Source organism: Acidobacteriota bacterium (assembly GCA_026707545.1).
GTDB lineage: Bacteria > Acidobacteriota > Thermoanaerobaculia > Multivoradales > Multivoraceae > Multivorans.
Window position 1 is genome coordinate 2997204 of the sequence record JAPOWR010000001.1, and the last position, 57671, is coordinate 3054874.

49 protein-coding genes (2 of these 49 cut by a window edge) are annotated in these 57671 nt (G+C 68.7%); 19 read left to right on the forward strand and 30 right to left on the reverse strand.

Features of this window, described 5'->3' with window-relative positions:
- A protein-coding gene (gene nthA, locus OXG83_11905) for a nitrile hydratase subunit alpha (protein ID MCY3965734.1) crosses the window boundary here: on the reverse strand, positions 1 to 166 show its 5' portion. The gene continues 431 nt to the left of window position 1, outside the view; only the first 166 of its 597 coding nucleotides appear in the window; it begins with the start codon at positions 164 to 166; the stop codon falls past the left edge of the window.
- Complete coding sequence (locus OXG83_11910; protein ID MCY3965735.1) at positions 163 to 756, reverse strand: nitrile hydratase subunit beta; 594 nt, start codon at positions 754 to 756, stop codon at positions 163 to 165. The genes nthA and OXG83_11910 overlap by 4 nt, the downstream gene beginning before the upstream one ends.
- 64 nt (positions 757 to 820) lie before the next feature.
- Between OXG83_11910 and OXG83_11915 the strand changes: the two genes are divergently transcribed.
- A complete protein-coding gene (locus OXG83_11915) occupies positions 821 to 2236 on the forward strand; it encodes an aminotransferase class III-fold pyridoxal phosphate-dependent enzyme (GenBank protein ID MCY3965736.1) in 1416 nt (471 codons plus the stop codon).
- A 96-nt stretch (positions 2237 to 2332) separates the two neighbouring features.
- Here OXG83_11915 and OXG83_11920 read toward each other — a convergent pair whose 3' ends face one another.
- Positions 2333 to 4057: a thiamine pyrophosphate-requiring protein gene (locus tag OXG83_11920; GenBank protein MCY3965737.1), complete on the reverse strand. Its 1725-nt coding sequence runs from the start codon at positions 4055 to 4057 to the stop codon at positions 2333 to 2335.
- A 33-nt stretch (positions 4058 to 4090) separates the two neighbouring features.
- Here OXG83_11920 and OXG83_11925 point away from each other — a divergent pair, with 33 nt between their 5' ends.
- The gene (locus tag OXG83_11925) at positions 4091 to 5452 is read left to right on the forward strand and encodes an alpha/beta hydrolase domain-containing protein (GenBank protein ID MCY3965738.1); all 1362 of its coding nucleotides are present in this window, start codon (positions 4091 to 4093) and stop codon (positions 5450 to 5452) included.
- A gap of 92 nt (positions 5453 to 5544) precedes the next feature.
- Positions 5545 to 7134, forward strand: coding sequence for a VWA domain-containing protein (locus OXG83_11930; protein ID MCY3965739.1), 1590 nt, complete (start codon positions 5545 to 5547; stop codon positions 7132 to 7134).
- 17 nt (positions 7135 to 7151) lie between these two features.
- Here OXG83_11930 and OXG83_11935 read toward each other — a convergent pair whose 3' ends face one another.
- Positions 7152 to 8120, reverse strand: a complete 969-nt coding sequence (locus OXG83_11935) for an NAD-dependent epimerase/dehydratase family protein (GenBank protein MCY3965740.1) — start codon at positions 8118 to 8120, stop codon at positions 7152 to 7154.
- Positions 8117 to 11608, reverse strand: coding sequence for an SIS domain-containing protein (locus OXG83_11940; protein ID MCY3965741.1), 3492 nt, complete (start codon positions 11606 to 11608; stop codon positions 8117 to 8119). The genes OXG83_11935 and OXG83_11940 overlap by 4 nt, the downstream gene beginning before the upstream one ends.
- 60 nt (positions 11609 to 11668) lie before the next feature.
- Here OXG83_11940 and OXG83_11945 point away from each other — a divergent pair, with 60 nt between their 5' ends.
- Both OXG83_11945 and OXG83_11950 read left to right on the forward strand, forming a co-directional pair.
- Positions 11669 to 12505 carry a carbon-nitrogen hydrolase family protein gene (locus tag OXG83_11945; GenBank protein ID MCY3965742.1) on the forward strand — a complete coding sequence of 279 codons (837 nt, stop codon included), beginning with the start codon at positions 11669 to 11671 and terminating at the stop codon, positions 12503 to 12505.
- 15 nt (positions 12506 to 12520) lie between these two features.
- Positions 12521 to 14299 carry an SLC13 family permease gene (locus OXG83_11950; GenBank protein ID MCY3965743.1) on the forward strand — a complete coding sequence of 593 codons (1779 nt, stop codon included), beginning with the start codon at positions 12521 to 12523 and terminating at the stop codon, positions 14297 to 14299.
- A 7-nt stretch (positions 14300 to 14306) separates the two neighbouring features.
- Here the strand turns inward: OXG83_11950 and mutM are convergent, their stop codons facing one another.
- Genes mutM through OXG83_11970 form a run of 4 tightly spaced genes read right to left on the reverse strand, consistent with a single transcriptional unit; the run spans position 14307 to position 18859 of the window.
- Positions 14307 to 15131, reverse strand: a complete 825-nt coding sequence (gene mutM / locus OXG83_11955) for a bifunctional DNA-formamidopyrimidine glycosylase/DNA-(apurinic or apyrimidinic site) lyase (GenBank protein MCY3965744.1) — start codon at positions 15129 to 15131, stop codon at positions 14307 to 14309.
- 1 nt (position 15132) lies between these two features.
- On the reverse strand, positions 15133 to 16623 hold the full coding sequence (locus tag OXG83_11960) for a hypothetical protein (GenBank protein ID MCY3965745.1): 1491 nt from the start codon (positions 16621 to 16623) through the stop codon (positions 15133 to 15135).
- Positions 16620 to 18335 carry a TraR/DksA family transcriptional regulator gene (locus tag OXG83_11965; protein MCY3965746.1) on the reverse strand — a complete coding sequence of 572 codons (1716 nt, stop codon included), beginning with the start codon at positions 18333 to 18335 and terminating at the stop codon, positions 16620 to 16622. The genes OXG83_11960 and OXG83_11965 overlap by 4 nt, the downstream gene beginning before the upstream one ends.
- 5 nt (positions 18336 to 18340) lie before the next feature.
- Positions 18341 to 18859, reverse strand: a complete 519-nt coding sequence (locus OXG83_11970; GenBank protein MCY3965747.1) for a 23S rRNA (pseudouridine(1915)-N(3))-methyltransferase RlmH — start codon at positions 18857 to 18859, stop codon at positions 18341 to 18343.
- Between the two features lie 46 nt (positions 18860 to 18905).
- On the opposite strand from OXG83_11970, the gene OXG83_11975 reads away from it, so the two are divergent.
- The 3 genes from OXG83_11975 to OXG83_11985 are packed head-to-tail and all read left to right on the forward strand — an operon-like array spanning position 18906 to position 24680.
- Positions 18906 to 19862, forward strand: a complete 957-nt coding sequence (locus OXG83_11975; protein MCY3965748.1) for an alpha/beta fold hydrolase — start codon at positions 18906 to 18908, stop codon at positions 19860 to 19862.
- A gap of 41 nt (positions 19863 to 19903) precedes the next feature.
- Complete coding sequence (gene ileS, locus OXG83_11980; protein MCY3965749.1) at positions 19904 to 23278, forward strand: isoleucine--tRNA ligase; 3375 nt, start codon at positions 19904 to 19906, stop codon at positions 23276 to 23278.
- Between the two features lie 19 nt (positions 23279 to 23297).
- A complete protein-coding gene (locus OXG83_11985) occupies positions 23298 to 24680 on the forward strand; it encodes a phosphomannomutase/phosphoglucomutase (protein ID MCY3965750.1) in 1383 nt (460 codons plus the stop codon).
- A 3-nt stretch (positions 24681 to 24683) separates the two neighbouring features.
- On the opposite strand, the gene OXG83_11990 is transcribed toward OXG83_11985, so the two are convergent.
- The gene (locus tag OXG83_11990; protein ID MCY3965751.1) at positions 24684 to 25373 is read right to left on the reverse strand and encodes a zinc metallopeptidase; all 690 of its coding nucleotides are present in this window, start codon (positions 25371 to 25373) and stop codon (positions 24684 to 24686) included.
- A gap of 162 nt (positions 25374 to 25535) precedes the next feature.
- On the opposite strand from OXG83_11990, the gene OXG83_11995 reads away from it, so the two are divergent.
- Both OXG83_11995 and OXG83_12000 read left to right on the forward strand, forming a co-directional pair.
- A complete protein-coding gene (locus tag OXG83_11995) occupies positions 25536 to 26177 on the forward strand; it encodes an alpha/beta hydrolase (protein ID MCY3965752.1) in 642 nt (213 codons plus the stop codon).
- 298 nt (positions 26178 to 26475) lie between these two features.
- Positions 26476 to 29937, forward strand: a complete 3462-nt coding sequence (locus tag OXG83_12000; GenBank protein ID MCY3965753.1) for a hypothetical protein — start codon at positions 26476 to 26478, stop codon at positions 29935 to 29937.
- Between the two features lie 120 nt (positions 29938 to 30057).
- On the opposite strand, the gene OXG83_12005 is transcribed toward OXG83_12000, so the two are convergent.
- Positions 30058 to 30651: a thymidine kinase gene (locus OXG83_12005; GenBank protein MCY3965754.1), complete on the reverse strand. Its 594-nt coding sequence runs from the start codon at positions 30649 to 30651 to the stop codon at positions 30058 to 30060.
- A 126-nt stretch (positions 30652 to 30777) separates the two neighbouring features.
- Between OXG83_12005 and OXG83_12010 the strand changes: the two genes are divergently transcribed.
- Positions 30778 to 31167, forward strand: coding sequence for an iron-sulfur cluster assembly accessory protein (locus tag OXG83_12010; GenBank protein ID MCY3965755.1), 390 nt, complete (start codon positions 30778 to 30780; stop codon positions 31165 to 31167).
- A gap of 18 nt (positions 31168 to 31185) precedes the next feature.
- A complete protein-coding gene (locus tag OXG83_12015) occupies positions 31186 to 32535 on the forward strand; it encodes an aminotransferase class I/II-fold pyridoxal phosphate-dependent enzyme (protein ID MCY3965756.1) in 1350 nt (449 codons plus the stop codon).
- A gap of 8 nt (positions 32536 to 32543) precedes the next feature.
- Here OXG83_12015 and OXG83_12020 read toward each other — a convergent pair whose 3' ends face one another.
- On the reverse strand, positions 32544 to 33233 hold the full coding sequence (locus OXG83_12020) for a molybdenum cofactor biosynthesis protein MoaE (protein MCY3965757.1): 690 nt from the start codon (positions 33231 to 33233) through the stop codon (positions 32544 to 32546).
- Positions 33234 to 33294: 61 nt separating this feature from the next.
- On the opposite strand from OXG83_12020, the gene OXG83_12025 reads away from it, so the two are divergent.
- Genes OXG83_12025 through OXG83_12035 form a run of 3 tightly spaced genes read left to right on the forward strand, consistent with a single transcriptional unit; the run spans position 33295 to position 35234 of the window.
- Positions 33295 to 33999: an HAD hydrolase-like protein gene (locus OXG83_12025; GenBank protein MCY3965758.1), complete on the forward strand. Its 705-nt coding sequence runs from the start codon at positions 33295 to 33297 to the stop codon at positions 33997 to 33999.
- Positions 33996 to 34970 carry a hypothetical protein gene (locus OXG83_12030; GenBank protein MCY3965759.1) on the forward strand — a complete coding sequence of 325 codons (975 nt, stop codon included), beginning with the start codon at positions 33996 to 33998 and terminating at the stop codon, positions 34968 to 34970. The genes OXG83_12025 and OXG83_12030 overlap by 4 nt, the downstream gene beginning before the upstream one ends.
- 33 nt (positions 34971 to 35003) lie before the next feature.
- On the forward strand, positions 35004 to 35234 hold the full coding sequence (locus OXG83_12035) for a type II toxin-antitoxin system prevent-host-death family antitoxin (protein MCY3965760.1): 231 nt from the start codon (positions 35004 to 35006) through the stop codon (positions 35232 to 35234).
- Positions 35235 to 35250: 16 nt separating this feature from the next.
- Here OXG83_12035 and moeB read toward each other — a convergent pair whose 3' ends face one another.
- Genes moeB through OXG83_12050 form a run of 3 tightly spaced genes read right to left on the reverse strand, consistent with a single transcriptional unit; the run spans position 35251 to position 38247 of the window.
- Positions 35251 to 36702: a molybdopterin-synthase adenylyltransferase MoeB gene (gene moeB / locus OXG83_12040; GenBank protein ID MCY3965761.1), complete on the reverse strand. Its 1452-nt coding sequence runs from the start codon at positions 36700 to 36702 to the stop codon at positions 35251 to 35253.
- A gap of 34 nt (positions 36703 to 36736) precedes the next feature.
- On the reverse strand, positions 36737 to 37195 hold the full coding sequence (locus OXG83_12045) for a M67 family metallopeptidase (protein ID MCY3965762.1): 459 nt from the start codon (positions 37193 to 37195) through the stop codon (positions 36737 to 36739).
- Between the two features lie 44 nt (positions 37196 to 37239).
- The gene (locus tag OXG83_12050) at positions 37240 to 38247 is read right to left on the reverse strand and encodes a cysteine synthase family protein (GenBank protein ID MCY3965763.1); all 1008 of its coding nucleotides are present in this window, start codon (positions 38245 to 38247) and stop codon (positions 37240 to 37242) included.
- Between the two features lie 126 nt (positions 38248 to 38373).
- Between OXG83_12050 and OXG83_12055 the strand changes: the two genes are divergently transcribed.
- Positions 38374 to 39000, forward strand: a complete 627-nt coding sequence (locus tag OXG83_12055; protein MCY3965764.1) for a sulfite oxidase-like oxidoreductase — start codon at positions 38374 to 38376, stop codon at positions 38998 to 39000.
- A 91-nt stretch (positions 39001 to 39091) separates the two neighbouring features.
- On the opposite strand, the gene OXG83_12060 is transcribed toward OXG83_12055, so the two are convergent.
- The 15 genes from OXG83_12060 to ruvX all read right to left on the reverse strand — a co-directional run bounded on the left by OXG83_12060 (position 39092) and on the right by ruvX (position 53768).
- The gene (locus tag OXG83_12060; GenBank protein ID MCY3965765.1) at positions 39092 to 39550 is read right to left on the reverse strand and encodes an arginine repressor; all 459 of its coding nucleotides are present in this window, start codon (positions 39548 to 39550) and stop codon (positions 39092 to 39094) included.
- Complete coding sequence (gene argH / locus OXG83_12065) at positions 39547 to 41064, reverse strand: argininosuccinate lyase (GenBank protein MCY3965766.1); 1518 nt, start codon at positions 41062 to 41064, stop codon at positions 39547 to 39549. Before argH ends, OXG83_12060 begins: the two co-directional genes overlap by 4 nt.
- Entirely contained in the window at positions 41061 to 42239 is a 1179-nt protein-coding gene (locus OXG83_12070) for an aspartate aminotransferase family protein (protein MCY3965767.1), read from the reverse strand. Before OXG83_12070 ends, argH begins: the two co-directional genes overlap by 4 nt.
- Positions 42236 to 43105: an acetylglutamate kinase gene (gene argB / locus OXG83_12075; GenBank protein MCY3965768.1), complete on the reverse strand. Its 870-nt coding sequence runs from the start codon at positions 43103 to 43105 to the stop codon at positions 42236 to 42238. Before argB ends, OXG83_12070 begins: the two co-directional genes overlap by 4 nt.
- A gap of 16 nt (positions 43106 to 43121) precedes the next feature.
- The gene (argJ, locus tag OXG83_12080; GenBank protein ID MCY3965769.1) at positions 43122 to 44324 is read right to left on the reverse strand and encodes a bifunctional glutamate N-acetyltransferase/amino-acid acetyltransferase ArgJ; all 1203 of its coding nucleotides are present in this window, start codon (positions 44322 to 44324) and stop codon (positions 43122 to 43124) included.
- Complete coding sequence (gene argC, locus OXG83_12085) at positions 44321 to 45361, reverse strand: N-acetyl-gamma-glutamyl-phosphate reductase (protein MCY3965770.1); 1041 nt, start codon at positions 45359 to 45361, stop codon at positions 44321 to 44323. Before argC ends, argJ begins: the two co-directional genes overlap by 4 nt.
- A gap of 61 nt (positions 45362 to 45422) precedes the next feature.
- Entirely contained in the window at positions 45423 to 46262 is an 840-nt protein-coding gene (locus tag OXG83_12090) for a rhomboid family intramembrane serine protease (GenBank protein ID MCY3965771.1), read from the reverse strand.
- Positions 46262 to 46573: an exodeoxyribonuclease VII small subunit gene (gene xseB / locus OXG83_12095; GenBank protein MCY3965772.1), complete on the reverse strand. Its 312-nt coding sequence runs from the start codon at positions 46571 to 46573 to the stop codon at positions 46262 to 46264. The genes OXG83_12090 and xseB overlap by 1 nt, the downstream gene beginning before the upstream one ends.
- Positions 46570 to 47940, reverse strand: coding sequence for an exodeoxyribonuclease VII large subunit (xseA, locus tag OXG83_12100; protein MCY3965773.1), 1371 nt, complete (start codon positions 47938 to 47940; stop codon positions 46570 to 46572). Before xseA ends, xseB begins: the two co-directional genes overlap by 4 nt.
- 4 nt (positions 47941 to 47944) lie before the next feature.
- Positions 47945 to 48493, reverse strand: coding sequence for a hypothetical protein (locus OXG83_12105; GenBank protein ID MCY3965774.1), 549 nt, complete (start codon positions 48491 to 48493; stop codon positions 47945 to 47947).
- A gap of 121 nt (positions 48494 to 48614) precedes the next feature.
- Complete coding sequence (locus tag OXG83_12110) at positions 48615 to 49277, reverse strand: hypothetical protein (GenBank protein ID MCY3965775.1); 663 nt, start codon at positions 49275 to 49277, stop codon at positions 48615 to 48617.
- Positions 49274 to 51814, reverse strand: coding sequence for a VWA domain-containing protein (locus tag OXG83_12115; GenBank protein ID MCY3965776.1), 2541 nt, complete (start codon positions 51812 to 51814; stop codon positions 49274 to 49276). The genes OXG83_12110 and OXG83_12115 overlap by 4 nt, the downstream gene beginning before the upstream one ends.
- Positions 51811 to 52221, reverse strand: a complete 411-nt coding sequence (locus tag OXG83_12120; GenBank protein ID MCY3965777.1) for a DUF420 domain-containing protein — start codon at positions 52219 to 52221, stop codon at positions 51811 to 51813. Before OXG83_12120 ends, OXG83_12115 begins: the two co-directional genes overlap by 4 nt.
- A 69-nt stretch (positions 52222 to 52290) precedes the next feature.
- Entirely contained in the window at positions 52291 to 53358 is a 1068-nt protein-coding gene (gene mltG, locus OXG83_12125; GenBank protein MCY3965778.1) for an endolytic transglycosylase MltG, read from the reverse strand.
- The gene (gene ruvX, locus OXG83_12130) at positions 53355 to 53768 is read right to left on the reverse strand and encodes a Holliday junction resolvase RuvX (protein ID MCY3965779.1); all 414 of its coding nucleotides are present in this window, start codon (positions 53766 to 53768) and stop codon (positions 53355 to 53357) included. Before ruvX ends, mltG begins: the two co-directional genes overlap by 4 nt.
- Before the next feature lie 142 nt (positions 53769 to 53910).
- Here ruvX and lptD point away from each other — a divergent pair, with 142 nt between their 5' ends.
- The 3 genes in view from lptD to OXG83_12145 are tightly spaced (each overlapping or abutting the next) and all read left to right on the forward strand, a layout consistent with a single transcriptional unit that may run on beyond the window.
- On the forward strand, positions 53911 to 56232 hold the full coding sequence (lptD, locus tag OXG83_12135) for an LPS assembly protein LptD (protein ID MCY3965780.1): 2322 nt from the start codon (positions 53911 to 53913) through the stop codon (positions 56230 to 56232).
- Positions 56229 to 57104 (forward strand): dTDP-4-dehydrorhamnose reductase, encoded by an 876-nt coding sequence (gene rfbD / locus OXG83_12140; GenBank protein MCY3965781.1) that lies wholly within the window; start codon positions 56229 to 56231, stop codon positions 57102 to 57104. The genes lptD and rfbD overlap by 4 nt, the downstream gene beginning before the upstream one ends.
- Positions 57101 to 57671, forward strand: the 5' portion of a protein-coding gene (locus OXG83_12145) for a GDP-mannose 4,6-dehydratase (GenBank protein ID MCY3965782.1). 368 nt of this gene lie beyond the right edge of the window; the window shows 571 of its 939 coding nt (coding positions 1-571); the start codon lies at positions 57101 to 57103; the stop codon falls past the right edge of the window. Before rfbD ends, OXG83_12145 begins: the two co-directional genes overlap by 4 nt.

Below are 57671 nucleotides of genomic sequence, written 5' to 3' on the forward strand. Positions count from 1 at the left end.
TGGCCACCACCCGGGCGCCGCGCAGCGGCCCGATGTCCTGCTCGTAGCGTTCGACCAGAGCGTCGACTGCGGCGGACTTGACCAGCCCCTTCCCCACCAGCAGCGCCTCGATCGCCTCGGTGCGGGTTTCCGGGGATTCGCTTCCGTGCCGGTGATCGGCAGTCATCCGGTCGCCTCCAGGTAAGGCTCGAACAGATCGATGTAGACCGTGGTGGCGGCCTCCGCCTCCTCGCCCCAGAGCTCCCGGCTTTCGAAGGCGACGGTGTAGAGGTACTCCGGCGACTCGCCCCGGTCCTCCGCGTTCGTGTCGGGATAGACGCAGGCCGGATGGACCTCGGCGATCACGCCCCTGCGGTCGCGGGCGTAGCCGGGCAGCCGCGTGTGCCCCTGCGGGTGCCGGTTCCACGTGCGCACCGCGTCGCCGGCCGCGAAACGGGGCTCGCGGTCGACCTCGCGCACGACCGAGCCCACCTGCTCGGGGCGCTCGACCGCCGCGTCGCCGACCAGCCGTTCGGCCGCCAGGGTCTCCAGTGCGTAGAGCCAGCGGCCGTAGTAGCCGTCCGAGAGGTAGCGGTCCGGCGGCATCCGCTCGACCGCATGACGGAAGGCGTCGAGGTTCGCCAGGCCGGCCCCGATGGCGTAGCCCGCCAGGGCGCATACCCGGCCCTGCCAGACCTCCGGGAACAGAACCTCGTCCGGACGCCGGTCCACGGTGCCGAAGCCGTGCATGCCGCCCATGTCGTGGATTCCGTTCATGCTCCGACGGCCGCCGCGCCGCGCGCGCCAGTCTACAAGCCAGCCAAGGGGCTATTCTCAAGCCATGGACACCGCCGACTCCCGATCGACCGCGGGCACGGGCCTGGCGCACGCCCACGACTACCCGTTCCTGGGTCAGGGCAGGGCTCCGCTTGAGGTGGCGTCCGCCGAGGGCTGCTACATGATCACGCCGACCGGTCGGCGGATCCTCGACGCCGCAGGAGGCGCGATCGTCTCGAACATCGGCCACGGCCGGCGGGAGGTGGCGGAGGCCTACGCGCAGGCCGCGGCGCAGACCGACTACATCGTGCCTCCCTTCGCAACCCCGGCGCGAGCGGAACTGGTCCACCGCATGCGGACCCGCTGGCTGCCCGGCGACATCAACCGCGTCCTGTTCGCGAGCGGCGGTTCCGAGGCGATGGACCTCGCGATTCGATTCGCCCGCCAGCACCACCTGTCCGCGGGGCGTCCCGAGCGCTGGCGGGTGTTCGGGCGTCAGCTCTCCTACCACGGCGCCACGATGGCGACGCTGGCGGTGGGCGGACACCACGGGCGCCGGGCCGGCTTCGAGCCCTGGCTGGTCGACGAGCAGACCGACCAGCCGCGGCCACCGGCGCACTACTGCATGCGCTGCCCGCTCGGCAAGACGTTTCCCGGCTGCGACATCGCCTGCGCCGACGAAGTGGAGCGCGTGTTCGAGGAGATCGGCCCGGAGGAGATCGCGGCCTTCGTCGTCGAGCCGATCGTCGGCTCGAATGCCGGCGCGCTCGTGCCCCCGGGCGACTACCTGGAGCGGGTCGCCCGGATCTGCAGGCGGCACGGCATCCTGCTGATCGCCGACGAGGTGATGACCGGCTACGGCCGGACCGGCCGCAAGTTCGGTGTCGACCACTGGGACGTCGTGCCCGACATCCTGGTCGGCGGCAAGGGGTTGACCGGCGGCTACGCGCCCCTGGTCGCGATCTGCGCCCGCGAGGAGGTCACGGCGCCGATTGCAGAAGCCGGGGACTCCGTCATGTTCTTCACCTACGGCGCTCACTCGCCCGCCTGCGCCGCGGCCAGCGAGGTTCTGCGCATCCTCGAGAACGAGGAACTCGTCGAACGCGCCGCCACAGTCGGCGCCGTGCTCGGCGAGCGCCTGCGGGAGACCTTCGCCGATCATCCCCACGTCGCCGAGGTCCGCGGCCGCGGTCTGCTCTACGGCATCGAGATCGTCCAGGACCGCGAGACGCTGGAGCCGTTCCCGGCCGAACTCTCGCTGGTCAACGCCGTCGTGGCGGCCGGGCTGTCGATGGACGTCTTCTTCTACCCCGGCGGCAACGACCCGGCCCGCGACGTGGTCTGCCTCGGTCCGCCCTTCATCCTCGGCGAGGAGGAGATCGAGAAGATCGTCACCGTCCTGCCGAAAGCGATCGACAGCGCGATCGCCCGAAAGGCGCCGGCGCCGTCGCTGCTGGGGCCGCCGGTGTGCTGCGACTAGTCCCTGGCTGCGCGGCAGAAGTCCGGACGCCGGCGCTCCGCGCCGGATGCCGGCGAGGACGCCGGCGTACCCAGCTTCTGCCGCGCACGCTCCTAGCTAGTAGCTGGAGATGCCGATCTCCTTCTCGGTGATGAACTCGAGCAGGGCCGGCGTCCCCGACTCGGTCGCCGCGATGCCGCGGCGGATCGCCGGGACGATCTCCGCCGGCTCGGTCACCCGTTCGCCGTAGCCGCCGAAGGCCTTCGCCATGTCGGCGTAGTGGCCGGAGATGTCCGTGCTGCGGTACTTCTCGGTCGCCACCTGCATGATCGGCAGCTCGATCGCCATCGAGAAGTTGTTGAACAGGATGGACAGGATCGGCAGGCGTTCGCGGACCGCAGTCTCGAAGTCCATGCCGGTGAAGCCGATCGCGGCGTCGCCCCAGACGTTGATGCAGAGCTTGTCGGGCTGGGCGAGCTTGGCGCCCATCGCCAGGCCGAGGCCGTAGCCAAGCTGGGTCGTCTTGCCCCAGCCGATGTAGGAGAGCGGCGTCGTGCTGCGCCAGAACGGCGAGATCTGGTCGCGCGGTGAACCGGCGTCGTGGGTGATGATCACGTTGTCGCGGTCGACCGAGTGCATCAGGTCCCAGAGCACGCGGTAGGGCGAGAGCGGCGCACCGTTCGACGTGAGTTTCGGCATCCACTCGTCGAGCCACCCGGCGCGGATCCGCTCGATCTCGGCCGGCACGGACTCGGCCCGCGAGGCCGCGTGCGGCAGCGACCGGCCTTCCAGCTCCCCGATCAGGGCGGCGAGGGTCAGCTTGGCGTCGCCCGCCACGACGCAGTCCGATGCGACGTTCTTGTTCAGGTCGACCGGGTCGAGCGTCGAGTGCAGGTACTTCGCCTGCGGGTACTTGCCGAAGTAGATGCCGAACGCGGTCGTCGTGAAACTGCAGCCGATGCCGAAGATCACGTCCGCCGCGCCCAGGAACTCGTGAACCGTCTTCGGCACCGCGCGGCCGCCCGAGCCGAGCGACAGCGGGTGATCCTCGTTGAAGGCGCTCTTGCCGCCGAGGCTGGTCGTCACCGGCGCGTTCAGCAGCTCCGCCAGACGAAGCAGTTCGTCCCAGGCCTCCGCGTAGTGGACGCCCTGGCCGGCGTAGATCACCGGCCGCTCGGCCGCCGACAGCATCGCCGCCGCGTCCCGGACCAGGTCCGGATCGGGCCCCACGCGCACGGCACCGCTCGGGCGGGGTCCCAGATCGTCCGGCACGTCTTCGCCGAAGACGTCGGCCGGCACCTCGACCATCACCGGTCCCGGCCGGCCGGAACGTAGCTGGGTGAAGGCCCGGCGCATCACTTCGGGCAGCGCCTTACCCATGCTGAGCGGCTCGCACCACTTCGTCACGTGCTGGAAGTTGGCCACCGCGTTGAAGTTCGGCGCCACGTGCATCGCCCGGCGGCTGTACCCCATCGGCATGACCAGGATGGGCGCCGACTCGCCGTAGGCCTGGGCAACACCGCCGAAGGCATTCTCGGTCCCGGGCCCGCTCTGCATCGTGAACACGCCGAGCTGTTTGCCCGAGCTCAGCCGGCTGACCGCGTCGGCCATGTGCAGGCCGATCCGCTCCTGGCGGACGATCACGGTGCGGATGTCCGCCACGGCCGCGGCCTCGATGATCGGGTTGACCGGGTAAGCGACGATGAACTCGACGCCCTCCCGCTTGAGGTACTCGGCGACGCCCTGGGCTACCTTCACGCTGGAACTCCTGAGATTCTGGGTGGGGAGAGGGGCGGCTACGATACCCGGAACCAGGAAAGTCCCAGAAGCTGGAGGACCCAAGAGATGGAAGACACCGCGAAGAGGATCAGCCAGATGACGTTCGCAGCGATCCTGCTGGCGCTCGGCGCGGCCTTCGCCGCCACCCCGAACGCGCCAACCCTGTCCGGGCCCATCACGGGCGGAGAACGCGGCACCCCCTTTGCCGCCGTCAACGTGGCGGATCGCGGCTATCTGACAGAGGAGTACTTCCTCGAAGGCGAGGCGACCGCGTACGAACTCGCCTCTGGCACTCAGGGCGCGACCGGCCAGTGGAACACCCGGGCGTCCGCCGACAAGGCCGACTACAAGACACGCCTGCTGGTGGTCCGGCCCAGGGACGCGTCGAAATTCAACGGCACGGTGATCGTCTTCTGGCTGAACGTCACCGCCGGCTTCGAACTGGGTTCCGCGAGCGACGAGGCCCTGCGCGGCTACGCCTGGGTGGGCGTATCCGCGCAGAAGGTCGGTGTCCACGGCTTCCCCCAGAATCCCGGCGGACTCAAGGCGTGGGACCCGGAACGCTACGGCTCGCTCGACCACCCCGGGGACGCCTACTCCTACGACATCTTCACCCAGGTCGCGAGAGCCATCGGTCCGGAACGCGACCGCCAAGGCCTGGACCCGATGGGCGGCCTGGAGGTCGAGCGCCTGATCGCGGCCGGCGCTTCCCAGTCCGCCGCGCGGTTGCGCACCTACATCAACGGCGTCCACCTGCTGACACAGGTGTTCGACGGCTTCCTGCCGTTCATCGACTTCGGCGGTGTCGTGCCGTTCGCGTCCGAGCGCGGCGGCGGACGCCGGGGACGCACTCTCGCGTCGGTCCGATCGGACCTGGACGTCCCGGTCATTGTCGTGAACTCGGAGACCGAGCTGACCAGCTACTACTCCGTGCGCGAGCCGGACTCGGCCCGCTTCCGACTCTGGGAGGTGGCGGGGACGTCGCACGTGTCCGCGGCGAGACCGAAAGAACGCACCGTCGAGGGATCCAACTGGCTGTCCTACTCCCCCGTGTACCAGGCCGCGATCCGGCATCTTGACCGCTGGATCAGGGACGGTGTCGAACCACCGAGCATGCCGCGCGTCGAGATGAAGGCCGGCGATCCGAATCCCGAGGTCGTCCGGGACGAACACGGCAACGCCATGGGCGGCATCCGCCTGCCGGAGCTCGAGGCGCCGACCGCCTCGCACAGCGGGTTCGGCACGCAGAGGGAAGGGACGCGGTTCGGGTTCCTGTACGGAACCGCGACCGACTTCGACAGCGAGCAGCTGGCGGCGCTGTACCCGGACAGCAAGCACTATCTCGATGCCTGGAACGGCGCACTGGACCGTCTGATCGAGCAGGGCATGATCCTGCCCGAGGACGCACCGGAGATGCGGCAGCGCACAGAGGAATGGGCGGCGCGGCTAGACGGCTGACCGGCTGTCTGTTGCTGGGAGTCGTGCTGTGTGCCCCGGTGCACGCAGCTCAGGAACCGGCCGCCGCGCAGACCTTTGCGGACACGGTGTCCGTGACCGAGCTACTCGTCCACGTCGTGGTGACGGGTCGGGACGGCGACCCCGTGACAGACCTGGAGCAGGAGGACTTCGTCGTCCATGTGGATGGCGATCGGGTCGAGATCACGGGGTTTCGGCGTACGCTCCTGCGCGAGCAGGCAACAAACCGAACCGCAGGCGCAGTCGTGGCGGAGGGGCCGAGGGGGCCGCCCGTCAGCGTCGTCGTCTATCTCGACGAGGCCGGTACGCGGTTCTTCGACCGCCGGCGCTTTCTGCACAGAGTGCAGCGCGAAGCGGAGGCCCTCCGCGCCTGGAACGCGCGATTCGCTCTGGTCACGTCCGGGGACCACGTACAGATCCGGGTGCCCCCGACGGAAGATCTGGATGCCGTACTGGCTGCGGCCGCCGCACTGCCCCTGCCCAAGTGGCGGTCTCGTCAGACCGGGCGGCACTTCCAACGCGCAAGGGAGCAGGTCGGCGAGGTCCTCTTCGCCCCGTATGGCGATGGCTGCGGGGAGGGGTTCCCTCAGGTGACGGCCCTCGTCAAGGGTTACGAAGTGCGGGAGAGGCGGCGGACGGCGGAGCGACTGGATGCCCTCTGGGATGTGGTCACGGCGTTCAGCGGTGTTCCGGGCAGGAAGGTAGTCCTCTACGTCGGCAACGGCTTCGCTCAAGTGCCGGGAGAAGAGCTCCACGACTACGTACTCCGGCACTGTCTTGGCGTGGGGTCCGGTGGCGGGGCGGCTCTGCTGGGGCCGGGCGGCGAGTCGAGCAAGCTCTTCGACCAGGTGGCCGCGCATGCGAACGCGAACAACACGACGCTCTACATGCTGGACGCTGGCGGCGTGCCCTCCATCTCCCACTCCGGGCGCTCCTGGAGACTGAACCGGCAGGGCGGGATGACGTATCTGTCCCGGAAGACAGGCGGTCGCACCCTCTTCAACTCGAACGCCCTTGGCCCCTTGCTGGACGACGCGGAAGAGCACCTGGACGCTTCCTACCAGCTGGCCGTCGCAGTCGCCGACCAGAAGCCCGGAGCACTGAGGCAGATCGACGTGGAGCTGGCTCCGACGCTTCGGCGCCAGGGACACCGCCTCGCCTATCGCCGGTCATGGCAGGACAAGTCACGGGACCAGATGATCGCCGAGCGGCTCGTCAGTACGGCCTGGCTGGACGGGAACTGGCTCGCCGAGGCGGCGAACCCCTTGAGCGTGGCGATGCGCTTCACGGCGACAACGCCTCTCGAGGCGGACGGCGATCGGCGGAGACGCAGGAACCGCGAAGAGGTTCACGAGCTCGTGGTCCGGGTGGCGATTCCCGAGTTGGCGGCAACGCTGCTGCCAGGCCCCGATGGCGACAGGGGCACGCTGGGTCTCTGGCTGATGGCCGTGGAGAGGAACAAGGGGTACCGGACTCCGGTGCGGCGGATGCTCCTCGAGCTTGGAGGCCCCGAGGGCCTCCGGTCCCATGGGGGCTTTCACTTCGTCGACCTGGGCGTGAAGCTCTGGGAAGGGGAGTACACGGTCGTCCTGGGCGTGGTGGACGAGCCAACCGGGACGATGTCCGTCCTGCGCGAGGCGACCTCCGTTCCCTCGACCGGCTGAGGCCGCGCCGCTTCCTGTCACAGGCCGTAGTACTCGCGGTACCAGTCGACGAAGCGGGGAATGCCGACGTCGATCGTGGTGGTCGGTTCGTAGCCCAGGGATTCCCTGGCCGTCGTGAGGTCGGCCGACGTCCGCACGACGTCGCCTGGCTGCATCGGCAGGAACTCCTTGTCGCCCTCGCGGCCGCAGCTCGATTCGATCTGCCGGATGAAGGCCATCAGCTCTTCGGTGCGGCCGGCGGCGAGATTGCAAACGAGGTTCTCGTGGTTGCGGTCGATCGCCGAGACGACTCCGGTCACGATGTCGTCGATGTAGGTGAAGTCCCGGTGCATCCGGCCGTGGCCGAACACCTTCATGCGCTCACCGCGCAGCAGGGCGCCGGTGAACAGGAACAGCGCCATGTCCGGACGCCCCCACGGGCCGTAGACGGTGAAGAAGCGCAGGCCGGTGACGCGCAGGCCGTAGAGGTGGTTGTACACCGAGCCCATCAGCTCGTTCATCTTCTTCGTCGCGCCGTAGAGGGAGCACTGTGCCGACGTGCTGTCGTTCTCGCTGAGCCGGTCCCGAGTGCTGTCGCCGTAGACCGAGCTGCTGGAGGCGTAGATCAGGCCGCCGACCTCCCGGTCCCGGCACAGTTCGAGCACGTGGGTGAACGCCTGCACGTTGTCTCGAACGAATGCGTTCGGGTGCGCGATTGAGTGCCGTACTCCCGCCTGGGCCGCGAGGTGACAAACCCGGGTTCCGCCGGTTCTACCGGCGACCAGCTCGTCGAAGGCGGCCCCTAGAGTCTCGCGATCTCCGATGTCGGCGCGTACCAGTCGAAAGGCGGGATACCTCTCGAGGATCGCGCTGCGGGCCTCCTTGAGCTTGGGGTCGTAGTACCGGTTGAAGTTGTCGTACCCGATCACCTGATCGCCGCGCTCGAGCAGAGCCCTGGCCACGTGGAAGCCGATGAACCCGGCGCTGCCGGTGAGCAGAATCCTCACGACGCGGGCCCGGCAGCCCCACTCCGCCAACGCTCCGCGAGCTGGGAGACCGGGTCGATCAGAAGATCCTCGACCGGCAATTCGGCCAGCAGGCGATCGTCGAAGTCCGGCGCTCTCTTCAGCACCTGGTCGCGCAGACCCGAGTACCGCTCCCGGTAACCGGAGAGCAGCCGGCGCAGTTCCGTGGCCCCCGCGCGCTCGCGGAAGCGGACGTGAATCAGGTTGAGCGCCGAGACCTCGCCCCCGCTCCACTCCGGCACGCCGATGAACACACGGCCATCCGTCCGTCCACGCGCCGCCAGCAATCGGCCCTCGACCGCGACCGCGTACTTCGTGCCCTTGAGCAGCGGCTGCCGGACCGTCCGCGACTGCAGATCACGGCAGAGGCCGCCGGCGCGCAGGACCCGGATCGTGGCTGCGTCGCCCGGCGCCGGGCCATCGCCTCCGCGCCAGAGTTGATAGCGGACGTAGCCGAGCACCTGATCGACAAAGGGATCGAGCGCGCTCATCGTCCGCTGGTCCTCGGACGAGATCGACTCTTCCGGCGCGCCGGCTTCGAGCAGGGCGGTCGCCAGGGACATCCGCCCCAGGGTCTGGTCGTGGCGGGAGATTCCGACGGTCACCGTCTTCGCCTGGTGCTTGATCGTGTCGATGTGACGGGTCAGATCGTCGATGGCCGGGGTCAGAGCGCGCCGCAGAGCTTCGAGCAACGCCACGGCATCGGCATCCTCCACGTCCGAGGCTCCGACCGCGCTCAGACGGTCGAGTGCCACGGCCAGCCGCACCGCCCTGCCGGTCCGCAGGTTGCCGTCGTAGCTGCCATCGGCCAGGCGCTCCCGAACCGCTTCGATCTCGGGGGCGGCTAGTTCGCGCAATCGGGCCACCGGTCGCGGGTGCATCCCGGCGCCCAGGAGCGACTCGACCGCGGTGCGGATTACCCGTAGCGGCCTGGCGAGATCGTCGATCGCGAGCGCGGCGTGGTAGCCGAACAGGTGTCCTACAACCGTCGCCAGGACGAAGGACAGCTCGGGCGCGACGGCCGGCACCTCGATCACCGCCGGCGCCTCGAATCCCACGCCCTCCGAGGCGATGACGATCGGCGTCGCGCGGTGGGCCCCGTAGACGTCGATTTCCTTCCGCGTATCGGCCGCCGTCGAGCCCTGGACGCCCGTCGCGCAGACGAGGATCAGCGGCTCGGACGACAGGTCGATGTGCTTCTTGTCCTCCGTGGCGTCGCAGGCGATCGCCTTGTAGCAGAGTTCGGCGAGCTTGATCCGGATCTCCTCGGCCGCGATCCGGTCGAGGCCGTTGCCGACCACCGACCAGTCCCGCAGGCCCGGCGCGTACCGCCGCGCCGCTTCGGCGATCGCTCCGCGCAGCGCGAGGGTGCGCTCCATCGCGTCCGGCAGACCGCGCAGCTCCCGCAGCAGCCGGTCGGCGGCGGGCCTCTCGTCGGCGCCCCCCGCGACCAGGTCCGCGATCGCCACGGCCAGCAGCATCCCGGCCGCGATCTGGGAGTAGAACGCCTTGGTCGACGCGACGCTCATTTCCACGTCGCGGCCGTCCGAGGTGTAGAGGACACCGTCGGCCCGATCCGCCAGGTCCGAGTTCCGCCGGTTGACGATGGCGATGGCACGGGCTCCGCGACGCTGCGTCAGGTTGAGTGTGCGCAACGTGTCCGTCGTCGTTCCCGACTGGCTGACCGCGACGACCAGGGTGTCCGTCATGTCGGGCAACAGATGGAAGCCCGACAACTCAGTGGCCGGCATCGCCTCGACGCGAAGTCCGCGGAGATTCCGCTCCCGCAGCCGCCCCTCGATCGAAGCGGCGATCCCGGAGCCGGCGACGGCGGCCGTACCCTGACCCGTGATCACGATCCTCCTGATCGTGCCGCCTCCCAGGTCCCGCGCCATGGCTTCCGGAATCGTCTGATCGCCCAGCGTCACCCGGAGGCGGCCGCCGTCATCCTCCAGCAACTTCCCGCGCAGCGTCTTCCGCACCGATCGCGGCGCCTCGCTGATCTCCTTCAAGAGGAAGTGGGCGAACTCCCCCCGGTCGATGTCACGGGTCGTGATCTCCGCCCGCTCCAACTCCTCCCCATCCACCGGCAGCGGTGAGCCGTCCATGCCGAAGCGCCCGATCCCGCCGAGTTCTCCGGCGCGGCCGGCATCGAGGAGAGCGATCTGGCCCCTGGGCGCGCCGGGCGCGTCGCGGCCGCTCGCCGCCTCGCCGTCCAGGCGGAGCCAGGTGGAGGTCTCCTCCACCAGGCCGTAGGGCTCGCTGGCGACCACGAAGGCATGGTCCGCGAGCCCCACGTACAGCCCCTGGCCGCTGCCCCGGATCGCCAGGTACAGGCGGCCCGGATCGTCTCCGCACAGGGCACCGACGGCGAGCGAGCCCTCGAACCCTGAAACCGTGCCGCGGAACGCGTCGAGCGGTTTGTCACCGCGAGCCAGCCGGCGCGACATGAGCACCGGCATGACCTTCGCATCCGTCGTGATGCGAGCGGCGAGGTCGAGCTTCTCCAGCACCCGCAGATCGGCGTGATTGTCGATGTCGCCGTTGATCGCCGCCACGACACGCGGCGCCTGATCCGTACCTGCTTCGCCGGCGCCTGTCTCGGCCTCGTTCAAGGGATGGGCGTTCGCCTCGTTGACCCGGCCGACGCTGGCCCAACGCGTGTGACCGAGGATCGCCGCTTCCAGGTCGGGGCATTCAAGGGCCGCCTCCAGAACGGCGTCGCCGGTAACCGCCGCCCGCAGAAACCGGACGTTGTCGCCCAGTTCTCCGATCTCTTCGGCGCACTTGTAGACCAGCCCGATGCGCCCGCCACGGTCGACGACAGCGCCGTGCCCGAACAGCGGATCCCCGGAGCGCCGGGCGAGCTCCGCTCGGGTCGCCGGCTCCGCCGCGCCCAGGCCGTGTCCCGACAGCAGCAGATAGAGGCCGGCGGAGTCGCGACCGCGGATCTCCAGCCGGTCGAGCGACGACAGCGCCTGCTGCACGCCGATCAGGACATCGAGCCCCGCGTCGCTGACTCCGGCCGGGGCCAGTGCCCGAACCTCGGCCGCGGTCCGCAGCCGGTCGCAGCGAATCGCCCACTCAGCGTCGGCCAAGGCGCCAGCAGCCTTGCCGATGACCTCCTGGCCCGCGTCGCCGAACGCCGCCGCGCCCGCGTCGAGCGTCGAGTCCAGCGTCTTCCGGGCCTCGAGGATCGGCGCCAGGGCCTCCTCGACGGCAGCGCACAGTGCCGGCTCCCGCACGAGCGAGCGCAACGCCGGACGAGCGCGCAGCAGGCGGTTCCAGCTTGCGATCTCCGAGGCGGCGTCTGTCAGTTCCGACGCGAGCGCCGCCGCGTCGCCCCCCTTCACGCGACCCACTGCTCCTTCGACGCGGCGACCTGCCGCGGCGAGCCCCTCCAGCACTTGCCTCGAACAGCTCGCCGGCCCGGGATGGGGGCGCATCAGGATGCCGACGATCCCGCACATGGGGAGAGAAGCTTAGCCGGAACGTGACGGTAAGCTCCGCGCCAAGGGGACGGGACCGGAATGAACGACACATCGACCTACCTCGCCGCCGTGGTCCAGATGGGCTCCACGTCTGACGAACAGGCCAACTGGGAGACGGCCCGGCACTGGATCGAGACCGCCGCGGACCGCGGCGCGAAGTTCGTCAGTACGCCCGAGAACACGAACTACCTCGGACCGCACAAGGAGAAGGTCAAGCTCGCGGAGCCGACCTCGGGCGCAACCTGCGCGCGTTTCGCGGAGTTGGCCCGGAAGCGGGGCATCTACGTCCTCCTCGGCTCCTACAACGAGCTCTCCCCGGAAGAACAGGGAAGCCGCTGCTACAACACGAGCGTCCTGTTCGATCCCCGGGGCGAGATCGTGGCCACGTACCGCAAGATCCATCTCTTCGACGTGGATCTTTCCGACGCGGTGCGGTTCCTCGAGTCGAAGACGGCCGTGCCCGGCGCGGACACGGTGACCGTCGATACGGCTCTGGGCCGCCTCGGCCTCACCGTCTGCTACGACCTCCGGTTCCCCGAGCTCTACTTGAGACTGGCCCGCGATGGAGCCGAGATCCTGACCGTCCCCTCGGCCTTCACCCTGATGACCGGCAAGGACCATTGGTTCCCGCTGCTGCGGGCCCGCGCGATCGAGACCCAGTGCTACGTGCTGGCCGCGGCGCAGACCGGCCGCCACGACGACCGCGGGCTACGGCACAGCTACGGCCACTCGGTGATCATCGATCCGTGGGGCCACGTCCTGGCCGATGCCGGCGACGGACCCGGCATTGCGGTCGCGGAGATCGACCGCGGCCGCGTCGCCGAAGTGAGACGCTCGATGCCGGTCGCATCGCACCGGCGGCTGCCGCTCGGCTGAGTCCCGGATCCGCAGATGGAAATCTGGATCCTCATCGCCGTCATCGTCTTCACGTTCCTGGCGTTCAGCTTCGAGTGGCTGCGGATCGACGCGGTCGCCCTCTCAAGCCTGGGTCTGCTGCTCCTGTTCGGACTGGTGACGCCCCAGGAGGCGATCCGGGGTTTCAGCAACGACGCCGTGATCACGGTGATGATGATGTTCATCCTGAGCTACGGGCTGACCCACACCGGCTTGATCGACCGCTTCGGCCAGAAGCTCGCGCAGATGTCCGGGCACACGCACTGGGCCGCTGCGATCGCCCTGATCCTGGTCTGCGGCGTCCTCTCGGCCTTCATCAACAACACCGCCGCGCTGGCGATCCTGATGCCGGTCGGCATCCAGATCGGGAAGCACTACGGCGTGTCGCCGTCCCGGATCCTGCTCCCCCTCTCCTACCTCTCGATCATCGGCGGCACTTGCACCCTGATCGGCACTTCGACGAACCTGCTGGTCGCCTCCATGTCGGCGGAGTACGGCTTCGGAGCCTTCAGCATGTTCGAGTTCCTGGCGCTCGGACTGATCCTCCTGGTTGTCGGCTTCGCCTACATCGTGTTCGTGCCGATGCGACGCCTCCCGGATCGTGCCGGCGCCTCCGACCTGACCACCAAGTACCAACTGTCTTCGTTCCTGACCGAGGTCCAGGTGCCGGAGGGGAGCTCGCTCGTTGGTAACAACGTGGTCGACGCGCACATCAACGAACGTTTTCGCCTCACGGTGCTCGAGATCCTGCGCGGCGAGGAGCGGATCGCCGTCGAGCTCCGCTCAACGCCCATGCAGGGCGGCGACATCCTGATCGTCGAGGGCCTGATGGACGACATCGTCAGCTTCCGGGACCACTACGGCCTGCGCCTTCGCACGGAAACGAAGATCGGCGACCGGGACCTCTCGGACCAGAACAACATCATGGCGGAGATCCAGCTCTCGCCGGTCTCCCGGCTGACCGGCTCGACGATTCGCGACCTGGACTTTCGCCGCCGCTTCGGCTGCTTCGTGCTGGCGCTCAACCGCACGGGCGAGCCGATCCGCGAGAAGCTGGCCCACATCGTCCTCCACAACTGGGACACGCTGCTCGTGTTCGGCCCCCGTTCGCGGATCGAGGCCCTCTACGAGACGGAGGACTTCATCCCGCTCCAGCAGGACGTCAAGCTGCGCCTCGTCATCCCGCGGCGCTGGTGGCTCGCCGTCGTGATCATCCCGATCGTCGTCATCGTCGCCGCCACCGGCGTCACCTCGATCCTGAAGGCCTCGATCCTGGGCGCCGTGGCGCTCATCGTCTTCGGCGGCATCTCGGTGCAGCAGGCATACGAGGCGATCAACTGGACCGTCATCTTCCTGCTCGTCGGCATCCTGCCGATGGGAATCGCGATGGAGAAGACCGGCCTCGCGGAGATGATCGGAGAGACGATCGCGAATGCAGGCGCCGATTACGGGCCCTGGGCGGTCATCGCGCTGGTCTACCTGGCGACGGCCCTGCTCTCGGAGATCGTCTCGAACAACTCGACCGCGGTGCTCATGGTGCCGATCGCGGGCACCGCCGCCGCGTCGATGGGGCTCGATCCGAAGCCCTTCATGATGACCGTCGCCTTCGCCGCTTCGGCGAGCTTCCTGACCCCGATGGGCTACCAGACGAACGCGATGGTCTTCGGACCCGGCGGCTACCGCTTCATGGACTACGTGAAGTTCGGTGCACCGCTCAAGATCGTCTTCTGCGTTCTGTCGGTGTGGCTGATCCCCGTGTTCTGGCCGCTGACGTAAGGGCCACCTACGTCTGGCAGCGCGGGCAGTAGTACGTGCTGCGATTCGACAGGTTGATCCGGCGGATGCCCGCGCCGCAACCCGTCGGACAAGCCTCCCCCTCGCGATCGTAAACGTCGAGCGAGACCTGGAAGTAGCCCGAGTTGCCCTCGCCGTCAGCGAAGTCGTTGAGCGTCGTGCCGCCCTGCTCGATCGCCTCGCGCAGTACCTCGCGCACCGCCTCGGCGAGAACTTCGAACCGACGGCGGGCGATCCGAGCCACCGAACGACGGGGATGGATGCCGGCCCGGTAGAGCGCCTCGGAGGCGTAGATGTTGCCCACGCCGACGACCACGGAAGCGTTCATCAGGAAGGTCTTCACCGGCGCCGTGCGGCCGCGGGCCAGGGCAGCGAGAACCGCACCGTCGAACCCGGCCGCCAGCGGTTCCACGCCGAGGTGACGAAAGTGACGGTCGCCGTCCAGGTCTTCCGTCGACGCGACAAAGGCCATGCCGAAACGGCGCGGGTCGCGGAAGCGCAGCCGCCGGCCCGACGCCAGCTCGAAGCCAACGTGCTCGTGATTCACGAGCGGCGCGGACCGGTCGACCAGAGTCAGGCGGCCGCTCATCCCCAGGTGCAACACCAGGGTCTGGCCACCGGAGGCATCGATCCACAGGTACTTCGCGCGCCGGCGCAGGCCGAGGACCTTGCGGCCTTCGAGGCGGCGCAGTCGCTGCTCAGAGAGCGGCTCGCGCAGGGTCGGGAAGTGGACTCGGACAGCTTCGAACCGGTCACCGACGAGCGGCCGTTCCAGGCTCCGGCGCAGCACCTCGACTTCGGGCAGCTCGGGCACGTCAGCCAGCGCGGCGGCCACGACCAGCGCCCGCGGCCTCCGCAGCGCCAGCGCCGGCCACCGCCGCGACCAGGGCTTCGAGCGCGGTGTCCTCGTCGCCGCTGCCGCCCCGCAGCCGAACCTCCGTCTCCAGGATCTTCCATGGCAGTTCGGCGAGTTCCGCAACGGCCTCCGGATCGCGACGGGTCATGGCCGCCTTGAAGATCTGGAAGAGGGCGTAGGGCCTGGGTTTCCTCTGATTGTCCGGCAACTCCGCCATCAGTTTCGGCATCACCCGGGCCTTGAATCCGTTGAAGTCCCTTTCCTCGGAGAGATGGTGGCTCATGGCGATGCCGTGGACGGTAGCCAACTGCTGACAGCGTCCGGCCAGAAGACTCAGGAAGGAGAACCGCGCCCTCGTCCGGTCGTCGGCGCTGTCCAGGTAGCGACGAAGCAAGGCCAGTGCAGCGCCCGGGCGCTGGCCTTCGATCGCGCTCATGACCTTCCAGACATCCTCCTCACCTCGATCGACGACCGACTCCTCCACCGCCACGCGGTCAATACGGCCGGACGTTTCCCGCATTCCGGCGGCGATCTTCCGGTACTCGGCGGCAAAGCGGGCGGCGGAATCCGCCTCGACGGCCGAGTCACCCCAGTTTCCCGTCTTCCGCAGTGTTCGCCGCGCCAGTTCCTGGGCGGCTCCACGATCGATGCCGATGCCGGTCTCGCGGGTCAGCTCCGCGACGACCGCGTCGAGTCCGCCGACTCCGCCACGGCGGTCGAACTCGAGCGAGCCCACCTCGAACGCGGCCTTGCTCTCGACCAGACGCCGGACCAGGGGATGGGCGCCATCTGCGGTCCGCTCGGCGAAGACCAGCGCGTGGCCCTCGGGTAGACCGCCGTCGGCAGCGCGGCCGAGTTCGGCGAGGTCGCTGTCGGACCAGCCGTGGAGATCCGCGGCCCGCGCGGCTTCGAGCAGCGCCGACAGATCCCTGGCAAGTTCCGCGGCCTGTTTCTTCGTCCGGCCCCGCCGTTTCCGCCGGCGAACCCGGCTGCCACCCTGAAACGCCCAGTCCGGAAGGGAAGAGACCGCTTCATCGGGCGTTCCGGCGTCGGCAGCCACGCCGAAGAGTCGCAGCGCCTGAAGCAGTCGGCCCGCGGCTTCCTTCTGTGCGGTCGACAGCGTGTCTCCGACCGATACCGGCAACGCTGTCTCCGCCTCATCGATCAGATCGGCCGCGGCCGTCCTGTCCGCGAAGACCGCGCTGTCACTGACCAGGGCGACCTTGGCCGGCTCGAACAGCGAGAAGGTCAAGAGATCGGCCAGGATCGAGCCAAGCTCGACCGGCCGGGTGTACGTGGCCACCTCACAGCCGCTGCTCGCCGCCAGGGCGTTCGCGATCCGGGTCGCCGCGCCGCTCGCCACCACCTGCTCGCCGATCACGAGGTAGAGCGGCTGGCGGTCACAGCTCTCGATTCGCTCGACCGCCGCGTCGATCGTAGGAGCCTTCACTCTTCTCTGGGAAGCCGACCCTTCTCTTCGAGTTCCTGGCAGTTGATGCAGTAGGAAGCCCACGGAACCGCTTCGAGCCGCGCGCGGCCGACGTCGGCGTTGCAGTGGACGCAGACCCCGAAGCTGCCATCGTCGAGACGGATCGTCGCTTCCTCGATCCTCTCGAGCAGAATGCCGTCGCTGTCGGAGAGCGAGAAGTTCAACTCCCGGCTGTAGGCGTGATTCGCGCGGTCGACGAGGTCCTCCGAGCCTTCACCGGTCGTCGCCTTCAGGCCCGCATGCAGATCGCGGTTGTACCGGCCGAAGAGCTCCCGCCGCTTCTCCTCCAGGCGCTCCCGCACCCGGTCGATATCGATGTCGGCGGTCTTTCGCCGAGAGCTTGTGTGACCGTCGCCGGCCCGCTCTGGTCTGAGAAGCAGTGTCGGCGCCTTCCTCGGAGGCGCTTTCGTCCGGGCCGCCTTCTTTCTGGCCAGGCGCTGCTTCGCCGCAAAATCGGGTGCGGCTTCCTTTTCGGCAGTCTCCTGAGCGGCCGTCTTCTCGGCCTCCTCTTGAGCTTTCTTCGCCTCCGCCTCCGCCCGGGCCTTTACTAAGCGCTTCTCGGCAGCGGCGGAAGCCCGCTCGGCCTCCCGGGCAGCGGCCTTCGCCTCAGCCGCCGCCTTGGCGGCCTTCTCATGCGCGGCCGTCCGCGAGGTCGACGTACGCGCCGCCTTCCGCGCCGCCACGCCCTTGGCCGCGGAGTCCTTGACCGCAGTCTGGGCTGCCGTCTTGCGATCGGCCGCAACCTTCGCTGCCTTCTGGGCGGCGGTCCCCGTCGTCGCGGCAAGCCTCGTCGACTGTGCGGCTTCCTTCTTCCTTGCAGCCGCTTCCTGCCGTCCCCTGGCCGCGGCCTCTGCCGCGCTCACGGCCTTGCGTTCCGCCCGCGTCGCCAGGGTTCGACTCGCTACCGCTTCGCGAACGGCCTTCTTCGAGGCTTCCTTCTCCTCTCGCGCAGCGACTACGGCCATATCGGCAGCCACGCGCTCGGCGGCCTCGGTCTTCCGGGCTTCCTCGAGCGCCGCGCCGCGCTTCGCGGCCTCCCCAGCCGCCTTCTCCGCGGCCGCGGCCTTGGCCGCCGCGTCACGATCCGCCCGCTTCGCCGCCGCCTCCGCCGAGCGCAGGGCCTTCGTCGCTTCCCTGGCGGACCGGGACAACTCGACGGCCTTGCGGGCGGCCGCTTCGTCCGCCGCCTTACGCACCTCGGCCTCGCGCTCGGCCTTCCGAGCCGCCGCGGCCGCGGCCTTCCTTTCCTGCACCGCCTGCTGCGCGGCCGCCTTTCGAACCTCGACGATCTGGGCGGCCTTCTCGGCGGCCGTCCTGCCGGAAGTCGCCGCCCTCTCCGCCTTCCTCGCCGCGACCCGACGTTCGGTCGCCGCCTTGGCCGCAGACGCGGCAGACGCCTTCCTGGTCTCCGTCACCTTCTCCGCTCTGGCGGCAGCGGCCGACAACGACTTCGCCTCACGTGCCGCCTGCTGAGCCGCTGCCTTCTTCTCGGCTGCGGCCTTCGCGGTGCGCTCGGCTGCGGCTACCTTGCGTGCCGCCTCGGCGGCAGCCTTCCTGGCCGCGACCTCCTCGGCTTCAAGCGGGCGAGCCTTGACGGCGGCCTGGTCCTTGCTGTCGTCTGCTCCGCCGCTCTTGGCGCTCTCGTCCGCGCTTGCCACTTCTTTTCCCCTCACGCGGCTCAGTGAAACGGGCGCCGATGATAGTTGATTCCCTCGAGGATGGTGCAAGAGCGGTAGATCTGCTCGAAAACGGTCAATCGTGCGAGTTCGTGAGGGAGCGTCAGGGGCCCGAGAGAGAGGCGGAAACGAGACGACTTCAGAAGGTCGTGGTCGAGACCCAGATCGGATCCCACGATCCACGCGACCGGCCGCCGCCACTCGGTACGCAGCCTCCCGATCTCCGTCGCGAGGGCTTCGGAGCTCAGGTTCCGTCCCTTCCGGTCGAGACACACGGTCCACGCCTCGGGGGGCAGCGCGGCCCGGATCGCCTTACCCTCGAGCCGGAGACGGGTCCGATCGTCCCCGCGCGCCGGACGCACCACCTTCTCCCTCACCGGAACGAACTTCCCGATCCGGCGGCGGTAGTCGGCGCAAAGAGCCTCCCAGGGCTCACGCCGGCGACCGACCCAGACGACGACGATCTCGAACGCCACGGGCGGATTATGCACACCACGGGCGCTGTTATTGTCCGCGGTCATGGCACGGTCCGCCGATGAGGAACTGAAGCGGCTTCGAAGACGCCGAGTGACCCGCGGCCTGATTCTCGGCGGCGTGGCGTTAGGGGCGCCCGCCGTGATCAACGCGGTGGTCGCGCGCCGGGCTGCGCGGCTCCCGCGGCCCCGCTGGGGCTCCACCCGGCACGTCGAGATCGACGGCAGCCGGCTTGCCTTCGTCCACATCCCCCGGTCACGCCGGGAATCGGCGCCGCCGATGGTGCTGCTTCACACCTTCGGGCCCGGCCACACCGGACTGCTCTGGCGGGAAGCGGCGGAGCGCCTCGCTCGCGGCCACGACTGCTTCGTACCCGACTGGCTCGGCTGGGGCGACTCGGAGCGCAAGGCTCAGCGCTACACCGCCAGGATCTACATCGACGTGCTCGACCGCTTTCTCGAAGAGGTCGTCGGCGAACCCGCGGTGGTCGTCGCGCCGCACCGCGCCGCCGCCTACGCCGTTCAGGTCGCCCTGGACGCGCCCGAACGGGTCGCCGCCCTCGCGCTCGTAGCGCCCCAGGGACTGGGTGCCGAGGACCGCGGCGACCCCGTGCTCCATGCGCTCCTGCGAGCGCCCCTCCTCGGCACGTCGGCACTCAACATGGTGACCGGCGAGCGGGCGCTTGAGAATCACCTGCGCCGCGAGACGATGTTCGGGGCCGAGGGACTCGGCGAAGAGGTCGTCGAGGCGATGTACCGCGCCAGTCACCTGCCCGGCGCCAGCCACGCCCTGATCGACAGCCTCTGCGGTCGGCTCGGTCATCAACTCGAGGCCGGTTTCGGCGGCAAGGTCCAGCAGCCCTTGTGGCTCGCCTGGGGCCGTCAAGCCACGCATCCGGCGCTCGAGACGGCCGATCTCTGGCTCCAGGAGATGCCGAAGGCCGACCTGGAGGTCTTCGACGGCTGCCGCAATCTGCCCCACGTCGAACGGCCGGCCAAGTTCGCGGCGGCGCTTACGGCGTTCATCGAGCGCCAGCGTTTCGCCGCCTGATCGGGGCGGCCACGCCGACTCCCCGAGAGCGCCCGCTCGCCGTGTCCAGGGACGCCGCTTTCCCGTCCGTTCCGGGCGGCTACCCGTTTCCACGACTCGAGCAGGAGACGCTGGAGTTCTGGCGGCGCGAGAAGGTGTTCGAGGCCTCCCTGGCGGCCGGCGACGACGACGGGCGCGAGTTCTCGTTCTACGAAGGCCCGCCGACCGCCAACAACGTGCCCCACGTCGGCCATGTGGTCACCCGCGTCGTCAAGGACCTCTACCCGCGGTTTCGGACGATGACCGGGCGGCGCGTGCCGCGCAAGGGCGGTTGGGACACGCACGGCCTGCCGGTGGAGATCGAGGTCGAGAAACAGCTCGGGTTCTCCGGCAAGCAGCAAATCGAGGACTACGGCATCCAGAAGTTCAATAGCGCCTGCCTCGAGAGCGTCAGCACCTACGAGCGCCAGTGGCGGAGGATGACCGAGCGCGTCGGCTACTGGCTCGACATGGACGGCGCCTACCTCACCTACACGAATACCTACATCGAGTCGGTGTGGTGGGCGCTCGCTGAACTCTGGCGTCAGGACCTCCTGTACGAGGGCCGCAAGATCCAGCCCTACTGCGCCCGCTGCGGCACCACCCTGTCGAGCCACGAGGTGGCCCAGAACTACCGCGACACGGAGGACCCCTCGATCTGGGTCCGCTTCCCGCTGCGGCCGGGGCAGACGGTCGCCACGATCGGCGACGGGGAAGACGGCGGCCCCGCCTTCAGCACCGACCGGCCGATCGACATCGTCGCCTGGACGACGACGCCCTGGACGCTGCTCTCCCACGCCGGCATCGCGCTGCATCCCGAGCTGACCTACCGAGCGGTCGCCGATCCGACCGACCCGGAGCGGCTCCTGCTGATCGCCGAAGATCTCGAGCGCCCGGTTCCCGTGCTCGTGCCCGGCGAGGGCAAGCCGAACCGCCTCGACCTGCGCGAAGCCGCGACCGTGAGCCGCTTCTCCGGGAGGGCCCTGGAGGGCCTGCTCTACGACCGGCCGTTCGCCGTCGAACCGAGCCGCTCGTACCGGCCCGCCGAGGTGTCGGACGCAACCGGATTCCGCATCGTGCTCGGCGACTACGTCACCCTGGCCGAGGGCACCGGGGCGGTCCACACCGCGCCGCTGTTCGGCGAGGACGACCAGCGCACCGGCCGTGAGTACGGCCTGCCGGAGCTGCAGGCCGTCGACGCGGAGGGCAAGGTCGCGCTCGACGCGGAAGGAAGTTCTAGCGATTCCTCCATCCGGAGCCTGATCGACGAGATCAACGGCGCCTGGTTCAAGGACGCCGACCCGCGCATCGTGCGCTCGCTGCGCCAGCGCGGCCGCCTGCTCCACGGCGAACGGCACAGCCACAGCTACCCCTTCTGCTGGCGCTGCGACCAGCCACTCCTCTACTACGCGACGACGAGCTGGTTCGTTCGCACCACGGCGGCCCGCGACCGGTTGATCGAGAAGAACCGCCAGGTCCGCTGGCACCCGGAGCACGTGGGCGAGGGACGCTTCGGCGATTGGCTCGAGAACGTGGTCGACTGGGCGCTGTCCCGGAGCCGCTACTGGGGGACGCCACTGCCGGTCTGGAAGTGCGGCGACTGCGCCGAGACGGAGGTAGTCGGTTCCTTCGAGGAACTCTTCCGGCGAACCGGGCGGGCCTTGCCGGACGACCCGTACGATCGCGCGCTGTTCGACCCCCACCGGCCCTTCATCGACGACGATTTCCACTGGTCCTGCTCCGCCGGCGGCTGTTCCGGCTCCATGCGCCGCGTCCCGTTCGTCATCGACGCCTGGTTCGATTCCGGCTCCATGCCGTTCGCGCAGTACCACTACCCGTTCGAGAACCGGGAGACCTTCCGCGCCCGCTTCCCCGCCGACTTCATCTCCGAAGCCGTGGACCAGACCCGGGGCTGGTTCTACACCCTGCACGTCCTCGGCTGCCTGCTGTTCGACAGTCCCGCCTACCGCAACTGCATCGTCCTCGGTCACGTCAACGATGAGAACGGCCGCAAGATGTCCAAGCGCCTCGGCAACGTCGTCGAGCCGATGGAGGTGCTCGCCGAGACCGGCGCCGACGCTCTGCGGTGGTACTTCTGCGTCAACAACCCCGAGCAGCCGTCCCGTTTCTCGGCCCGCCTGGTCCGGGAGGCGGCCCAGACCTTCATGCTGCCCCTGTGGAACGCGCTGTCCTTCTTTGTCATCTACGCCAACCTCGATGGCTGGAGGCCGGGCCGGGCCGAGATCCCCTTCGCCGGCCGCGGCCCGCTCGACCGCTGGATCCTGCTCCGGCTCTACCGGCTCATCGGCACGACGACTCGGCATCTGCGCGGCTACCGCACCGCCCCGGCGGCGCGCGGCATCGAGACCTTCCTCGACGAGCTGACGAACTGGTACATCCGCCGCAGCCGCGACCGGTTCTGGGCGCCGAACGACGAATCGGGCGCCGGCCAGGGCACCGGGAAGGAGAGCGCCTATCAGACGCTCTTCGAAGTCCTGACCACGCTGCGCCTGCTGATCGCCCCCTTCGTACCGTTCGTCGCCGAGGAACTCCACCGGCGGCTGATGTCGACCCAGGGCCTCGGCGCGGTCAGTTGCCACCTCGAGTCGTGGCCTGAGCCTCCCGCCGATCGCGCCGACGAGCGGCTCGAGGCAGCGATGGCGACTGTCCTCCAGGTGGCCCGCAACGGCCGTTCAGCGCGCAACGCGAACGGGATCAGGATCCGCCAGCCGCTCCGCTCCGTCACCCTGGTGAGCGCCGATCCGAAGCTCGAAGCCCTGGTCGAGCCCTACGCCGATCTGGTCGCGGACGAACTGAACGTACACCAGGTCGGCTGGGCCGCCGACAGTTCCGAGTACGTCTCGTTCGACGTCGTGCCGCACTACCCGAAGTGCGGTCCCCGGTTCGGTCGGGCCATGCCGGCGGTGCGGGCCGCTCTCGCCGCCCGGAACGGCGCCGACCTGAAGCGGGAGCTCGACGAGTCCGGCCGCATCGCCATCGAGCTCGACGGCGACATGGAGTACCTGGAGCCGGACGAGGTCGAGGTGCGGCTCGAAGAGCGGCCCGGGATTGCCGTTCACGGCGACAGCGAGCTGCTGGTCGCCCTCGATGTCGACCTCGACGACGCCCTGATCGCCGAGGGGTTTGCCCGTGAGGTCGTCCACCGGGTCCAGAACCGGCGACGCGCCGCGGACCTCGACTACGCCGACCGCATCGCCGTCCGCTACCGGGCGAACGAGCAGATCGAACGGGCCATCGACGCGCACCGGGACTGGATCCGCGGTGAAACCCTGGCCGTCACGTTCCAGGCCGCGAGCGACGACGGCCGGGAAGGCCTGGAGGAGGCTCCCATCGAGGGGCAGGCGTTCGCTCTCGCGATCGAAGTACAGCCCCACTGAGCGAGCCCGGAGAGAACGAGTGGCAGGAATCTTCAAGGCCTACGACGTGCGCGGCCTCTATCCGGGACAGTTGAATGAGGAGCTCACGCGCCGGATCGGGATGGCGTTCGGTCACCTGGTCGAACTCGAAGGCGACCAGGGTGCGGCCCGCCCCCGCACGGTCGTCGTCAGCCGCGACATGCGCTCGCACAGCGTGCCGCTTTCCGCCGCGCTCTGCGACGGCCTGACCGCGGCCGGCCTCGATGTCGTCGATATCGGCCTTGCCACTACGCCGATGAACTACTTCGCCACCGGCAGGTTGGGCACGGCGGGCGGCATCCAGGTCACGGCCAGCCACAACGGCGCCGAGTACAACGGCCTGAAGTTCAGCCTCGCGGGCGCCGTGCCGGTGTCGGGAGACCACGGCATCCCGATCATCGAAGAGCACGCCCTCGGCGAGGAACCGGCGCCGGCCGCGGCACCCGGAAGGGTCGAGTCGAGGAGCATCGAGGCGGAGTACGGCGAGTACGTGCTCTCCTTTCTCGACCGCTCGTTCGAGTCGGGAGGCGGCCCGAAGCTGCGGCTGGCTGCCGACGCCGCCAACGGAATGGGCACGATCTACCGGCCCCTGCTCGAGGCCTGCGGCGTTGAGCTGCTGCCGCTCTACTTCGAGCTGGACGGCACCTTCCCGAACCACGAGGCGAACCCGCTGCTGCCCGAGAATCTCCGCGACCTGAGCGATCTGGTCACAAGCAGCCGCGCCGACCTCGGCGTCAGCTTCGACGGCGACGGCGACCGCGCCGCCTTCGTGGACGAACTCGGCGAGCCGATCGGATCCGACCTGATCACCGCCCTGATCGCCGGCCAGATGCTGGAGCGGGAGCCCGGCGGCACCGTGATCCACGACATCAGATCCTCCCGGGCGGTGCCCGAGTACATCCGCGAGCACGGCGGCACGCCCCTGCCGGAACGGGTCGGCCACTCCTTCGTCAAGGCCACGATGCGCCGCACCGGCGCCATCTTCGGCGGCGAGCTCGCCGGCCACTACTACTTCCGCCAGAACTACTGCGCCGACAGTTCGATCCTCGCCGTCGTCGCCGTCCTCAACCTGCTCCGCCGCTCCGACCAGACGCTCTCCGAGATCACGGCGCCGCTTCGCCGTTACGCGAAGAGCGCCGAGATCAACTTCGAGGTCGAGGACAAGGACGCCGCCATGGCGGCACTCGTCGAGCGCTACGCCGAACGTCAGGGCGGCACCCTCGACCGCCTCGACGGGATCCGCATCGACTTCGACGACTGGTGGTTCAACGTCCGCCCGTCGAACACCGAACCGCTGCTACGCCTCGTCCTCGAAGCGACGACGCCGGAACAACTCGCCATGCGGCAGGCCGAACTGACGGAGCAGCTAGGCGACCCGATCTAGGACTTAGTCCCGGCCCCCGAGGAAACCGGCTCGCATCAGGAAGTAGAGCAGCGTGAGCAGCGAAGCCACGGCTGCAGCGACGTAGGTCATGGCCGCCGCGTTGAGCACGCGGTCCATTCCCACGCGTTCGGTCTGCAGGATCAAACCCTGCTCCACAGCGAGGCGCTTCGCCCGCGCAGTGGCGTCGAACTCCACCGGCAGGGTGACGAGCTGAAACAGAACGACCGCGGAGAAGAGAACCGCGCCGAACAGCACCATGTTCGGTGCACCCATGAAAAGGCCAAGGAACATGACGATGTAGCCCAGGTTGCTGCCGATCCCGGCCATCGGCACGAGAGTCGATCGCAGCCACAGGGGCGCGTAGTTCTTCGCGTGCTGAATCGCGTGCCCCGCCTCGTGACAGGCGATGCCGATCGCGGCCACGGAGTTCGAGCCGTAGACCTGTTCCGACAGGGCGAGCTTCTTGGTCACCGGGTTGTAGTGGTCGGAAAGCCGGCCACGGGTCGCGACGACCTGCACGTCCGAGATACCCGCGTAGGCGAGCAGGCGCTGCGCCGCCTGGGCCCCGGTCATCCCGGTCACCGAGCGCACCTTGGAGTACTTGTTGAACGCTCTCTTGACCCGGAAGCTGGCCCACAGCGACAGCAGCAGGCCCGGCGCCAGGAAGACGAAGTACATGGGATCGAAGATCATCGAGCGGACTCCTTGATGAGTGTCCGAACTGAGTTACGGGCCGTGGAGGGCAGTGTTTCGCGAGGTGTCCAAGCGACCCGGCACCGCTACAGGGCTGCGCGAAGGTCAATCCGGCGCGGACAGAAGTATATTCCGCGCTGCCTCTAACCAACCGCCAGACGCATGCCTCGAATCACCCCTCTTGAACTGCTGGGCCCGGCCGGCGCGCTCCAGGCCGAACTGATCGAACCGGACGCCACACCGTCCTTCGTCGTCACGGTCGCGCACCCCCATCCGCTTTACGGCGGCGACATGGACAACCACGTCGTGACCGCCGCCGCGAACGCTGTAGTCGAACTCGGCGGCGCGGCGCTCCGCTTCAACTTCCGCGGTACGGGCGGCAGCGAAGGGCGCCACGACGAGGGACGTGGCGAGACCGAAGACCTCGGAGCAGGCGAACAGGAGCTCCGGCGCCGGTTCCCGCAGTTGCCGCGCGTCGGCGTCGGCTACTCGTTCGGTGCCGTCGTCACCATGGCGCGGCTGCCCCAGGCTGAGGCAGCGCAGGATCCGCCAAGCGGCGTGCTACTCATCGCACCGCCGCTGACCCACTACGACTTCGAGGCAGCCGCTACCGCCTCAGTTCCCGTAGCCGTCGTCTACGGCCAGCTCGACGCGTTCACAACGGACGCGATGATCCGCCGGCTGCCCAAGCGTTGGCCCACGCTGGGCGCTTGCCTGGAAGTTTCAGGTGTCGGCCACGACCTGTCGTCGCCAGAACTCGGCCCAACGATCCAGCGAGCCCTTCAGCGCCTGATCCCAACATAGGAGTTCGTCCAGCGCCCGTTCCACGCGGTTCCCGCAGCCGAGGCGCGAGACCGGACGAGGACGGCCCGGTTCTTGCAAAGATAGCTGGGTGAACGCATGGCGACAGAGTCCGCGGATGGGCGTCGGGTGGGAGTGATTGAGGGAAAGAGTGTTCCTAAGAAGCTCGCGTAGGGCGAGCCATCCTGGACGCCAGCTGGCGGGAAAGCTGGCCCTGGCCGGAGTCATCCTCCTGGCGGGACCCGTCGGGGGTCAGCGTTTGCTGGAAGTGATTCCGCAGGGGACCCGATCCTCAAGCATCGTGGGTGCCGGTCTCGCGCCCGAGGTTCCCCTGATTGCCGTTCAGGTCGACTTCGAGTTGCTCCGCAGCGAGCCGGTCAGACTGGAACTGCCGACCCCCGATGGCCGGATCCTGTGGGCCGACCTCAGCGTCTTCGAGGATCGGGGTGGCGGAGATCTCATGTGGGCCGGGAGGCTGTCGGGCGCGGACTACGACAGTGTCGTGCTGACGGTGGAAGGTGGCCGTCTGGTCGGTTGGTTTGGTGAGCCCGGTGGCGTGCGCTATCGGATCAGCGCCCGGCCCGACGGTGGCGGTCAGATGGCTACCGGGCCCGGGCCGCCGGGGCGAGAGCCGGATGCCTTCTGTCCTGTGAGTGCCGATCCGGATCCGCGACCGCTGGGGCAGGCACGCCTTCCCGCCGAGGCGATGGCCGTCGATCGGCCGCTGCGCGCTGGGGCGGCCCAGAACCACGAACAGCTCGACATCCTCGTGGTTTACAACAGTCCGGCTGCACTGAACTGGTCGAACCAAGATGTTGACGCGCAAGCGGCGATCCGAAGCGCGGGCGACTACCTGAACATGGTGTTGCGGAACGGCGGCGCGGGGGTGAAAGCGAACATCGTCCACATCGCCCAGATCCGCGGCGCCCTGGATAGCACGGGCTTCAACGGACCCGGCTTGTACGGCACCTCGATGATCACCCAACTGCGCCACAACGGAGAGGCGCTTCGACTGAGACGGAAGTATGGCGCCGACCTCGTCCATCTCTTCACGGGTGAGTCTCCGTGGACCCTTGGCGGCTGCGGCCAGCACTACATACTGTCTCGGAACGAAACCGCGGAGGACTTCTCCGAGTACGCCTACGGCTGGACCTCCAACGCCTGTTTCGACGAAGGGCCGATCTTCGCCCACGAGATCGGACACGGCCTTGGGGCTCACCACGACCCGCCGAACGGCGGTCCCTCGCGGTTCGCCGTCAGGCCGTACGCGTTCGGCCATGGCAATCACGACCACATCCCGAACGCGGGGACGATCATGAGCTACACGGGCCAGGTCGAGCCGTACCTGTCGAGTGTCCGCATCAGGCCGCATGGCCGCGTCGTCGGCATAGCGGACGAGCGGGAGAACGAACGAGCCCTGGGGCAAACGATCCACGTCGGCGTCCAGTACGGCGACTTCGTGTCCCCCCTGCCGGCGGACGCACCGACGGCGCCGACCAGCCTGCACGTGGAGATGGAGGATGCCGACTCCATGAAGCTGTCCTGGTGGGACAACGCACCGGACGCGGACTCCTACGAGGTGACGTTCTGGCGGACGGGGCAGGCGGGAGAACCGACGAGGAGGCGGGTGGATGGCCGAGATTCGACGATCGTGGACCTCCCGGTGGCCGATGCCGGTACGCGGTACTTCTTCTTCGTCCGGGCTGTCAGGGGGGAGACCCTTTCGGCGAGAAGCAGCATTCGCACGCTGGCGATTCCGGGCGCTGAGCCGCCGGCGCCGTCGGGGATCACCTGGCGGTACGTACCGGTCGACGATCCCGTCCTGATGGGAACGCACACCATCCGCGTGAGCTGGGCTGACAACTCCGACGACGAGTCCGTCTTCCACGTGCTGCTCCTCGACGGCTTCCTCAGGTTGTTGCGGCGGAAGTCCGTCCCAGCGGATTCAACCTCGACCCTGATCTCCCGGCTGGCGCCCGGCGAGAACTACCTGGTGGTGGTGCAGGCTCTCGGCTTGACGGGCAGATCTGAGGACAACGAGTCAGTGGAAGTGCTTACGCCCTCCGCTCCCGGTCCGACGGCCGTTTCCGATCTGACCGCGCGCGCCACGGGAGACACATCCGTTCGTCTGACCTGGACGGCCAACTCTTCGGGCGAACTCGGATTCCGCGTACTGGCGCTGGTCTCGGGCTGGTTCGGTCTGTTCGAGGCTGAAGCCGGAAGTGAGTCGATCGAGATCGAGGGGCTGGCCCGTGGGGGCAGCTACTTCTTCGGAGTGTGGCCGCATGACGATGCGGGCTTGGGCGGCCGCAGCGTGGCCAGTCTGAGATTGGGCGCCTTGGGACGGGGTCCAGAGGCTCCGACGAAGCTCGGTTGGGGGTTTGCCGAGGGCGTCGCCCGTCTGACCTGGAAAGACAACTCGAGCACAGAAAGCGGCTTCGAGATTCAGTACCGGCCGGAGTACGAGACACAGGACACGACCGTCGTAGGCGGCGGACGTTGGACCCGCGTCGCTCTGGTTCCTGCGAACACCACGTCGTTCGACCTGTACCCCAGCGAGGCGGTCGACTACCGGGTCTTCGCGTACAGCGACGCCGGCTTCTCACGCGCGAGCAACACGGTCAGGGGGATGCCGACGCCGAGCGGCGATCCCCCGGGGGGAGGTGGCGGTGGTGTCACAGCGGTGCCCTCCGGCGAAACCGCTGTCGAGCTGGCCTGGACCGGCAGGTGGGCACGTGCGGCTCGGGGCACGCTTTCGATTGAGGCGCGCAACCCGGCAAGCGACTGGGTCGAGGTGGCGAGCGCCACGCCTACGATGGGGAACACCGTCGTCACGGGTCTGGAGGCCGAGACGCCCTACACGTTCCGGCTTCTGGCCGGTCGGGCAGACTACTCACCGGAAGTCAGCGTGACCACCGGCGCATACGAGGGCGCCTGCAGGCCGGGATCGGCGTACCTCTGCCTGCGGGACGGCCGCTTCGAAGTGCGGGCACACTGGAGCAAGCCGGACAGCCTCAGCGAGTACGGTTCGGGTACGGCGGTGTCGGTCGATGTTTCGGACGAGTCGGGGCTGTTCTGGTTCTTCGACCCCGAGAACATCGAACTGGTTGTCAAGGTGCTCGACGGCCGGACGATCAACGGCAGCTACTGGGTCTTCTTCGGCGCGCTGTCGGACGTCGAGTACTGGATCACCGTGAGAGACGCGCAGACAGGCCAGCGGCGGACGTACCACAACCCGCCCAGGGAAGTCTGCGGCCAGAAGGACCTCGGTGCGTTCGGCGATCCAGGTGCCGCGGCCACTCGACCGGCTGCGGGCGGCCACGGTCCGGGTGGACCGGGCATCGAGCTGGTGCGAATGAGCGCGGTCGCACTCGACGCCATCAGTGTCGGCCGTTCGAGTCATGGCGCTGGCGACTGCGAGGCGGCCAAAGACCGTCTGTGTCTCCTGGACGATCGCTTCTCGGTCGAGGTCGGCTTCGTCGATCCGAACGCCGGAACCGGCTTGCAGGAACCAGCTCAGGTGATTCCGTCGCTCACGATGGCGAAGACGGGTTTCTTCTGGTTCTTTAGTTCGTCGAACATCGAGTTGGCCGTGAAGATGTTGGACGGTCGCGCCCTGAACGGCCACTTCTGGCTCCTGTACGGCGGCCTGTCCGATGTCGAGTACGAGATCACGGTCACGGACACGGTGACCGGCGAGGCCTCGGCTTACCGCAACGAGCCGGGCAGCATCTGTGGTGAGATCCACATCGACGCGTTCTGAGGCTTGCGGACTGCTCCAACGCTCGCCCCGGCACCGCGACGCCGCTACACGGCGAACGACGAGCCGTCTTGCAGATAGGTGTAGATCCTCATGAAGTCGTGATCTCGCCGCGAGCGGGTGCTAGCAGGCGCGAACTTCCTCGGCTTCACCCGACGAGTTGTAGCAGCGGCGGCAGCGGGCCTCGTAGGCCTCCGTGTCCCCGACCAGTACCTGCTGCTCACCCGCGGCGATTCGGAGCGAGTACTGGGCGGCGGCGCCGCAGCGCACGCAGACGGCATGCATCTTGTCGACGTACTCCGCGATCGCCATCAGCTCCGGGATCGGCCCGAACGGCCGGCGCCGGAAGTCCAGGTCGAGGCCGGCCACGATCACCCGTACGCCGAGGTCGGCGAGCTCCGTCACCAGGTCGACCAGACCCCGGTCGAAGAACTGGGCCTCGTCGATCCCGACGACCTCGACGCCGAGACTCAGCTTCTCGCGCATCTCGTCGCTCGACGCCACGGTCACCGCGGACAGGCTGCGGTTGTCCCGGGTGCGCAGCACGTCCGCCTCGCCGCCCCGGGTGTCGGTCGCGATGCGGAACACCTGGACGCGCTGGCGGGCGATCAGGGCCCGGCGCAGCCGGCGCAGCAACTCCTCGCTCTTGCCCGAGAACATGCCGCCGGTGATCACCTCGATGCAGCCGCCGTCGCCCCGGCCCTGCTCCCGGATCACAGGCCTTCTCCGCTCGCGTCACGGCTGCCCGCGGCGGGCCGCATCGAACCCTCCAACGTCCCGGTCAGCACGCCTCGATGATACTCTCGGGCAACGAGGCCGCCCATCGCGCGCCTCTGTGAACAGATGCCTGAGATCGACTTCCCTACCCCGCCGGCACCGACGCCCGCACCCACGCAGGTACCGGACACGCTGCATCTGACCGCCAAGGCAGTGCGCATGATCAAGCTCACCCGCGAGGACGAGGGCCTGTCATCCGACCACGGCCTGCGCGTCGCGGTCCGGGGCGGCGGCTGCAGTGGGTTCGAGTACGCGCTCGACTTCGAGACGAATCAGCGCGAGACGGACGAGGTCTTCGAGTACGACGGCCTGCAGGTCTACGTCGATCCGATCAGCGCCCGCTATCTCAAGGGCACGACGATCGACTACCAGCTCGGCGTCGCCGGCACCGGGTTCAAGTTCTCGAACCCCAAGGCCGTCGGCACCTGCGGCTGCGGTTCGTCATTCGCCGTCTAGCGGCTGCGCGGCACCGGCATGCCGCCCAATGGACTCAGCCGCCGTACCCTACTCCGAAGCACCGGCACCAGCGTCCTCCTCGGCGCTGCCGGCGCCCCCGGGCTTCTGAACACCCGCCACGCCTCCGCACAACCCAGCCAATCCACACCCGCCACCGACTTCGACGAAGTCTACGACCGTCGGGGTACCGACAGCTCCCGCTGGGACGGCCCGATCGAGCAATACGGCTCCGGCATCGTGGCCGCCATGGGCGTCTCCGACATGGACTTCCGCGCGGCCCCCTGCATCACGCGGGCACTCGCCGAGCGCTGCGCCCACGAGAACTGGGGCTACATACGCCGCTCCGACTCCTACGCCGAAGCGGTCGTGGCCTGGAACGACCGCCGCTACGGTGTTGAGATCGATCCGTCCACCCTCGTCTTCACCACCGGCGTGCACCCGGGCATCGTCGCCGCGCTGCGGACTTTCTCGCCCCCGGGCACCCGTGTCCTCATGACGACACCCACCTACGACGGCTTTTACGGCGATCTGTGGTTCACGCGTACGGTCGCGGATGACAGCGAGATGATCGTCGACGCGGACGGCCGCTACTCCATCGACTTTGACGACTTCGAACGGCGCGCCCAACGTTGCAACGCCTTCCTCCTCTGCAACCCGCAGAACCCGACCGGCAACCACTGGTCCCCCGAGGACCTGACCCGCCTCGGCGAGATCTGCCTGAAGCACCGGGTAGTCGTCCTCGCCGACGAGATCCACTGCGATTTCGTCACCCGCGGGAGCACCTACACGCCCTTCGCCACCCTCGACCCCGAGATCGTGGCCAACAGCCTCACCTTCAACTCCGGGACCAAGTCGTTCGGGCTCTCCGCGATGAGGCTGGGGTGGTACTACAGCACCAACCCCGATCTGCTGGAGCGCGTCAAGGCCAACACGCGCGCCGATCTGAACCCGCTCGCACTGGTGGCGATGCGGTCCGCGCTCGAGGAGGGCGCCCCGTGGCTGGACGAACTGATCCCCTACATCGACGCGAACCACGACCTAGCCGAGTCGCACATCCGTGACACACTGCCGGGTATCCGCTACGCGAAGGCGCAGGGCACCTACCTCGCCTGGCTCGACGTGGCGGAGTTCGCGGAGCGGATCGGAGCCGTCCAGACCGCCGCGCGCGAGAGCGCCGACGCGGTCTATCCGGTGACCCCCGAAGCGATTGTTCAGCGATGGTTCGCGGAGAACGCGGGCGTGTTCCTGAACCAGGGGCCCTGGTACGGCACCGGCGGGGCTGGACACATGCGCATGAACCTGGCCTCTTCACGCAGGATCGTGGAGCTGGCTTTGAACAACATGGCCGAGGCGCTGGCCGAGGCCTGACTGCGGCGCTAGTCCAGCGGTTCCTCCTCCCGCCAGGAGGACTCTCCGTCCGCGTAGTGCTCCCGTTTCCAGATCGGCACTTCGGCCTTGAGGCGTTCGAGAGCCAGTCGGTTCACCTCGTAGGCCTGACGGCGGTGGGCGGATGCGGTGGCGATGACTACGCTCGCATCGCCTACTTCGAGTGTGCCCAAGCCGTGGACAATCTCGACGCGGGTTCCGGGTTCAGCCGTCTCGAGCTCGTTCACGATCCGTTCAAGGCGCCTCTCCGCCATCGCCGGATACGCGGAGTAGGTAATGCGCTCCACGGGGCGGCCGCCGAAGGAGTTACGGACGTTGCCGACGAAGACGACGACCGCTCCCTTGCCGGCGTCCTCTACGCCGGCGCGTACGGAGGCCACCGTGTCCGCGTGGACGGGGCCGTCCCGCAGCCGTCCGGCAGAGGCACCGCAGGAGCCGCCCGACACCGGGGGCAGCAACGCCACTTCGGCGCCGTCGTGAAGCGTGACGGTCCGGTCCCCGGCGACTTCCCCGTCGACGGCCACTGCCAGGCGCGGCCAAAGGGCTTCCAGACCCGGATATGCCGCCGTCAGGCGCTCGACCAGGTCGGCGACCGTGCTGCCGTCCGGGAGGTCGTGTTCCGTCTCGGCGCTGCCTACAGCGTCCAGCGCGGTGGCGAAGCTCAGCACCCGTACGATCAAGACGGGGAAAAGGCTAACAGGGCGGATAGTCTCCCCGCTTACTTCTGACTCCGGCTAAGCCATGCGGCTCCTGCTCTTCGACATCGACGGCACCCTGGTTCGGTGCGGCCCGCAGATCGGGCCCATCTTCATGGGCGCGCTCAAGCGCACCTTCGGCCGGACCGGCAACGTCCGCGCCTACGACTTCGGCGGCAGGACGGACACGGAAGCGGTCATCGACCTGATGACCGAGGCCGGCCTGCCGCGCGCCGAGGTCGAAGGCCGCCTGGGTGAGGTGCGCTCCCACTACAGCGACCTGCTCAAGCGGCTCGACCCGGACCAGATGAGGCTTCTGCCCGGCGTCGTCGAGCTGCTCGAGGAATTGGCCGCCGCAGAGGACACCTGCGTCGCACTGCTCACCGGCAACTGGGAGATCGGCGCCCGGGCCAAGCTGGAACCCTTCGACCTGAACCGCTTCTTCGACTTCGGCGCGTTCGGCGAGGACGGCGTCAGGCGCAATGAGCTGGTACCTGTCGCCCTAGAACGGGCAACGAGCCGGCTGGGCACTCCGGTGGACGGGAGCCATGTCGTCATCATCGGCGACACTGTCCGCGACATCGCCTGCGGCGACGCCCATGGCGTCCAGGTGCTCGCCGTGGCAACCGGCTTCACACCCGACCACCGACTGGAAGAAGCCGGCGCCCGCTGGGTCGTGCCAGACCTGCGCCACGCCTCCGTGCGGGAGATCCTGCTCGACGGCCACGACGCCTCGCGACGGACGCCATGAGCTTCGAACGCGGCGTCGAACTGCTCACCACCGGAGCCGCCCTGTGCGAGCCCGTCCCGACTTCCCGGCTGGAACTGATGGGCCCCGACCGCGAACGTTTCTTCGGCGGCATGGTGACCGCGGCAATCGAAGGCCTCGAACCCGGCGGCGGTCGGTTCGGCTTCATCACCGACGTCCGCGGCCGCATACTCGCCAGCGCTTCCGTGCTGGCGCTCGCAGACCGCCTGTGGCTCGAGATTCCGAAAGGCCGCGGCAGGACGATCATCGAGCACCTGGAGAAGTACATCGTCACCGACCAGGTCGAGATCCTGCCGCTCGGCGACATGGCCTCGGTGAGGATCGCCGGGCCGAAGAGCGCCGAAGTCCTGACCGATCTCGGCGCCTCAGCGGCCCGCGACCTGACCGAGCCCTGGAGCCACACCCAGGTCGAACTGCTCGACTACCAGGCCCGCCTGGTCCGCGACGGTCACGGCGGGGTGCCTGCCTTCTCCCTCTGGCAGTCCTCCGCGATCGCGCCGCTCATGGCCGACGACCTGGCCGAAGCAGGCTTGCAGCGAGTCGGCCGCGAGGCCACCGAAGCCCTCCGCATCGAAAACGGCCACCCGCTCTGGGGCACCGACTACGACGACTCCAACCTGCCCCAGGAGACCGGCATCGAAGACGCCGTCGACTACGAGAAAGGCTGCTACCTGGGTCAGGAGATCGTCGCCCGCATCCACTATCGCGGCCAGCCGGCCCGCCGCATGTGCCGGCTCGTCTTCGAGCCCGGGCACAACCCGGCCGTCGGCGCCGAAATCGAGTTCGACGGCCGAACCGCCGGCACGATCACCAGCATCTCCCCGTCGCCGCACGAGGACGCCGCCATCGGCCTCGCCCTGCTGCCGCGACGGGCCGTCGAGGCGCTGCCGGAGGCGCGGGTGCGGATCGAAGGCCGGGCTACCCGCTTCGAAGCACTCGCTCCAGAGACCTAGGGGGAGAGCACCAGCTCGGCGGTCACTCCCACGATGCGAACAGTAAGCGTCACCGCGGCGAAGGCCCAGCTATCACGCCTGCTCGTTCAGGTCGAGCGCGGGGAGGATGTCGTGATCACCCGCCACGGCGAACCAGTCGCCAAACTCATGGCCTATCGCCCCCGAGCCCGACGCCAGTTCGGGGCTCTTCGAGGGCGCGTCTCGATCGACGAGCGCTTCTTCGAGCCGCTCCCGGAAGCCGAGCTAGCCGCCTGGGCGAACTAGGCCGGCGGCCACACCCTCAGTACCGCGGCAACGACGGATCGACCTGCTCCGCCCAGGCGTCGATCCCGCCGGCCAGGTTGTAGGCCTGCGGGAAGCCGTTGTCGCGGAGGATATTCGTTGCCCGGGTCGACCGCGGGCCGTGGTGGCAGTGGACGACCCAGAGCTTCGAGGGGTCGAGCTCGGCTAACCGGCCTTCCAACTCGGCAACCGGAATCAGGGTCGAGCCGTCAATCCGGCAGATGGCGTACTCCTGCGGGCCCCGGACGTCGAGGATGCTGAACTCCCGGCCGTCGTTCATCCAGGACTGGACCTGGGGCGGGGTGACGTCGATCATGTCGTTGAGCGCCGGCTCCTCGGCGACGGCGGGGACACCGCAGAACTGCTCATAGTCGATCAGCTCGGTCTGGGTCGGATTCTCGGAGCAGACGGGGCAGTCCGGGTTCTTCCGCAGCTTCAGCTCACGAAAAGACATGCGCAGCGCATCGAAGAGCACCAGCCGGCCGATCAACGGGTCGCCCTGGCCGATGATCAGCTTGATCACCTCGTTCGCCTGCAGGCTGCCGATGATGCCGGGCAGCACACCCAGAACTCCGCCCTCGGCGCATGAGGGGACGAGTCCCGGCGGCGGCGGCTCGGCGAACAGGCAGCGGTAGCAGGGGCCCCTGGCGCCCCAGAACACGGACACCTGGCCCTCGAAGCGGAAGATGGACCCGTAGACGTTCGGCTTGCCGAGCAGGACGCAGGCGTCGTTGACGAGATAGCGGGTCGGGAAGTTGTCCGTACCGTCGACGATCAGGTCGTAGTCCTCGAAGATCTCCAGCGCGTTGCTCGAGTTGAGCAGCACCGGGTGCGGCGTGAGTTCGATGTGCGGGTTCACCTCGCGCAGACGTTCGACCGCCGCGTCGATCTTCGGGCGGCCGACATCGGCGTTGCTGTAGAGCAACTGGCGGTGCAGGTTCGACTCGTCGACGACGTCGAAGTCGACCAGGCCGAGGCGGCCGACACCGGCCGCCGCGAGGTACATGCCGAGCGGCGAGCCGAGCCCGCCGGTGCCGATCATCAGGACCTTGGCGGCCTTGAGCTTCAACTGCCCCTCGGAGCCGACCTCCGGCATGATCAGATGGCGGCTGTAGCGGAGGATCTCCTCCGGGCTCAGCTCCTCAGCCTGAGCGGCCACCGGCGGCTCCGCTACCGTGCCGCCGGCGATCGACGGGATGATCGCCAGCGTCGCATCACCGTTGATCGGCGTCGCCTCCCGGCCCAGGTAGCGCACGTCTTCGTCGTTCAGGAACAGGTTGACGAAGGTGCGCAGCTTGCCGTCGTCGCCGAACAGGTGGGGTCGCAGCCCCTCGTACCGGGTGACGAGCTGCTCCATCGCCTCGCCGACGGTGGCGGCGGCCACGGCAACCTCCGCCTGCTCGTCGGCGAAGCCTCGCAGTGGAGTGGGGATCTGTATGAGTACGGTCATCGTCGGTCTCCGTCGGACTCGGTCTTGTACGTGTTCAGGTCGCGGGCGGTTCAGGGAAGCGGATCGGTTCCTCGTCGAAGCGGGAGCGGTCGTCGCTGAGACGCCAGCTCCGCTCGTCCCTGGCGCGGCCCTCGCGCACCGAGACGATCAGATAACTGTAGCCCGGCCAGGCGTGGTCCCGGTCAAAGTCGCTGGGCCGTGAGGGGTGATCCGGGTGCGAGTGGTAGTAGCCGACCACGTCCAGGCCGTCGGCCCGTGCCTCCCGCTCGGTCCGCAGGATGATCTCGGGCGGGATCAGGTAGCGGTTGTGCCGACTCTCGTCCTCACGTTCGTTCTCGGCGCCGACCAGCCGCACGACCCGGGCCAGCACCGAACCGTTGGCTCCAACCGCCTTCCCGATGCTGCCGACAAGGATGCCGCAGCACTCCTCCGGATAGGTGGCCTCGCCGTGGGCGCGGATGCGGGCCAGGTCGTCTGGGGACAGTTCGATCATGCTCGAATCTCGGTGCGGTCGTTCCGTACGCTTGTTCCGGCGGCTCAGTCTTCGTCCCAGAACGGCTCGGACAGGTACTTGTCGGCGCCGTCGCAGAGGATCGTGACGACGACGGCGCGCTCCCCGGTCTCCGCGGCGCGCTCGGCGATCCGACGCGCCGCGACCACGTTCGCGCCCGCCGAGATGCCGACCAGCAGTCCGCTCCGGCGTGCGAGCGCCTTGACCTCGGCGTAGGCATCCTCCGTGCTCACCGCGGCCTCTTCGTGCGCGATCTGCGAATCGTAGATGGCGGGCACCAGAGCACTGGGCATGTGCTTCATGCCTTCCAGACCGTGGAACGGCCCGTCCGGCTGCATCGAGATCAGCCGGACCTTCGGCGCACGCTCCGCCAGGTAGCGCGCGGTGCCGCAGAAGGTGCCGCTGGTGCCCAGGCCGGCAACGAAGTGGGTCAGGCGCCCTTCGGTCTGCAGCCAGATCTCCGGCCCCGTGGTCTCGAAGTGAGCCCGCCAGTTGGCGGGGTTGCTGTACTGGTCGACATAGCAGAAGTCCGCCGACGATGCCTCGATCATCCGATGCGCCTCCCGGATCGCGCCGTCGGAACCCTCCATCGGATCGGTGAGGACGAGTTCGGCGCCGAACGCGCCCAGGATGCGCCGCCGCTCGATCGAGGCGTTCCGCGGCAGGCAGAGCGTGACGCCGACGTCCATCGCGGCCCCGATCATCGCGAGGGCGATACCGGTGTTGCCGGAGGTCGCGTCCAGGACGCGGCGACCATCCTCGAGCTGGCCGCTATCGCAGGCCGCGAGCATCATGTGGCGTGCGGGGCGGTCCTTCACCGAACCGCCGGGGTTCGCCATCTCCGCCTTGGCCAGCAACTCCGAGCCGAGGGCCTGCGCGGCCGGCCCCAGCGCGTGGCTGAGGTCGAGCAGCGGCGTGTTGCCGATCCGGGACAACAGACGCCGGGCGGCCGCGCCCAGTCCCGCCGGAATCGGCGGGCCGGCCAGCTCGACGGGGGCTGCGGCGTACTCGCTGGGGGCGGATTCGGTGATCATCGTGCGGACTCCGGCCGGCGGCTCGGGCGAGCCACGACGGGGCGAACGGGAATTGTTGACCAAAAGGCTCACATTTGACAACCATCCCGATGCAAGGCCCGCCCTCAGCCGATACTCTTCACCGCCATGGACGATTCCCCCAGGCGCGGCGACGACCGGATCCCCCCCGGTCAGTACGTCACGAAGAAGTGGCCGGTGCTGTCCGTCGGCGATACGCCGGAGGTCGACGTGGCCGGGTTCGAGTTACGGCTGTTCGGCCGCGTTGAGGCCGAGCACGCGTTCGACTGGCAGGCACTTCAGTCGCTGCCGCGGCGCGAGGTGACCGCCGATTTCCACTGCGTGACCCGCTTCTCGACCCTGGACAACCGGTGGTCCGGGTTCTCGACCCGTGACGTCCTAGCTGCCGTCACCCCGACAGCTGAGGCCACTCACGCCATGCTCCACTGCTACGGCGGCTACACGACGAACCTGCCCCTTGCCGACCTGCTCTCCGAGCACGCTCTGTTCGCCGACCGCCACGGCAGCGAGCCGCTGCCGCCGGACCACGGTGGCCCGCTGCGCCTCGTCGTGCCGCATCTCTACGCCTGGAAGAGCGCGAAGTGGGTGACAGGCGTCGAGCTCCTGAGCTCCGACGAGCGGGGCTTCTGGGAACGGAACGGCTACCACACCTACGGCGATCCATGGGAGGAACAGCGGTTCTCGTCGCAGGAGACGAGGCAGGCGTGGCAGGTGCGGCGCGCGGTCCAGGGCTGAGGATTCGCGCTCGCCGCTTCGCGGCGCGTTCTTCCGCGGGTCAGAAGACCCGCGGTCACAGCCGGCGAGAGCGCCGGCGCACCCAGTGAAGTCAGTCGTCTTCCAGGAGCGCCGCCAGGGAGTCGCGGATGTGGTCGCGGTCGGCGGCGCTCTTGACGACGACGAGGACGGTGTCGTCGCCGGCGAGGGTACCGGCGACTTCGGGCCAGTCGGTCTGGTCGAGGGCGACCGCGAGGGCGTTCGCGTGGCCGCTGCGGGTCTTGAGCAGGATCAGCGCCTCGCCTTCGTCGAAACCGGTCACGAACTGGCGCAGGGCCCTCTCGATGTCTCGCCGGGGTGGACTCGCGGCCTGCTCCGCCGGCGCGTAGCGGGAGCCACCTCCCGCGAGCGGCACCTTGACCAGGCCGAGACGGCGCACGTCGCGCGACACGGTGGCCTGGGAGACATGGATGCCGCGGCGGTCGAGCGCCTTCAGGAGTTCCCTGTGACTCGACACGGGCCGCTCGCCGATGATGTCGAGGATCGCTCCCCGCCGGATCGCCGGACTCATTCGTTGCCCCCCGGGATCGCTTCCGCCAGCAGTTCACCGCCAAGGTGAGCGCGGTAGATCGGCGGCGGTTCCAGTTCGCCCAGCCAACGGCGTTCTTCCTGCAGACGCTCCGCGGCGAGTTCGACCTGCTCGGTCACCTGTTTCGGCGCCGGCCCACCGTAGCTCGCGTGCGCGGCGAGCGAAGCCTCCGGGCGAAGCGCCGCCAGCAGCGCGCCTGTGTCCTCGATCTCGGGAACGAGTTCCCGGAGCTCCGAGCCCGAAACTTGCCAGAGCTCGACGCCTCGCTCTTCGGCCGCCCGCACGACGGCGCCGGTGCGCTCGTGGGCGCTACGAAATGGCACGCCGGCCATGGCGAGGTGATCGGCCAGATCGGTGGCGGTGATGTAGGCGCCTTCGAGCGCCGATGCCATCGCGTCGCGGTCGAACTCGAGGCTCTCGGCCAGCACCTTCGCCACTCCGAGGGAGGCCTGGACCGTGTCGAACGCGTCGAACAGCGCCTCCTTGTCCTCCTGCAGGTCGCTGTTGTAGGTGAGCGGCAGGCCCTTGATCGTCACCAGCAGCGAGACGAGATCGCCCACCGCGCGCCCCGACTTGCCGCGCAGGATCTCCGCCGGTTCCGGGTTCTTCTTCTGGGGCATGATGCTCGAACCCTTGGCGGCCCGGTCCTGCAGCCGGGCGAAGCCGAACTCGCTCGACGTCCAGAGCACGATCTCCTCGGCCCAGCGCGAGAGATGCACCATGAGCAGCGCGCAGGCGAACAGGGCCTCGGCCGCGTAGTCGCGATCGGCTACCGCCCACATCGCGTTCGGATACGGGGCCTCCATGCCGAGCAGCTCGGCGCTGCGGTGCGGATCGATCGGGTGCGGCGATCCGGCCATCGCACCCGCCCCCAAGGGGCAGAGTCCCGCGGTGCGGTGCGCCCGCCGCAGCCGCCCGGCGTCGGCGAGCGCGGACCACGCGTGGGCCAGCAGGTGCTGCGCCAGGCTCGTGGGTTGACCGCGCTGCAGGTGGGTGTACCCCGGAAGCGCTGTGCCGGTGTGCTGCCGGGCGCGCTCGATCAGGGCGTCGGCGAAGTCGACAAGTCCGGCGACCGCGAGCTCGATCTCTGCCCGCTGCCACAGCCGCAGCGCCACCGCGGTCTGGTCGTTCCGGCTGCGCGCGATGTGCAGGCGCCGCCCGGAGTCGCCGATCTCTTCGGTCAGTTGCCGCTCGATCCAGGTGTGGACGTCCTCGTCCGCACCGCCGACCTGGAGGTCACCTGCCTCCACGCGCCTCAGCAGGGAGCTCAGGCCTTCGAGGATCGCAGAGGACGACTCCCGGTCGATCACGCCGGTGTCGAGCAGCATCCGGGCGTGGCCCAGACAGCCCACCAGGTCCGCCACCGCGAGCCGGTGGTCGAACGGCAGCGAGCGCGTGTATGCATCGACCACCGGATCGACGTCCGATGCGAAGGCGCCACCCCAGAGGCGCGCGGCGGAAGGGCCCGCACTTCCTGGCGGGTTTCGGGTGTTCAAGCGGCGGCTTCCTCCAGCGCGTGGCCGAGGATTCCCACCGCGCGTTCGATCTCCAGATCGTGGACCACGAGCGGCGGCAGCATGCGGATGCTGTGCGGCCGCGGAGCCTGAACGATCAGGCCGCCCTCGAGGCAACGGTTGACGACGTCGGGCGCATCCGGCGTGCACTCGACCGCGGTCATCAGCCCCTGGCCGCGGACCTCCGTGACCAGGCCGCTCGCGCCGAGCTGTCCGAGCAACGCGCGCAGGTACTCGCCGGCCCGGGTCACACGCTCGAGGAAGTCCGTCTCGAGCACCGTCTCGAGCACCGCCACGACCGCCGCGCAAGCCAGGGGATTGCCGCCGAAGGTGGTTCCGTGGGTGCCGGGAACGAGAGCCGCGGCGATCTCTTCCTTCGCCAGCACGGCTCCCACCGGGACGCCACCGCCGAGACCCTTCGCCAGGGTGATCACATCAGGTTCAAGCCCGTAGTGCTGGAAGCCGAAGGCGCGGCCGAGACGCCCGATCCCCGTCTGCACCTCGTCGAGAACGAACAGGGCGCCTCGCTCGCGGCAGAGCGCCTGTAGTCCTTCCAGGTAGCCCGCCGGCGGTTCGATCACTCCGGCTTCCCCCTGAATCGCCTCGATCAGCACCGCGCAGGTCGTGTCGTCGATCTCGGCCGCGGCCGCATCCAGGTCACCGAACGGCACGGCGGTAAAACCCCCGGGCATCGGCCCGAAGCCGACCTGATAGGCGGGCGTGCCGGTCGCCGCAAGCGCCCCGAGAGTGCGGCCGTGAAAGCCGCCCTCGGCAGTCACGATCCTGTGCCGTTCGCCCGAGCCGTCGCGGTCGTAGGCGTAGCGGCGCACGAGCTTGATCGCCGCCTCGACCGCCTCGGCGCCGCTGTTGCAGAAGAAGGCACGGTCGAGGACGCCGCCGGTCGCCTCGACCAGCATCCGGCCCGCCCGCTCCTGCTCCGGGATCTCGTACAGGTTCGATACGTGGAGATAGCGGCCCGCCTGACGCTTGATCGCGTCGGTGAGCGCCGGGTGATTGTGACCGAGGGACGACACCGCGATGCCCCCCATGAAGTCGAGGACCTCACGGCCCTGCCGGTCCCAGAGGAGCGCGCCGTCGCCGTGGCTGAACGCCACGGGCGCCCTCTTGTAGTTCGCGAACAGGCTGTCGTCGCTCATCTTCCAGTCGCTCCAGGGTTCCCAGGTTCCTTGATCATCGTGCCGATACCACCCTCGGTGAAGAGCTCGACCAGCAGCCCGTGGGGCTCGCCCGCGGCCAGGATGTGGGCGCTCGTGACCCCGGCCTCGAGCGCTGTCAGACAGGCCCGCACCTTGGGCACCATGCCGGCCGAGACGACGCCGGAGTCGATCAACTCCCCGGCTTCCCCGGGCGTGAGCCGCGACCTGAATCGGCCGTTGTCGCTGATCCCACGCACATCGGTCAGCAGCAGGAGTTTCTCCGCCGCGACTTCGGCGGCCAGCGCCGCGGCGGCCGTGTCCGCGTTGATGTTGTAGGTCTCGCCGCCCGGCCCGACGCCCAGCGACCCGATCACCGGCACGTAGCCGGAGTTCGTGAGCTGGTCGAGCAGCGAGGTGTCGACCTTCTCGATCTCGCCGACGAAGCCCAGCTCGTCCGATCGCGGGTGGGGCCGCACTCTGAGCAGGTCGCCGTCCTTGCCGGTTAGCCCGACGGCCCGCCCGCCTGCGCGCTGGATCATCCCGACCAGACGCTTGTTCACGGACCCGCCCAGGACCATCTCGACGACGCGCATCGTCGCCCGGTCGGTGACCCGCAGGCCGTCGATGAACCGCGGCTCGACTCCCATGCTCTGCAGCGTGGTCGTGATCTCGGCGCCGCCGCCGTGCACCAGCATCGGCCGCAGGCCGGCGCTCCGCAGCAGCACCACGTCGTCGATCAGGGTGCCGAACTCGTCGCCGGCCATCGCCCGGCCGCCGTACTTGATCACGACCCGCTTGCCGCGCCACGCCGATGCGTAGCGCAGCGCCGCCGCCATCTCCAGGCCCAGATCCCGATCCGTTTTCATGATCCGCGCCCGCCCTTCAACTGATGTAGCTTGCGTTGATCTGGACGTAGCCCTCGGACAGGTCGCAGGTCCAGACCGTCCAGCTGCCGGAGCCGAGGCCCAGATCGACCTCGAGCACCGAGTGGTCCGCGAGCATCGCCCGTTCAAGCGGTTCGAGGTCGTCCGTTACGCCCAGGCCGTCGCGCACGACCTCGATCCGCTCTCCGCCCGCGCCCGCCGAGATCGCGATGCGCTGCTCAACGACGTCGATGCCCGAGCGGCCGATCGCCCCCATGAACCGGCCCCAGTTCGGCTGGCCCGTGCGGTAGGCCGTCTTGACCAGCGGCGAGTTGGCGATCGTCGTCGCCACCTGCCGCGCCGCGGCGTCCGTGCGGGCGCCGCCGACCCGGATCTCGATCACCCGGTTCGCTCCTTCGCCGTCGGCGATCAGAGCGACCGCGAGTCGGCCCAGCACGTGTTCGAGCCCTGCGGCGAATCGGTCGAGGTCGGCGGCCGACGCCGCTTCGACGCCCGCCGCGCCGTTAGCCAGGAGCAGGACGCAATCGTTCGTGCTCGTGTCGCCGTCGACGGTGACGCTGTTGAAGGTCGGCTCGACCGCTCTGCGAAGCGCCATGTCGAGCGCTTCCGGCGCCGCCTTCGCGTCCGTGGTCACGAAGGCCAGGGTCGTCGCCATGTCCGGCGCCATCATTCCGGCGCCCTTGGCGATGCCGCCGATCGTCACTTCACCACCTTCGAGTTCGACGGACAGGGTCTCGATCTTGGTCCGCGTATCGGTGGTCAGGATGGCCTCCGCCGCCCGCGAACCGCCGTCCGGGCCCAGTTCGGCTGCCGCGAGATCGATGCCCCCGAGTACCGTGGGCATCGGCAGGGGAACGCCGATGACCCCGGTCGAGGCCACCAGGACATGATCGGAGTCGAGGTCGAGGGCCGACGCCGTCCGCTCGGCCATTGCCCGGGTGTCGGCCAAACCCGCATCGCCCGTGCACGCGTTCGCGTTGCCGCTGTTGGCGACGATCGCCCGCGCCCGGCCGCCAGCCGCCACCTCGCGGCAGTAGAGCACCGGGGCGGCCTGCACCTGGTTGCGCGTGAACACGCCCGCCATCGCCGCCGGCTCGGAGGTCGTCGAGGCGATCAGCGCAAGGTCCAGCTTCTCGTCCTTGAGGCCGCAGTGGACACCGGCGGCAACGAACCCCCGGGGGGCGGTGACGCCGGCGCTCACGGGAACAACGGGGCGGCCCGAAGGCCAGTCGTTTCGGGCAGGCCGAAGAGCACATTCATGTTCTGGACCGCCTGTCCGGCGGCTCCCTTGACCAGGTTGTCGATCGCCGAGAACACGACCGCGAGCCCCCGCTTCCGGTCGACGCGGACCGCGAGGTCGCAGTAGTTGGAACCGAGCGTTGCCTTCGTCTGGGGCAGGGCCGATCCCGTGAGCACTCGGACGAAGGGCTCGTGGCCGTATCGGTCGAGGAACACGGCCTCGAGTTCCTCCCGGCCCGGGGGAGCGGCCATCGGCACGTAGCAGGCGGCGAGGATTCCGCGCGTCATCGGGGCCAGATGCGGCGAGAAGAAGACCGTCGCGCCGCCGCCACCGGCCGCCAGTTCCTGCTCGATCTCCGGCTGGTGGCGATGAACTCCCGAACCGTAGGGCTTGAAGTTCTCGTTCAGTTCGGCGTACTGGTAGCCGTCGCGCGGGTTCCTGCCGGCGCCCGAGACGCCGGACTTCGCGTCGATGACGATCGCGCCGGTTACCCGGTCGCCGAAGTGCTCGAGCAACGGCTTGAGCGCGAGGGCGGAGGCAGTCGGATAGCAGCCGGGATTAGCGACTAGCCGCGCTCCCGCCACCTTGTCCCGATGCCACTCGACGAGACCGTAGGCAGCCTCCGCCAGCAGGTCGGTCGCGGTGTGCTCCGCGCCGTACCAACGCCGGTAGGCGGCCGGGTCGCGGAGCCGGAAGTCGGCGCCGAGATCGATCACCCGGGCTCCCGCCTGAAGGAGCCTGGACGCGGCCGCCAGCGCTTCGCCGTGGGGCAGGGCCACGAACACGACGTCGGCGCCGGAACCCAATGCGTCCCAATCGGTCGGGGCGAAGTCACCTTCCGCCACGCCGCCCAGGTGCGGGAAGACGGCCCCCATCGCCTGGCCGGCGCTACGTCCCGCCGCAAGCGCAACGAGCTCCACCTTCCCGTGGCCATGAAGCCACCGGACGAGTTCCGCCCCGCTGTAACCGGACGCCCCGGCGATCGCTGCCCGAATCACAAGGCGGCGAATAATACACCACAACGGCGCACGATTATTCGTGCCGTCGAACTGGGAGTCCTCAGCGCCAGGAGAGGAACGAGAAGGGGACGGCGAGAACCGAGACGGCGAGTAGCACGATCGCCGCCAGCACCTCAGAGGGCGTCTCCGGCTTGTCCGGACGGTAGAGACGCGCCATCCCGTAGCCACCCGCCAGACCGCCCAGATGCGCCCAGTTGTCGATCCCCGGGATCAGCAGCCCGAACAGGACCAGGGGGATGGCCATGCCCAGCACCTGCCTGATGAACATGCGGCTGCCTGTCCTCCGCGAATAGCAGAGCAGCGCCCCCAGCCAACCGAAGACCGCCGCCGAAGCGCCCAGGGTCACCCCGCGATGCGTCAACGGCAACCAGGGTGTGAAGATCGGCAGGGAGCTCGTGACCAGGAAGCCCAGCGCGGACGAGGCCAGATAGATGATCGCCGCCCGCCCGGTGCCGTAGAGCCGCGCCATCGCCGGACCGAGCTGATACACCCAGTACATGTTGAACCCGATGTGCAACAGGCTGCCGTGGAGCCAGCCGGCGCTCAGGATCGTCCACCAGCGGCCCAGTTCGAAGACGATCGGCGCGCCGCTCGCCCCCAGACGGATGCCGACCTCGAAGTCGGGCGAGAGGAAGCCGAACAGCGACCGGGTGCCGATCCCGCCGGGCGCCATCGCCAGCTCGATCACGAAGATGACGACACAGATGCCGATCACGACGGTCGAGAACGCCGCCTCGTTGCCGATTCGCTGAAGCAGCCGGGAGAAACCGAAGAGGCTCGGGCGGGCGCGGCCGCAGTTCCAGCAGCGCTCATCCTGAACGCCCACCAACCGGCCGCAGCCCGGACACACGACGGAGCCTGTCTGTTGTCGTTCGAACATCAGAAGGGAATCTCGTCGTCGGTCTGACCGCCGGCCGGCTCCACGCCGGAGGCCGCATCGGGATCGGTCTCCGCGCCGCCCGAGTCCGCCGATTCCTCCTCGATCGTTTCCACGATCTGCTGGACCTCGACCTCTGCGCGACGGATCTTCTTGCGGCAGATCTCGAGCAGCTCGGCGGCGCGCCCCAACTCCCTGCCGAGCTGATCGATGTCGATCTCGTCGCCGTCGATGCGCCGGAGCACGCCCTCGAGCTCCTCCATCGCCTGGCTGAAGCTCAGTTCGGCCCCGCCGGCGCCACCCTGTCCGGTCATGTCCGCTCCTTCGTGCTCAGCAAGTCCCTCTGGCGCGCATCTTCCTCGACTCCGAGCACCCTACTGCGGATCGCACCGCCCCGGACTCGGGTCCGCAGTTCGGCATCAGGCACTACGTCGTCGACGCTTCGCACCAGTCTGCCGTCCGCACGCCGGGTCAGGCTGAAACCGCGCGCAAGGGTCCGCTCCGGCGAGAGTTGATCGCAGAGGCGCTTATGAGCCTCCATCTGCCGCGCCGCCCGCCGCACAGGGAGGAAGGCGCCCCGCAGGAGTCGCGTCCGGCGTTCCCGCTCCAGCCTCTCGGCGTCGGCCAGCGTCCGTTTCGCCGAGCGGGCCAAATCGCGCTCCAGCGCACGGCAGTGAGCAGCTCGGGTCACAAGAAGCGCGCGGCTCGGCGACGCGAATCGATACGTGACCTGCGAAATCCGGTTCTCGGCCGAGCGCAAGACATCGCGCGCCTGCCGTGTCAGCGCGCGGGCCGTCTCCTCGACGCCGTACGCGGCACCGCCGACGCGGCCGACGAGGAGCTCCGCCGCTTCCGTGGGCGTCTTGCAGGTCGTATGCGCGACCAGATCGGAAATCGACACGTCGATCTGGTGGCCGACACCGCAGATCACGGGCACGGCGGCCTCGGCGACGGCACGCGCCACCCGCCGGCTGTCGAACGTCGCCAGGTCGGCCCGCGAGCCGCCGCCGCGGATCAGGGCGATCGCATCGAGCCGACCTCCGTCACGCGCGAACGCCTTCAGCAACTCGAAGGCGCGGCCGATCTCCGCCTCGGCCGCGGCGCCCTGGACGGCCGCGTGGACCAGGACCACGCGAAAGCCGAACCCGGACTGCTCGAGGGTGTGGAGGAAGTCGTGGTAGGCGGCGCTCCCCTCCGACGTCACGAGACCGACGTCGAGCGGCGCGGGCGCCAGCGGCAAACCCTTGTTCAGTTCGAGCAACCCGGCCGCCTGAAGCGCCCGGAGCGTCTCACGGCGCCGCCGTTCGAGCGCGCCAAGCGAGAAGAGAGGGTCGACGCCGCTGACGACGAACTGGAATCTGCCTCCGCCGGGCCAGAAGTCGGGGCGGCCGGCACAGCGCAGGACGACGCCCTCCGAGAGTTCCACGCCGGCCTCTCGCAGCACGGCCTCGACCTTCGGCCGATCATCTGCCCAGATGACGCAGTCCAGCTTGGCCTGGACCCGGTCTCCCCGCCCTTTCTCGACCAGTTCGAAGTAGATCTGGCCCCGGGCAGCCGTCCGCAGTCTCTGGACCTCGCCGGCGATCCACACCGACGGATAGGTGTCCCCGAGAAGACCTTTCATCTCCCATGCGAACTGGGAGACGGTGTACGTACCGGCCGGGAGTTCGGAACCGAGCAAAGGCTCAGTGGAAGCCGGTCAGTTCGACCATCGACTCCATGGGAATCGAGTCGGCCCACTCAAGAGCGTTCTTGTCGCCGATCGTCAGCTTGTCCAGGAACTGCCGTGCCTCGTCGCGGCGGCTGAACAGGCGCCAGATGAAGGTATGGCCGGCCGGCGCGGTGAAGTAGGTGTAGTTTCGCATCCCCTCGCTCAGGTCGAAGCCGAGGTCCGATTCGCCGTTGACGCCGACGCAGGCCATCGCGATCGCCCGGTAGGCCAGCGCCAGCGCCTTGAGCGGCTCCTCGAAGTCGGACAACTCCTCCCGGGACAACGGCGAGTGGTACAGGGCCACTCGCGAACCGTCCTCCTCGGCGAGCAAGTTGTACGGCACGTCCGCCCGGTCGAGCGCGTCCCGGGTTTCACTGGTCATCACGAAGACGTCGTCCGTGTCCTCCACCTTGTACGCGATCGCGAAGGTCTCCGAGTCCAGACCGGCGAAGGACTCGGCCAGGATGCCTTCATCCTCGATCGTGAAGTAGTAGAGACGCGAGATCATCCGACGGGTAGCCATGGTTTCAACTCCTCGTCGGCCGGGAGCGGCCGAACCGCCGGATCCTACCGGATTCGCGTCCCTGCCGGCCGGCTTCCGGGGCGCCTTCCGGCTCGAGGTTTCATCGCGGCTCGACGTTCCGTCACGGCCCCGAGCGCTCGATCAGGAAACGGTCGAACGCATCCCGCTCTTCCGGCGTCACATCTTCGAGCGCGATCAGGTACTCGCCGCCGGCTTCCGGCAACGGCGCCCGGATCAGGGTGACGGCGCGTTCGATCGCGTCGCAGTCGAGGGCGACCAGCACCAGGGCCATCTGCCGGCAAACACTGAAGAGCTGGGTTCCGAGTTCGCTCTCGATCCTCACCTGGGCCGCCTCGGGCATCCGCACGGTCGTGATCCAGTAGCCCTCGGTGGACCGCCGCACCCGGATCGCGCCCTCGAGGCGCAGCGTCTGGCGGGGGACGGTCAGTTCCTGGCTCAGCCGACTCTCCAGACTGCCGATCGTGATGTCCGCATCGATGCGCCCGGAACCGGCCAACTCGAGTTCGAGCGCGGTTTCCAGCACGCCGTCGGCGCCTGGACGGAGCGTCGCCTCGTGGCGGCTCACGGTCAGGGCGTGCTCCGGAGAGCGCAGCAGGACCTCGGCCGGACCGATCTGCACCGGCGTCAGATCGTCGATCAGGCTCTCGTAGACCCGGTTGAGCAGTTCGAAGGACACGACGCGGGCTTCGGTTTCGTCCTGGGCCGTGGCCGGCGTAGCCGCGAGCGCCAGCACAAGCGACGCCACCGCCCGCCGGATCGTCACGGGTAGTAGCCGCTGATCGTCCGCGCCTTGAAGCGGCCCTTGACCTTCACTTCGACCTCGCGGTACTCCTCGCCGCCGCCGGCCCGGTTCGACGTGTACGCCAGCAGGTACTGGGACCGCAGTTCCCGTTCGATCTCGTCGTACACGGGCGCCAGGTCTTCCGCCTTCGAGATGAAGAACGACCGCCCTCCGGTGACCTTGGCCAGGTCGTTCAGCTTGTTGCGCAGGATCATCTGGGTGCGGCCGACGCCAAGCCCGATCGTGTAGATCGGGACCGCCGAGCGCCGCGCGTACTCCTCGACGTCCGGGAAGTCGACCGTGCTCGACGTGTCCTCACCGTCCGAGAGCAGGACCAGGGCACGCCGGCCCCGAACGCCGCGGAAGTAGTAGAGACTGGTGATCAGCGCGTCGTGCAGCGCCGTGTTGCCCCGGGCGCGCAGATTCTCGATCGAGGCGGCTACCGCGCCGACATCGGAGGTCCGGCCGATCAGCAGCGCCGGTCGCGAGGCGAAGGCGACGGCGAAGGAACGGTCCTTCGGCGTGATCAGGTTGGCCAGGAATTGAGAGGCCGTCCGGCGCGCTTCCCCGAGCGACGTCTCCATCGAACCCGAGGTGTCGATCACGACGCCGAGGGTGAGCGGCAGATCCACGACGAGTTCGAACTTCGCCAGTTCCTGGCGGCGCCCGTCCTCCAGCACGGTGAAGTCCGTCTCGGCAAGCGAGGTCACCGGCCGGTTCGACCCGTCCAGGACCGACGTGTACAGCTCGACGAGATCGACATCCACCGTGTCCGTGAACTCGGGGGCATTGAGGAAGCGGACATCCTCGGCGCGACTGCCGTCGTCCAGCGTGGCCGCGATGGTCAGGTAGACGAGCTCCTGCGGGCCGGCTGCGGGCACGTCGATCTCAGCCCTCCAGGGCGGTCTCTTCAGCACCGACTGGACGTCCTCGCCGACCCGGAACTCGACTTCCTCCACCAGGCGCTCTTCCGGCACGACGATCGTTGCCGCGGCCTCCACCTTTCCCGACACGCCGACACCCCGCCTCGGCTCGCTGATCTGAACCCGCAACTCGCCCCGCTGCTGGTTCAGGATCAGCTCATCCGAGGCGACGACCTCACGTTCTTCGTTGAGCCCCTCGACCCGGACCACCTGCTCGGTCGGGTACCTCGAGAGCCGCACCTCGGCGGTAAACGGCGGACGGCGGCGGGTGACCTGCAGCACCCCGTCAACGAGGAACCTCATGGCCACGATCTCGTCCCCGGTCACCAGGGTTTCCGCCCGCCAGAGACCGAGGACGACCTCACTCTCCGGCGGCACCAGGACCAGCCCGCTTTCCGCATCGAGTGCGGTCTCCGGCAAATCCCTGACCAACTGCTCCGCGGCAAGGATGAGTCGACGGCGATCCTCCGGACTCGCCGGCTCCGTCTGCGGCGTCCAGGGCACCTCGATTGGTACCGCACCGTAGGCCGCCGCGCCACTGATCTCGTCCCGCACCAGGAACCTCACCAGCACGACCGAACCCGGACGCAGAAGGTGTTCCACGGGCAGAGCCAGGGAACGATCCTCCGGCGGCGCGCCGGAAAGGAAGCGGACCCTGAAGACATCGAAGACTCTTCCAGGCTGCTCGACGACGCCCTGCACGTTGATCCGAACCTGCTCTCTGCCGGTGTCGTCCACGAAGGGTTCGTAGGCGGCGCCCGGCGGCAGGGACAGCAGGACCCGGGTCAGAATGCGCTGACCCTGCTGCACCGGGAAGGTGACGATCGGATCCTCGAGCTCGAGCGCCGGCCCCGCCTGCACCTCGTCCGCCGCGGCCGCCGACGCCCAGGCATCGAGATCCGCGGGGGGCTCCAGCCACCTCATGAGGCCGGCAGTCGAGGGCCGCTGGCGCCGGAAGTCGAACAGGCCCCAGATGCCGGTGGCCCGGTCGACCCGCCGTGCCTCCTCGCACACCTGCAGGTCGAAGCGGCGGGCCCGGAGCAGACCCCGGAGCTCTTCGTACTGCTCGAGCCAGTACTCCATCTCCGGCATGTACAGTGCCCGCTTCGTGTAGTCGGGCAACCAGAGTTGGAACGCCTCGTTCGGCTTCGGCTGGAAGACGACCAGGTTCTCGTGCTCCCCCTCCTCCGGCCCGTAGCGCCAGATCTCGAGCGGCCGGAAGGTCTGATCGCAGTCGACCGGTTCGATGTGGTCCGGTTGCCCGTGCAGAAACAGCAACCGCGCCCGGACATCGAAGAAGGGCACAGCCGACTGGCGGACCCGTCGACGGCGCTGCTCGATGCCCTCGGCGATCTGGCCCCGACTCAGGAAGGCCTCGATGTACTCACGCCGCGACGGCGGAGCCAGGTCCTGCACCCGCTGCAACTCCGCCGGCGCCAGCAGGAACTGGGGCCCATCCAGAAAGAACTCCCGTTCTCCGTCGCTCCACTCGGAAAGACGCCAGCCGGCCTCCTGGGCGGCAACCGACCCCGGCACGAGGCAGGCCGCAACGAGAAGCAGCCGGCGGATCCGCGATCCAAGTCTGTGCGGCCTCACCACGACATGCGATACAGCATCCAGTACACAACGACCCCGGTCACCGACACGTAGAGCCAGATCGGCAGGGTGACGCGCGCGATCTTGCGATGCCGGTCGTACCGGCCCCGAAGGCCCAGATAGACCGTGATCAACGCCAGCGGCGGCACTGCCGCGGCGAGCACCGTGTGGGTCAGGAGGATGCCGAGATAGACGGTCCGTACGGTCCCCTCGCCCTCGAAGTGAACCGAGCCGACCTGGTAGTGGTAGTAGAGGTACGAGACAAGGAAAGCCGCCGAGCACCCGAGCGCCGTCAGCATGACCTGTTTGTGGCGCTCGCGCCGACCCTGCCGGATCAGGATGTAGCCGGTCACCAGCAGCGTCGCCGCAGTGGCGTTCAGGATGGCGTTGAGGGTCGGCAGGTGCATCGGGCATGAGCTTAGCCGGGTAAATGCACGGATTGTGCCGGGTCCGGCGCTCCCGGGAATGCCGGGCCGCTACCGCTCCGCGGCCCTCCGCTCCCGCCAGTACCGCACCTGCCACCGCGCCACGTTGCGGTTGTGCTCGGCCAGGGTCTCGGCAAAGACGTGAGTGCCGTCGTTGCGGCTGACGAAGTAGAGGTACGGCACGTCGGCGGGCTCCGCCGCGGCGCGCAGGCTGTGCTCGCCGGGCGAGCAGATCGGACCCGGCGGCAGGCCGGGGTGGATGTAGGTGTTGTAGGGCGAGTCGAGTTCGAGGTCCCGCCGGCGCAGGTTGCCGTCCCAGGTGCCGGCCATCTTCAGCGCGTAGATGATCGTCGGGTCCGCGTAGAGGCCGATGCCGCGGTCGAGGCGGTTGTGGAAGACGGCCGCTACGAGGGGCCGCTCGGCGACAGCACCGGCCTCCTTCTCCACGATGCTGGCCAGGGTCACTAGCGAGCGGACATCGAGTCCACGCCCGGACGCCGGCGGCAGATGGTCCTCCACCCGCCGGCGGAAGTTGCGCACCATCGCCTCGACGATCTCCTGTTCCCCGACACCTGCCGGAAACGCGTAGGTGTCGGGGAAGAGGTAGCCCTCCAGCGACTCCGCCTTCGGGTCGAGGTCCGCGATCGGGGCCGGGGAGGACATCGCCGCAACGAACGCGTCCAGCTCTCCGAAGCCCTCCGAGGCCAGGCGCTCCGCCGTTTCCCGCAGGGTCAGACCCTCGACCACCGTCACCGGGTAGGTCACGACCTCGCCCCGGATCACGAGCTCAAGCGCTTCCACCGTGCTCATCGGCTGCTCGAAACGGTACTCGCCGGCCTGCAACACGTCCTCGGGGCGCCGGTAGTCGAGATAGAGACGCGCCAGTAGTGGATCGCCGATGACGCCCGCCGCGGACAACTGGTCGAGGATCGAGGTCAGGGGCGCGCCGCGTTCGATCACCAACTCCACGACGTCCGAACCCCGCGGCCGCTCGAGTTCCCGTTCCGCCCATGCGACCAGGCCGACCGCACCGATCGCCGCGGCAGCCAGGAGCGCGACGGCTGCGGCGACCGTCCACCAGAGCACTCGCCGGCGGCGAACTGTCGGCCGTTCGCTCATCCGCGCTCCTGGTCGAGCGCTTCCTGGAGCAGAATCTGGGCGGCGACCGCGTCGACACGCTCAGGGTAGCGCCGCGGATCGACGCCGGCCGCGCGGAGCCGGCGCTCAGCTTCGACCGAGGTCAACGACTCGTCGACGGTACGTACGGGCAGGTCACAGGCCTCACCCAACTTGCCCGCGAACACACGCGCCCTCTCGGCCGCTGACCCGACGGAACCATCCAGCCGGCGTGGCTCGCCTACGACGAGCACGTCCGTATCCGACTCGGACGCCAGTGCCTTGAGTTCGGCGATCAGCTGCCGGTCGCTGGTGCGCCGGAGGGTCGTGTGCGGCACCGCAACGCCGACCCTGGAATCGCCTACCGCGACGCCGACTCTCTTCGCGCCGATGTCGATTCCGAGAAACCGCACAACGCAGCCACTCTGAAGCCGGCCACAGGGACTGTCAACCGCCTCAGGCGCGTTACGATGGGAAAGCCCGACGCCCCCTGGGCCGGTGTCGCCGCGAGACTTGCCGCCTGTCATCCCGATTCCAAGCTAGGCCATCGTCGGAATGCGTACCGCTGATATCCAGCGCCTGATCGTCACTCTGGCTCTGGCCCTGATGCTGGGCGCGTCGGGAACGGCCGCGCAGGAGTCGGCCGTCGAAGAGCCCGACGCGTCGGGAGACGCGGAAACCGACGCTACCGACGGGCCGCCCAGGCCTGACGACGCGAACGACTTCATCTTCGAGATCGAGGACGAGTCCGGCACCGCCACGGTCGAGGGTTGGGCCGGCCACATGGAGGGCTTCCTGGAAGGGCCGCAGGTCATGTCGGAGGGATTCTCAATCCGCCTGCGCGATCTCCAGGCCTCTGGCGAGACGGCGTTCTACGACCCGGAGAACCAGACGCTCCGGGCAGAAGGGAACGTCACCCTGAGCCGCGGCAACGAGGTCCTCCAGGGATCACGCCTCGAGCTGGATCTGACCTCCGAAACCGCCTCGGTCTTCGATGTCGAGGGGAGCATCGGCACCGACTTCTTCTTCAGCGGCTCCGCAATCCACGCTCACGGTGAAGACCGCTTCACGATCCTCGATGCCCAGTTCACAGCCTGCGAGGTCGAGGACGGCGAGACTCCAGACTGGAGCTTCCGCACGAAGCAAGTCAACGTGAACGCGACTGGCTACGCGAAGGCCCGCGGCCTCTCGTTCCGGGTCAGGAAGGCGCCGCTCATCTACCTGCCCTACATGATGTTGCCGGTGAAGAGTTCCCGCGTGAGCGGCTTCCTGACGCCGAAGCCGGGGTTCTCCACCCGCCGCGGCCCCTCCCTCGGCATCGCGTACTTCTGGGCGATCAACAGGAGCTACGACGCCACCGTCAACGTCGACCTCTACGCCGGCGCCCCGGCCGGCGGCACGAACGCCTTCTCCAGCAGGCCCTTCTGGGGCCTCGGAACTGAGTTCCGATACCGGCCCAGCGAGGGGACCGAGGGGATCTTCGACGGCTACCTGATCGACGACACGGAGCTGGACGAGAAGCGTTGGCGAGTTCGCTGGAACCACCAGTCGGAGCAACTGCCCGCAGGATTCCGTGCCGTGGTCCGCGTCGAAGACGTGTCCGATTTCGACTTCTTCCGCGACTTCGAGCGGAGAGTCGATCGCAATAGCAAGCGCCAGCTGTACTCGACCGCCTTCATGAGCGGGAACTGGGGCAACCACTCGCTCAACGTCCAGCTCGATCAACGCAAGACGTTCATCTCGGCTGAGCGCACCATCGAACTGCGCCAGCTACCCGAGATCGAGTACAAACTGCGCTCCACCCGGCTTGGCGAGTCGCCCCTGTACGCGCAGATGAAGAGTTCGCTGCACTACCTGGACACCAACCGCTCGGCCCGACGGGCGGGTCGCTACGCGCGCGCCAACCTGGTGCCGGAACTCAGCGTGCCGATACCGGTGACGACCTGGCTTTCGCTGTCGCTAACAGCCGGCGGTCACCTGACCTGGTACGGCGACAGCCTGATCACGTCCGAGGAACGACGAGCCACGGTGACCGACACGGACTTCCGTGGCGAGGATCTGATGCGCATCGTCCCGATAGCCAGCGCCGAGATCATCGGCCCGGGGTTCTCCCGGATCTTCGATCTCGCGGAGGGTGGGCGCTACTCGCGGATGAAGCACGTCATCGAGCCGCGAATCGTCTATGACTACTTCGACAGCTTCGACGACCGCACCCGCATCCCGCTGTTCGACGAGATCGACAGACAGCGTGGCAGGAATGTCGCCCGTTTCAGCCTGTTCAACCGCCTGCTCGTCAAGCCGGCCGATCCGGACGAGGGCAGCGCCTTCGAGATCCTCTCGTTCGAGTTGTTTCGGGACCTGTCGCTCGACACCGAGATACCCCTGCTGCGTTCTCGGGACCGTTCGCTCACCAGTCAGAACGGTCCGGTCGGCGCCCTGCTGCGGTTCAATCCGTCCCGGCGCACGGGAGTCCGCTTCGACGCGCTCTACGACACCCTGTACTCGCAATTCTCCAGGACCGGGATCTCGGCAAGTCTTGGTATCGGCGACACGAGTTCGCTCGGCATTCGCTGGGCGGTGCGACGCAACCCCGAACTGGACACGACGCGCCGCCACCACGTGCAGGTTTCGGCAGGCCTTGCACTGATCCCGAGCAAGCTGAGCCTGAACACCATGGTGAGCTACGACATCGAGCAGCAACTCATCCAGATGCAGCGCCATGTCGTGGACTACCGGGGCTGCTGCTTCGGACTCCGCCTGGAGGTCGCGAACTTCCGCACGCTTCTCCGCCAGGACACCCAGTACCGGCTGCTGGTGACGCTCAAGAGCATCGGCTCCTTCTTCGACATCACCGGCGGCCAGAGCGAGACGTTGTGACCAGGGACACCGGCGACGCTCCCAGGGCGGTCGTGCTGGGAGCAGCGGGCCAGCTAGGACGCGAAGTCGTCGACGAACTCCGGCGGCGCGGCACGGAAGTGCTCGCCGCCGACCGCAATCGAGCGGATCTACGCGATACCGACGGGACCGCCGCGCTCGCCGCAGAGTTCCGAGCACGCGCCATCTACAACTGTGCGGCGTACACGGATGTCGACCGCTGCGAAAGCGACCTGGATCGGGCGATGGAGGTCAACGGTAGCGCGCCCGAACGGCTGGCGGCGGCTCTGCCCTCCAGTTGCCGCATGATCCACATCTCGACCGACTACGTGTTCGACGGCCTCGGCCACCGTCCCTACCGCGAGGAGGACCCCACCTCGCCGCGGACCGCGTACGGCCGTTCGAAGCTCCACGGCGAGCGAGGCGTTCTCGACGCCGGCGGTCTCGTCGTCCGAACGAGCTGGCTGTTCGGACCCGAGGGCAGGAACTTCGTCTCGGCGATCGCTTCGCGCATCGGCGAGGGCACGCCGGCGCGCGTGGTGTCCGATCAGGTCGGCTGCCCCACGTACGCTCCCTATCTGGCCCGGGCGCTGGTCGATCTCGCCGGCGTCGGCGCCTCCGGCATCGTCCACTACTGCAACGCGCCGGCTGTGTCCTGGCACGGTTTCGCACTCGCCATTGCCGACGCCCTGCGACTGAGCGTTCCCATCACGCCGATCCCGTCCTCCGAACTGAGCCGGCCGGCCGTGCGGCCGGCGTACTCCGTCCTGGACACCTCGCGTTTCGAAACCCTGGCGAGTCGCGGCGTCGAGCCCTGGCGACCCGGTCTGGAGGACTACTTCGAGCGCCTCCGGCAAGGCAAGGCCGAGTCGTGACCCGCGTTCTCGTCACCGGCGCCGAAGGCTTCGTCGGCCGGCGCCTCGTGCCCCGGCTGCTCGAGCGCGGCGCCACCGTCATCGCCTGTCATGGCCCCGGCATCGCCCCAGCCGACCCCTGGATCTCGACGCCACCACCGGCGAGGTGCGACCGGGTGGAACTCGACATCTGTGACCGCGGAGCGGTGGAACACGTCCTTGGGGACCATGCGCCGGACGCTGTGGTGCATCTCGCCGGGCTTTCCGATGTGGGTGCCTCGTGGCAGCGAATCGACGACTACTACCGGGTCAACGTGGAGGGAACCGAGTTCGTCGCGGCAGCGGCGCGAGCGGTTCCCGGGACGTGCCGGCTGATCGTCGCGTCGAGCGCCGAGGTCTACGGGAAGGTTCCCGAGAGCGAGCTCCCCGTCGGGGAGGACAGGCCCCTCCGCCCGCGGTCCCCCTATGCGATGACGAAGGCCTCCGTCGAACGGCTGACACTTGACGGGGGCGCTATTGCGGCGCGCTCCTTCAACCTGATTGGCCCCGGCCAGAGCGTGCAGTTCGCATTGCCTTCCTTCGCGTCGC

Coding starts and splice junctions, on each gene's coding strand:
- OXG83_12060 (MCY3965765.1), bottom strand. CDS start 39,550: ATGAGTCCGGCGATCCGGCGGGGAGCGATCCTCGACATCATCGGCGAG.
- OXG83_11915 (MCY3965736.1), top strand. CDS start 821: ATGGACACCGCCGACTCCCGATCGACCGCGGGCACGGGCCTGGCGCAC.
- OXG83_12035 (MCY3965760.1), top strand. CDS start 35,004: ATGCGAACAGTAAGCGTCACCGCGGCGAAGGCCCAGCTATCACGCCTG.
- OXG83_12090 (MCY3965771.1), bottom strand. CDS start 46,262: ATGTTCGAACGACAACAGACAGGCTCCGTCGTGTGTCCGGGCTGCGGC.
- xseB (MCY3965772.1), bottom strand. CDS start 46,573: ATGACCGGACAGGGTGGCGCCGGCGGGGCCGAACTGAGCTTCAGCCAG.
- OXG83_12105 (MCY3965774.1), bottom strand. CDS start 48,493: ATGGCTACCCGTCGGATGATCTCGCGTCTCTACTACTTCACGATCGAG.
- lptD (MCY3965780.1), top strand. CDS start 53,911: ATGCGTACCGCTGATATCCAGCGCCTGATCGTCACTCTGGCTCTGGCC.
- OXG83_11995 (MCY3965752.1), top strand. CDS start 25,536: ATGCCTCGAATCACCCCTCTTGAACTGCTGGGCCCGGCCGGCGCGCTC.
- OXG83_12050 (MCY3965763.1), bottom strand. CDS start 38,247: ATGATCACCGAATCCGCCCCCAGCGAGTACGCCGCAGCCCCCGTCGAG.
- OXG83_12025 (MCY3965758.1), top strand. CDS start 33,295: ATGCGGCTCCTGCTCTTCGACATCGACGGCACCCTGGTTCGGTGCGGC.
- OXG83_11990 (MCY3965751.1), bottom strand. CDS start 25,373: ATGATCTTCGATCCCATGTACTTCGTCTTCCTGGCGCCGGGCCTGCTG.
- OXG83_12045 (MCY3965762.1), bottom strand. CDS start 37,195: ATGATCGAACTGTCCCCAGACGACCTGGCCCGCATCCGCGCCCACGGC.
- moeB (MCY3965761.1), bottom strand. CDS start 36,702: ATGACCGTACTCATACAGATCCCCACTCCACTGCGAGGCTTCGCCGAC.
- OXG83_11950 (MCY3965743.1), top strand. CDS start 12,521: ATGGAAATCTGGATCCTCATCGCCGTCATCGTCTTCACGTTCCTGGCG.
- OXG83_12070 (MCY3965767.1), bottom strand. CDS start 42,239: ATGAGCGACGACAGCCTGTTCGCGAACTACAAGAGGGCGCCCGTGGCG.
- OXG83_12030 (MCY3965759.1), top strand. CDS start 33,996: ATGAGCTTCGAACGCGGCGTCGAACTGCTCACCACCGGAGCCGCCCTG.
- OXG83_12015 (MCY3965756.1), top strand. CDS start 31,186: ATGCCGCCCAATGGACTCAGCCGCCGTACCCTACTCCGAAGCACCGGC.
- argB (MCY3965768.1), bottom strand. CDS start 43,105: ATGAAAACGGATCGGGATCTGGGCCTGGAGATGGCGGCGGCGCTGCGC.
- mltG (MCY3965778.1), bottom strand. CDS start 53,358: ATGAGCGAACGGCCGACAGTTCGCCGCCGGCGAGTGCTCTGGTGGACG.
- OXG83_11945 (MCY3965742.1), top strand. CDS start 11,669: ATGAACGACACATCGACCTACCTCGCCGCCGTGGTCCAGATGGGCTCC.
- OXG83_12055 (MCY3965764.1), top strand. CDS start 38,374: ATGGACGATTCCCCCAGGCGCGGCGACGACCGGATCCCCCCCGGTCAG.
- OXG83_11910 (MCY3965735.1), bottom strand. CDS start 756: ATGAACGGAATCCACGACATGGGCGGCATGCACGGCTTCGGCACCGTG.
- OXG83_12010 (MCY3965755.1), top strand. CDS start 30,778: ATGCCTGAGATCGACTTCCCTACCCCGCCGGCACCGACGCCCGCACCC.
- OXG83_11940 (MCY3965741.1), bottom strand. CDS start 11,608: ATGTGCGGGATCGTCGGCATCCTGATGCGCCCCCATCCCGGGCCGGCG.
- OXG83_11925 (MCY3965738.1), top strand. CDS start 4,091: ATGACGTTCGCAGCGATCCTGCTGGCGCTCGGCGCGGCCTTCGCCGCC.
- OXG83_11970 (MCY3965747.1), bottom strand. CDS start 18,859: ATGACCGCGGACAATAACAGCGCCCGTGGTGTGCATAATCCGCCCGTG.
- OXG83_12120 (MCY3965777.1), bottom strand. CDS start 52,221: ATGCACCTGCCGACCCTCAACGCCATCCTGAACGCCACTGCGGCGACG.